Source organism: Stenotrophomonas sp. INTA L402-1, from assembly GCF_059295135.1.
The window spans coordinates 1-54,592 of the sequence record NZ_JCAFWP010000014.1 but is presented as its reverse complement, the minus strand read 5'-3'; the positions used below and the strand labels follow the sequence as shown (position 1 = coordinate 54,592).

Genomic DNA, 54,592 nt, shown 5'->3' with positions numbered 1-54,592 from the left:
GGGCAAGGCCTGAACCTTGGCATCGGCGACGCGATGAACCTCGGTTGGAAGCTGGCCGCCGTGGTGCGTGGTGATGCCCATGAGGTGCTGCTGGACAGCTACCAGGCCGAGCGCTATCCGATTGGCGCGAAGGTGCTGGACTGGTCGCGTGCGCAGGTCGCGTTGATGCGGCCGGGCGCTGGTTCGCGCGCGCTGGCGGCGGTGATGGCCGATCTGGCCGACACCCGTGATGGTGCGACCTACCTGGCTGAGCGGGTCTGGGGCGTTGCGCAGCAGCTGGATCCGGGCGTGGGCCATCCGCTGGTCGGCCGCAGCGCGCCGGACTTCCAACTGGCCGATGGACGTCGCATGGGTGAGCTGCTGCGTGCAGGGCAGGGCGTGCTGCTGGTGTTCGACGCGGGCACGTCGTTGTGCGCAAGCATCGAGGATTGCCAACGGCGCCCGGCCCTCATCAGGCAGGCGGTGGATGACACGCTCGGCCTGGGCGCGGTGCTGGTGCGCCCGGATGGCATCGTTGCCTGGGCCTGTGATGCGGGGGGGAATGAGGCCGGGCTGTCCGATGCGCTGCGGCGCTGGTTTGGGCCGATCGCCGCAGGCTGACTGGCAAGACGGTGGCGCAGCCGGCAAGGGCTGCGCCAATCGTGGTCAGAGGTCCTTCTTCTTTCCGCTCAGATCCAGCGGCCTGTCACTGCCCTTGCGCTCGCTCGACCACACTTCCATGCTCTTGTTGCAACGGCTCTCGCGCGCAGCCACTTCGCGCGGCAGATCCTTCAGATGCGGCGACTCCTGGCAGGCCTGATGCATGTTGCTGTCGTCATAGGTGGCACAGGCGCTGAGCGATGCCAGGGCGATGGCGGCAAGGGAGGCGCGATACAGGGGCTGCAGGGTCATGGCGTGGTCTCGGGGGTAATGCCGGGTGGCCATGGCATTCCAATCCGTGACCCCCGGCACGCACAATCCGACTGATCGCACTTGTTATCTTGTAACGATTAAGTGATAGTCGCGCGCTTGCCTGGATCAGGCGAGGCAGATCATCAGCACCGTGCACAGCACCAGCATCAGCACGAACACACGCCGGCTCAATGCGAGGCAGGCCAGGTAGGCCGCCAGTGCCCATGCACCCAGCAGTGCGCAGGCCAGCAGCCAGAGGCCGATCACCATCAGTGATCCGCTCGCCAGCGCCGACAACGCAATCGCTTTGAACAGGGCCACGCCCAGCACGCTGCCGAGCACGCCGGCCTGCAGGGCAACGGCATCGTGGCGGGCAGGGGCAGGGGGGCGGAACATGCTGGCCGGAGTGGTCACATGGAAGGGCGGCGCAGCTACTGTGCCCGACCCCATATCCACGCCGCGTGTACTTCGCGTGCTGCAGGGGCGCTCAGTCGAACTCACCCTCGGCCGATTCCAGTCGCTGCCGGTACGCCGCCCGGTGCTGGTACAGGCGCTGGCACTCTTCCGACCTGTGGATGCGGCTGCCGGGTTCGTTGGCCACCGAGTCGCACATCCGCGCGATGTGGTTGTTCTCCGCCAGTTCGGTGACGAAGAACACTGCAGTGACGCCGGTGCCGAGCAGCGCGACATACAGCAGGCGGCTGAGCCAGCGCGACAGCTTGCGCTCGAAGTGCTGCTGGATGGTCAGGTCGAAACGGATGATGCTGAGCACGATCCAGACGATCGCGACCAGGAAGCAAAGCGTGGGCAGCAGCCCGCGCCAGAGTCCCGCTTCGTATACCGATTCGTTGTAGTGCACGGCGGCCCCGGCACCGGCGATGGCGATCGCCAGTGCCCAGTTGCGGCCCAGCGAGAGCAGGTCGTCGAGCAGTTTCTCGCGGTCCTTGGTCGGTGCTGCTGCCACGTCGATCCCTTCTGCCCGTTGCGATCGGCGGCGGGGTGCCGCCGATCCTGCAGATGGTGGGGTATTGCCCCGGTGATGAGAAGCCTTGCCGGCTCAGTGCGCGGCCGCGCGTGCCCCCATCCAGCGCCGGTAGCGGCGGGTCCGGCACGTGGCCGAGGCCTGTGCCAGCAGCAGTGCCCACACCGGCGAGACCCCTGGGGCGGTTGGTTGGCGTCGGCTCAACCGGCCCAGCTGGTACTTCACCGCGGCCATGTGTGCACTGGCGGCCAGCGGCTTGCTGCGCCAGTCGATGTTGCGCAGGGTCGGCACCTGGTCGCGGCCTTGCTGCCAGTGGTGTGGCAGGTCCGGCTCGATCGCCAGCGCGGTGGCGATGCCGACCATCGCAACACCGCTGTCCAGCACCTGCTCGGCCACTTCACGGCGACGGATGCCGCCGGTGACCATCAGCGGCATCGTTGCCACCGCAGCGATCTCGCGTGCGAATTCGAGAAAGTAGGCTTCGCGGGCCAGGCTGCGGCCGTCGCGTGCGGCGCCGGTCATGGCCGGCGCTTCATAACTGCCGCCGGACAGTTCCACCAGATCCACGCCCAGTGGTGCCAGCATCTCCACTACTGCGCGCGCCTCCTCGGGTGAGAAGCCACCGCGCTGGAAATCGGCGGAGTTGAGCTTCACTGCCACCACGAAGGCGGGCGACACCGCTGCCCGCACACCCTGCACGATCTCCAGCAGCAGGCGCGCGCGGTTTTCCAGGCTGCCGCCCCAGTGGTCCTCGCGTCGGTTGGACAGTGGTGACAGGAACTGGCTGAGCAGGTAGCCGTGCGCGGCATGGATCTCCACCCCGCTGAAACCGGCCCGTTCGGCCAGTTCGGCGCTGCGGATGAAGCGGGCAATCACTTCCTCGATGTCGGTCCCGGTCATCGCCCGCGGCGGCGCGAACTGCTTGGACAGGGACCCCAGATCCATCGCTACCGCTGACGGTGCAAGTGCCGGTTGGCCGAGCGCGGCCGGCATCTGCCGCCCGGGGTGGTTGATCTGCATCCACATCTGCGCACCGCGCGAGCGAGCGGTGTCGGCCCAGGCGATGAAGCGATCGAGGTGGCGATCGTCTTCCAGCACCACGCCGCCGGGGCCGGTCATGGCACGGCGGTCGACCATCACGTTGCCGGTAATGATCAGCCCGGCGCCGCCGTCGGCCCAGCGCTGGTACAGCTGCAGCAGCGCGGCCGAGGGCGCGTGGTCGGCGTCGGCCATGTTTTCTTCCATCGCCGCCTTGGCGATGCGGTTGCGGATGACGGCACCGGAAGGCAGCGCCAAGGACGAGAACAGCGACATCGGACAGCTCCAGGACAGGGGAATGGCGCTACGCTAACCTTCAAGTTTGATTGAAGGTCAACGGGTTCCAATGTCGAGGATTCAGGCAGATGAAGATCGGTGAGCTGGCGCAACGCACCGGCCTTGCCGCGTCGCGCATCCGCTTCTATGAGGATGCAGGGTTGCTGGTTGTGCAGCGCCAGGCCAACGGCTACCGCGATTACCCGGAACAGGCGGTGCTGCTGCTGGAGCTGATCACCGGTGCGCAGCGCGCTGGCTTCAGCCTTGAAGAGATCCGCGCGCTGTTGCCGCCGGACATGGGCCAGTGGCAGCACGAGGCACTGATCACGATGCTGCAGCAGAAGGTGGCCGATATCGAAGCGCTGCAGTTGCGGCTGGCAGAGAGCCGTGAGCACTTGCTGGCCCTGATCGAAGACATCCAGGCGCGGCCGGAGGGCATTGATTGTGCGGCCAATTCGCAGCGGGTGCTGGACCGGGTGAAGCGCGGTGAGCTGGCGCGGCCGACGCTGGCGGCCGGCGATGTGGCAATGCTGCGACCGGATCGCCGCCGCCGCATGGGCCGAGACTGACGATCCGGCGCGATGTTCAGTGGCTGCCGGCTACGGCGGCCTTGCGCTTCTTGTCCAGCATCACCGCCACGCACCACAGCAGCAGGCCGCCGATGGCGGTGGCCGCGCCCACATAGCCGGTGCTGGCCGGACTGAAGCCGGCGCTGATCGCCATGCCGCCCAGCCACGGGCCGAGCGCATTGGCGGTATTGAAGGCGGCATGGTTGGAGGCGGCAGCCAGGGTCTGCGCTTCGCCGGCCACGTCCATCAGGCGCGTCTGCAGCACCGCAGCCAGCGCACCCATGGTGCCGACGGTGATGATCATCGGGCCGATGGTCCACACCGATTGTGCGGCCAGCGGATACAGCAGCAGCATCACGATCGACCACAGCAGCACCACCGCAGCGGCCTTGAAGTGGAACTTGTCCACCAGCCAGCCACCGGCGATGTTGCCGATGATCGCGCCGATGCCGAACACGCCCACGGCCAGCGGCATCCACGATTCGGCCACGCCGGTGACCTGCACCAGGGTCGGCGCCAGGTAGGTGAACACGCAGAACATGCCGGCGAAACCGACCGCGCCGATCGCCAGTGCCAGCCACACCTGGGTGGTGTTGAAGGCACGCAGTTCGCGCATCGGCGAGGTGCGCACCTCGTCCGGATCGGGCAGCAGGAAGCGCGCGATCATCGCCACGGTGGCGATGGCCAGCACGCTGACCAGGGCAAAGGCGGTGCGCCAGCTCAGCTGCTGGCCCAGCCAGGTGGTCAGCGGATTGCCGACCAGGATCGCGATCGACAGGCCCAGCAGTACGCGCGACATCGCCTGGCCGCGCTGGCCGGCCGGGCTGATTGCCGCCGCCACCAGCATCGCCACCCCGAAGTAGGCGCCATGCGGCAGGCCGGCGACAAAACGCGCGATCAGCATCGTGCCGTAGTTCGGTGCCAGTGCGCTGGCCAGGTTGCCGACAGCATAGAAGCCCATCAGTGCCAGCAGCAGCTTGCGGCGCGGGAAGCTGGCGCCGACGAAGGCGAGGATCGGCGCACCGACAACCACGCCGATGGCGTAGGCGCTGATCAGGTGGCCGACCTGGGTTTCGCTGATCGACAGGCCGCGGCTGATTTCCAGCATCAGGCCCATGCTGGCGAATTCACTGGTGCCGATGGCGAAGCCGCCCAGGGACAGGGCAAGGATGATCAGGGTGCGCTGACGGGGCGTCAGCCGCGCAGCCAGGGAAGAGTTGGGGCTCATGCGGGGGCGCGATGGGGGCGGGGAGCCGTGCATTGTACTGCTGCACCGCAACAGCAGCAGCCACGCTGGGGGTAAATCAGCGTTTGATCCGTGGGGTTGCGGCAAGCCGGGCACGGGCTCGGTACGAAAGCAGGTTCGGCGCATTGTTGTCGGCGTCCTGCATGTAATGACGACATGGACGTCGGCATGATGCGAAACACAGGGGCTGTGGAGTACTGGAACAAGGAGGATGTCGATGCAGGAATTCAGGCATGTGCTGGAGACGCGCGGCCGCTATCAGCTGGTAGCGGTGTCCTACGCGCCGGTGTACGCTCCGGGCGATGTGGTCGGCCATGCGGTCGTCGCCGACGATGGGGATCGTCTGACCGACCTGATGTCGCTGGCCGAAGCGCGCCAACGCCTGCAGGCACTGGTGCGTGAAGAGGGCGAAGAGCCCGGGCTGGAGAACGAAAACCACCTGCGGAAGAAGGCGTCGCGCTGGCGCCGCCGCTAGGCCGTCGCGCCCTTGTGCGCATCATGGAGGATCCGGGTGTTGCCCAGTAAGAAGTATCTGCTCATCGCCATCATCACGCTGGCGACCCTGCTGCTTGGTTTCGTGTTTTCCGGTTACCTGACCCTGTTGTTGCTGGGGTTGGACACCAAGCTGTTCACCTGGAACACCTACTACCAGTACTTCAACGCGCTGGGCCAGCCACAGGTCGCGCCCTTCGTGGGCAAGATCAAGTGGGCTGGTTATCTCGGTTTCGGCCTGCCGCTGCTGGTGCTGCTGGTGACCGGCCTGGTGCTGCTGCTGAAGAAGGACAAGCGCTCGTTGCACGGCGACGCGCGCTTTGCCACCGGCGCCGACCTGTCCAAGCACGGCATGTTCAAGAAGACCGGCCAGAGCATCGTGGTTGGCAGCCATGGCGGCAAGCTGGTGCGGCTGGACGGCCAGCAGTTCGTGATCCTTGCAGCGCCCACCCGTTCAGGTAAGGGCGTGGGCGTCGTCATCCCGAACCTGCTGGAGTACGGCGAATCGCTGGTGGTGCTGGACATCAAGCAGGAGAACTTCGACCTGACCAGTGGCTGGCGTGCCAGTCAAGGGCAGGAGATCTACCTGTTCAATCCTTTCGCCGAAGATCGGCGCACGCACCGCTGGAACCCGCTCAGCTATGTTTCCGATGACCCGGCGTTCCGTGTCTCGGACCTGATGAGCATCGCCGCGATGTTGTATCCGGACGGGGCCGAGGACCAGAAATTCTGGGTCAGCCAGGCGCGCAACGCGTTCATGGCCTTCACCCTGTATCTGTTCGAAAACTGGGACGACGAGCGCAGCAGCGGTTTCCCGGGCGGCTCGGGCACGCCCACGCTGGGCGCTGTCTACCGGTTGTCGTCGGGGGACGGCACCGATCTGAAGAAGTACCTCAAGGCATTGTCGGAGCGGTCGTTCCTCAGCGCCAACGCGCGTTCGGCGTTCGCCAACATGCTGTCCCAGGCCGACGAGACCTTCGCCTCGATCCTGGGCACCTTCAAGGAGCCGCTCAATCCCTGGATCAATCCGGTGCTGGACAAGGCCACCAGCAGCAACGACTTCCTGCTGACCGATGTGCGCAGGAAGAAGATGACCATCTACATCGGCATCCAGCCCAACAAGCTGGCCGAGAGCCGCCTGATCATCAACCTGTTCTTCAGCCAGCTGATCAACCTCAACACCAAGGAACTGCCCAAGTCCAACCCGGACCTGAAGTACCAGTGCCTGCTGTTGATGGACGAATTCACCTCGATCGGCAAGGTCGAGATCATCGCCTCGGCGGTGTCCTACATGGCCGGTTACAACATCCGCCTGCTGCCGATCATCCAGAGCATGTCCCAGCTTGATGCCACCTACGGCCGGGAAGTGTCACGCACGATCATCACCAACCACGCACTGCAGATCCTGTACGCGCCGCGCGAGCAGCAGGACGCCAACGACTACTCGGACATGCTGGGCTACACCACCGTCCGCAAGAAGAACGTCACCCATGCCCGTGAGAAGACCCACAACTTCACCGAAGAGCGGCGTGCACTGATGCTGCCGCAGGAGCTGAAGGCGATGGGGCCGGACAAGGAAGTATTCCTCTACGAGGGCATACCGCATCCGGTGAAGTGCGACAAGATCCGCTATTACAAGGATCGCTATTTCACATCGCGGCTGCTGCCGAAGGTCGACGTTTCGATGCTTAACGTCTAATTCACGTCGCTAAATTTGTGACGTAGATTCATATTCACCGACGTGAAACCGTGAGCTGGGTCAAAAATTCGGCATCTGTTCATGGATTTTCAGACTTGTCTGACATGGAATTGACGCGTGGTTGTGTAACTCTGTGTGCGTCATCCAGAAGTGTGTGCTGGATGGCAAAAGTTGTAACGCAGGGTGGCCAGGAGTTTGTGCCATGGAAACAAGGATGGTTTCGACGTTGGTGAGGGTGTGCGGGTGTGTCGTCGGCAACGTCTGGCGGCCCCGCGACCTGGTTGGCAGCTTTCGGGCTGCAGGGGAGCCGGGGCAGGTGTGCTGCATGCCAGCGCGTCTCCCCGATTCCGGCGTGCGCCATGCAGCGCCGGACAGCCAGGGAACCAACGCTCGGGACTGCTTTTTCGTACGTCAAAGTGAAGCCCGTATGAATCAGGCGTTTATCGCGAAAATCTCCATCGCCGCAGTCGCGGCGCTGATGGTGGCAGGGTGTGCCACCAAGTCCGCCCCCGATTTCGGTGGGCGCTGGAAGCCGGTCAACCGCTTTGCCGTGGCGACGACCGAGATCCCGCTGTATTCCAGCTACGTCTACCAGGCCTCGCCGATGGATGGCACGCTCAAAGCCATGCTCGAGCGCTGGGCCAAGGATTCCGGACGAACACTGGACTACCGCCTCAACTCGGACTTCACGCTGTATGGCGCGGTCTCGAAGATCGACACCACCAATGCGCAGCAGGCCGTGATCGATCTGACTTCGGCGTATTCGGCGCAAGGCATCTCCGTCTCCATTGTTGGCAACCAGATCGTTGTGCAGAGCGCTGGCTCGACGCCCACCGCGTCGGCGCAGGGCGCTGATTCCAACAGCGGCACCTGAGTCCACCTCGAAACCATCGAACGTGCCGCTCCCCGCGCCTGTCGCAGGGGCTCCATGCCCATTGATGTTTCAGCAGTACGGAAGAATCCATGTTCCGCAAGAAGGATCCCGGCAACAGTCCCAAGGTCGAGCAGTCGGTCGCCAAGGCGGTCAGCTACGAGATCACCGTGGCCGACATGGCGCGTCGCAGCGAGCGACGTGCGTGGTGGGTGGCCACCGGCTCATTGCTGATGTCGCTCGCACTGGCGGGTGGCTACTACTACATGCTGCCGCTGAAGGAGAAGGTGCCGTTCCTGGTGATGGCCGATGCGTATACGGGTACCGCTACGGTGGCGCGCCTGAGCGGGACCTTCCAAGGCGAGACGATCACCTCCAGTGAAGCCATCAACCGCAGCAACGTGGCCCAGTACGTACTGGCGCGCGAATCCTATGACTCGGCGGTGATGGGCCTGCGCGATTGGGAACTGGTATTTGTGATGTCCAGCAGTCCGGTAGCGCAATCGATGCGGCAGCGCTACGCCGGCAACAACCCGCAGAATCCGTTCGTGATGTACGGCCGCGAGCGTGCCATCCGGGTCAAGATCCTCAGTATCACCCCACTAGGCGCCGAGTCGAATGGCAGTTTCCGCGGCGCATCGGTGCGCATCCAGCGCAGTTTGCTGGACAAGCGCTCGGGTGCGTCCAGTTATCTGGACAACCAGCTGGTGACGATGCGCTTCGAGTACAAGCAGAACCTCGCGCTGTCCGAGCAGGATCGCATTCTTAATCCACTGGCCTTCCAGGTCACCGAGTATCGCGTCGACAACGACTATTCCCGTGGCGTCCCGGTGCCGGATGACGGCGCCATGCAGGCGCAGGCGCAGCAGGCTGCACAGGCCGCGCAGCAGGCCCAGGGTGTCTACGATCCCAACAACCCGGCCGCAGCCACGATGATCGATCCGGCCACCGGCCAGCCGGTCGCCGTTCCGGCCAATGGCCCGACGCCGGGCCAGCCGATGCCGGGCCAGCCCGTACAGGGGCAACCCATGCCGGGTCAGCCGGTGCAGGGGCAAGTAACGCCGGGGCAAGCCATGCCCGGACAGCCGGCCATGAGGCCGGCGCAGAACAATTCCACCGGAACTGCTGATGGAGCAAGCAACCGATGAGTAGTCGAAATATCAGGGGAAGCGCGCTGGCGCTGCTGTCGATGTTGTCGCTGTTGTTTTCAGCAGCAGCGATGGCGCAGGCGGTGGACCACTACGAGTACGAGAAGGACCGCATCTATCCGGTTCGCACCGGCCTGGGTCTGACCACCCAGATCGAGTTGAGCCCGAACGAGAAGATCCTCGACTACAGCACCGGTTTCAGCAGCGGCTGGGAACTGACCCGTCGCGAGAACGTGTTCTATCTCAAGCCGAAGAACGTCGACGTCGACACCAACATGATGGTGCGCACCGAGACCCATTCCTACATCTTCGAGCTGAAGGTGGTGGCCACTGACTGGCGCCAGCTGGAACAGGCCCGTCGTGCTGGCGTGCAGTACAAGATCGCCTTCACCTACCCGAACGACACCGTGTTCGGCGTCGCGCAGGAAGCGGTGGAAGAGGAGGCGCAGCCCCTGTTGAGCTCTGAACTGGCCAAGGACCGCCAGTACAACTTCAACTACTCCTATTCGACCAGCAAGGCGAAGAAGATGGGTTGGCTGATCCCGGTCAACGCCTACGACGATGGCCGCTTCACCTATCTGAAACTGCCGAACTCGCCGGAATACAAGACCGGCATCTTCCCGGCCGTGTTCGGCCGGGAAACGGAATACGGTGAAGACTTCGTAGTCAACACCACGGTTGAAGGCAATACGCTGATCGTGCACGGGACCTACCCGTACCTGGTCATCCGCCACGGCGACTTCGTCGTCGGCCTGCGAAGGAACGTGAAGAAATGAGCCAGCAGAACACTCCCGGAAACGACCCGAACAGCGGACGCGACGAGAGCCAGAGCCCGTACGGTGCACAGGGTGCCTCGGACGCGCAGTCGAATCCATACTTCGGCACGTCCCAGGCCGAGCCTGCGCCGGACCTCGATGCGGCTGCGCCACAGCTGCGCTCGGCAGAAGAGCAGCGGTTGAATCGCAAGGCGCTTCTGTTCCTCGGCGGCATCGTGGTGCTGCTGGTGGCCATGGGCTTCCTGCTGTTCCGAAAGGGCCAGGATGACAAGGAGGCTGCTTCCACTGCGCCGGAAGTGGCGCGATCCAGCACTCCCGAGCTTCCGAACGTTTCCACGCCCGAACCGGCACCGCCGGTCGCCCAACCTGCGCCGATTCCAATGCTGCCACCACCGGAGCCGATGCCTGCGCAGTCGTCGTTGTCGATGGACCGAGATCCCGGACCGCGTGGCCCGACTCTGGCTGAGCGACGCATGGGGGGGAATTCCGGGATGGTGGGAACGGGTGATGCGCAGTCTTCGCCGGGCGGACAGCCTCCCGGCATGGATGAGTACGCGCGCATGATGGCCCAGCAGATGGGCAGCAACGGGCAGCAGACTGCCGCGCCGACGCGTGTGCGCCGCGGCCCGGACGTAGACGATGTTTCCAGCGCCAGTTTCATCCGCAGCCCGGATGCGCTTCTGGTTCGTGGTACCTATCTGCGCTGTGTGCTGGAGACCCGGATCATTACCGATATCGCGGGCTATACCTCGTGCCTGGTGACTGAGCCGGTGTACTCGATCAACGGCCGCAATCTGCTTCTGCCGAAGGGCTCCAAGATCTATGGCGCGTACGGCGGTGGTCCCACCGGCAAGCGGGTGGAAGTGATCTGGGACCGCATCACCACGCCCAATGGTATCGATGTGGCGATGTCCAGCCCAGGAGTGGATCAGCTGGGTGGCGCGGGTCATCCGGGCCAGTACAGCGCGCACTGGGGCAGCCGTATTGCCTCGGCGCTGATGATCAGCCTGCTGGCCGACGCGTTCAAGTACGCCGCCGCCGAACATGGCCCGGAGACCACCACGGTGGCCAACAACGGCATGACCATCCAGTCGCCCTATGAAAGCGCCACCGCGCGGACCATGGAGCGCCTGGCCAACGATGCCCTCAGCCAGCGCCGTCCGCCGACCGTCACCATCAACCAGGGCACCATCGTGAACGTCTACGTCGCCAAGGACGTCGATTTCACCAACGTGCTGCACCCCCGCCGGTAAACAACGAACGATCATGGACGCCGAAGTGTCACCCCTCGCCCTCGTCTCCAGCGATTTCCTGCGCTATCAGTACGAAGTGCTGGGTATTGCCGAGTACATGACCTCGCCGGAGGTGACGGAAATCTGCATCAACCGTCCTGGCGAGCTGTACCTGGAAACGCGGGCCGGGTGGCAGCGTGTGGATGTGCCGGGCTTGACCTTCGAGCGGGCCCGTCAGTTCTGCACGGCGGTGGTGAACGAGAGCAACACCGGTCAGCGCATCACCGATGCCGATCCGGTGGTCTCGCTCACGTTTCCCACGGGTCAGCGTGCCCAGTTCGTGATTCCGCCGGCGTGCGATGCAGGCAAGGTGTCGATCACCATCCGCCTGCCGTCCAAGCACACCAAGTCGCTCAGCCAGTATCACGAAGACGGCTTCTTCAACCAGATCCTGGAAAGCGATGGCAGCATCAGCGAGCAGGATCGCGAGTTGCTGGAACTGCGCCAGCAGCGCGAGTACGCCGAGTTCTTCCGGCGTGCGGTGATGTACCGCAAGAACATCGTGGTATCCGGTGCGACCGGTAGCGGCAAGACCACCTTCATGAAAGCGCTGGTCAATCATATCCCGGACAACGAACGCCTGGTCACGATCGAGGACGCGCGCGAGCTGTTTCTGACCCAACCCAATGTGGTGCACCTGCTGTACTCCAAGGGTGGGCAGAGCACCAGCAACGTCAGCGCCAAGAGCTGCATGGAAGCCTGCCTGCGCATGAAGCCCGAACGCATCATCCTGGCCGAGCTGCGCGGCGACGAGGCGTTCTACTTCATCCGCAACTGCGCATCGGGCCACCCGGGTTCGATCACCAGTTGCCATGCTGGCAGTCCGGAGCAGACCTGGGACCAGTTGGCCCTCATGGTGAAGGCCTCCACCGAAGGTTCGGGCCTGGAATTCAACGTGATCAAGCGACTGTTGATGATGACTATCGACATCGTTGTGCATATCAAGGCGCACGCCGGTTCGCGCTACATCACCGGTATCGATTTCAATCCCGGGCGCGCCCAGGGGCAGGAGGGCTGAAGGATGCTGCCAGGACTTGAAATGATGGCGTGCCCGGAGATGGCGGTGTCGATGGACGTGATGCAGCATGTCATCAATGTTGAATCGTCGCGCAACCCTTATGCCATTGGAGTGGTCGGTGGCGCGCTCGCGCGACAACCCAAGGCGCTGGATGAGGCGTTGGCTACCGTGCGCATGCTGGAGGAGAAGGGCTACAACTTCTCCATCGGACTGGCTCAGGTCAACCGCTACAACCTGGGTAAGTACGGGCTGGATTCCTACGAGAAGGCGTTCCAGCAGTGCCCGAACCTGCAGGCCGGCTCGCGCATTCTGGCCGAGTGCTACAAGCGTTCTGGCGGTGACTGGGGCAAGTCGTTCAGTTGCTACTACTCCGGCAACTTCGAGACCGGCTTCCGTCATGGCTATGTGCAGAAGGTCTACGACTCGATTCGGCGCGGCCAGCAGGTCGCCGGCAATGGCGTTGCGCCGATCGATGTGATCAGCCGCGGCGAGCGCCGCAGCGTGAAGGTCGAGCACCATCCTCAGCTGGCCTCTCCGGCGCAGGCGCGGATCGTTGCCCAGGCCAGCAATCCGGTGTACGTGCCGTCCGAAGATCCGGCGCGTGCCTACGTCGTGTATCCCTCCACCGGCGCGATGGCACGTGGCAGCTTGCTGAACATCGCTGATCAGGCACTTTCCAAAGTGGTACTGGGCTCGGTGGACCGGGTGATGCAGCCGCAGGCGCAGCCGGCCCAAGGCGCCGCATATCCGCAGCAGCCCGCAGACATGCCGCAGCAGCTGCCGCGGCAGGGCACCCCGCAGGGGATGGCTATGCCGCAGCAGTTGCCGGGTGCTGCGGGCGCCAACAGCGAGGGCCCAGTGATGCTGCGGCCCTGGAATGAACGCGACCAGCCGGTGGCCGGTAGCGACAATGCGTACAGCGTGCCGGTACAGGCTCCACCGGCGCAGCGGATTCCCGCAGGGGATGCGGCCTTCGTGTTCTGACGAAGTCGTGGTTCGGCCCGGCAACCGCCAGGCCATTCAGTTGTGTTAGTCCATCAACAAGGAAATCAATCCATGAAGCGATCCAATCTCGACCTCGTCCAGGCCCAGCGCACGCTGAAGACCCTGCTGATGGCCACTCTCTTCGTTGGTGCAGTGTTTGCTCCGCAGGCATTCGCCACAGGCTCGACCGACTTTGGCGGCACCGACGACAAGGTCTGCGGCTTCTTCAACAACATCAAGGGGCTGCTGAATATCGCCTCGATTGCAGTTGTCACCATCGCGGTGATCTTCGCCGGCTACCAGATTGCGTTCGCGCACAAGCGTATCGCCGACGTCGCGCCGATCCTGATTGGTGGTGTGCTGATCGGCGCCGCCGGCCAGATCGCCCGCATGCTGCTGGGTGACGGCAGCGACGGCAAGTGCGGCGGCAGCGGCACTACCTACTACCTGATCAACAACGCCATCCAGTACTACAGTGCATAAGAACGTCCTGTTCCGTGGCTGCACGCGCCCGGCGATGTTTCTGGGCGTGCCCTACCTGCCATTCTTCCTGGTGGCGGGTGGGTTGTTGCTGCTGAGCATGTATACGAACTTCTGGTTCCTGCTCACCATTCCCGTGGCGGTTTTCATCATGCGGCAGATGGCCAAGCGTGACGAAATGATCTTCCGGCTGATGGGCCTGCGCCTGATGTTCAAGCTGCGGGTACGCAATGTGCGCGAGCACGATGGCATGTGGGTGTTCAACCCGAATCATTACCGTGACAAGCCGGCCCGAATGGATTGAGGTCCGGAACCGACCTGGCGGGCCTTTGCGCCCGCCGGGTCCTTTGAAACTCCTTGGCAATACCTCTTTGGAAGCAGTCGTATGTTCAGCCCTGACACCTCCATCAGTGAGTTCATCCCGTTGTCGTCACATGTTGCTCCGAACGTGGTCAAGACCACGGGCGGCGACTATCTGCTGACCTGGCATCTGGAAGGGCTGCCGTTCGTCGGCCGCGAGGAATGGGAGCTCGAGCATCGTCACAACACCTTCAATCGCCTGCTGCAGACGCTGCGTGCGCCCGACTTCGTCAACGTTGCATTCTGGGTGCACGACATCCGTCGTCGCCGCACGCTGAAAGGGAAGAGCAGCTTCAAGCAGCGCTTCAACCAGGACGTGTCCGACCAGTACATGGGCATGCTGTCCTCCCAGCGCATCATGCAGAACGAGCTGTACCTGACCATGATCTACCGCCCGGTGGTGGCGGGTAAGCGCTTTGTCGAGAAGTCGGCGAACGTCGATAAGCTGCGCGCCGAGCAGGAGCAGGCGGTTGAGAAGCTGATGGAGCTTGCCGGCAACGTCGAGGCCGTCATCCGTGATTATGCGCCGTACCGTTTGGGCATGTACGAAGCGAAGAATGGGGTCGTGTTCTCCGAGACGCTGGAGTTGTTCGGCTATCTGATCAACCGCATCGACGAGCCGGTGCCGGTGTTGCCCGCGCCGATCAAGGACTACCTGCCGGTCAGCCGGCACATGTTCTCGGCCAAGACCGGCGACTTCGTCATCAATACGCCCAATGGCGCCAACCACTTCGGCGCCATCTTGAACATCAAGGAGTATGCCGAGGGTACCTACCCGGGCATTCTGAACGGTCTGAAGTACCTGGACTATGAGTACGTCATCACCCATTCCTTCAGCCCGATGGGGCGCCAGGACGCGCTGAAGGTGCTCGACCGGACCAAGGGCATGATGATCTCGTCTGGCGACAAGGCCGTCAGCCAGATCGTGGAGCTCGATCAGGCTATGGATCAGCTGTCATCCGGCAATTTCGTGCTGGGTGAGTACCACTTCATCATGGCGGTCTACGGCGATAGCCAGGCAAAGCTTTCGCAGAACGTGGCCTCGACCCGCGCCGAACTGTCCAATGCTGGATTCGTGTCGACCAAGGAAGACCTCGCGGTCACCTCGTCCTTCTACTCGCAGCTGCCGGGCAACTGGCGCTACCGTACACGTTTGGCCAATGTCAGCTCGCTGAATTTCCTGGGCCTGTCACCGCTGCACAACTTCGCCACCGGCAAGCAGCACAACAACCCGTGGGGCGACTGCGTGACCACGCTGCAGACCACCAACGGTCAGCCGTACTATTTCAATTTCCACGCTACCCATCCATCCGAGAATTCACTGGGTGAGAAGGCGATCGCCAACACCATGGTGATCGGCAAGTCCGGTACTGGTAAGACCGCGCTGATCAACTTCCTGCTCAGTCAGGTGCAGAAGTACGAGCCATCGCCGACGATCTTCTTTTTCGACAAGGATCGCGGTGCGGAGATCTTCGTGCGCGCCTGCGGCGGCAACTATCTGGCCCTGGAGAACGGCGCGCCCACCGGCTTCAACCCGTTCCAGTGCGAAAACAACGAAGCCAACGTGCAGTTCCTGGCCGATCTGATCAAGGTGCTGGCCGGCAAGCGCGAGTACAGCGCGCGCGAGGAAGAGGACATCTATCGCGCGGTGGAGAGCATGCTCGATACGCCGATGCACCTGCGCAGTATGACCAACTTCCAGAAGAGCCTGCCCAACATGGGTGACGATGGGCTCTACGCGCGCATGCGCCGCTGGACATCGGGCAATTCGCTGGGCTGGGTGTTCGACAATCCGGTGGATACCGTTGACCTGAGCAAGGCCAACATCATCGGCTTCGACTACACCGACATCATCGACAATCCCGAAGTGCGCGTGCCGGTCATCAATTACCTGCTGCACCGCCTCGAGTCGCTGATCGATGGTCGTCCGCTGATCTATGTGATGGACGAGTTCTGGAAGATCCTGGACGGCGAGGGTGGCCTGAAGGAGTTCGCGAAGAACAAGCAGAAGACCATCCGTAAGCAGAATGGTCTGGGCATCTTCGCTACGCAGAGTCCGGAGGATGCGCTGAAGAGCGATATCTCTGCCGCCCTGATCGAGCAGACCGCAACACTGATCCTGCTGCCGAACCCGAACGCCAGCAAGAGCGACTACATGGATGGCCTGAAGCTGACCGAGGCCGAGTTCAGGGTGGTGACCGCACTGGACGAGCGCTCGCGCTGCTTCCTGGTCAAGCAGGGCCATGCTTCCAGTGTCTGCCAGCTCAACCTGCGTGGCATGGACGACATTCTTTCAGTGATTTCGGCCTCGACCGACAACATCGATGTCATGCATCGGGTCCTGCAGACGGCCGCGGTCCGCAATCGCGTCACTGTAGACGAGCTCAGCCCGGAGCAGTGGCTGGAGGATTTCTACAAGAACCGGAAGGGCTCTGGAAAATCGGTGGCTCGGGACGACGCTCTGGCTTGATGAGGATGGATCCTGAGCGATCGCGACGAACAAAGGATCATGGAGACGATGATGAGAAACGCACTGAAACCAAAATCCAGCAAGACTGGTCGGCTTGGCCTTCGCTTTGCGGCGATCGCGATGGGTATCGCACTTTCCTTGGGGGGCGGGACGACTGCGACAGCCGGTGGCGTTCCCGTCTATGACGGCTTGAACTGGTATGAGAAGCTCTGGGATCGTCTTCAGTCAGCTGCAGAATTCGGCGAGAACGTGACCCGCTGGGGAACGCTGCTGCAAGGTGTCACCGATGCCATTATCAAGGCACAGGGCATCTTCAAGTCCTTTGGTCTTCCTCCGGGCGCGACGCTTACTCCGGTTCCGGATAACTACATGGTGGCGGAATCCTGCGGCTCGGCCGGAGACCTGAGCATCGACACGTTGTTTTCCTATTTCGTGTTCAATCCTGCGGGTGATGTGAAATCGCAGCAGCGCCAGATCTGTGTGAACATCCGTATGATGCAGAACCGCAAGTACAACGATTCCGTGCAATTCATCCAGCAGACCATTCCCAAAATGGATGAATTGATGAAGCTCATCAATGCAGCGCGTACTGCCAGCAGCCTGCGCGGCGCAGTGGATGCCGTCAACAGTGACTCGATGCGGACGGCCAACGAACTGGCGGTTCAGTCGCAGTCCTGGGAGGCGCGGATGAAGGCCTATGACGCTTACATCGAGGTAATGGAGGCCAACCAGAAAGTCGTGGCTCAAGCCGCACTGAAGGGTGATCCAACCGCGATCCGTTTGGCAAGCGACCTGGTAAAGACAGCATCGCTGAAGGCCGCCTTGAGCATCAAGTAACCGCATTAGGCAGGTATAAACTCGCTGCAAGGTACTGCGGCGACGATAGCGGTAGCGGAACCACCAAGGAATTATGGAAATGTCCATCAGCTCGATTTTCAACTTAAATTTTTCAGGCGGATTGCAGGACCTGCTGAGCTACGCGGTGCGTATCCAGTCGATCGGCGATTTCGTTTTCTTCCGCCTGATCCTGGACTTCCTGCACGACCGTATCGGGAAGTTCGGCATCGAACTGATGGGCAACATGATGAAGTGGGTCGGTGCCATGGCCCTCGTTTTCATGACCCTCTGGGTGCTGATCCAGGGTTACCGGATCGTGACTGGCCGAAGCCGTGATTCAATGATGGTGCTCGTCACCAACATGGCTCGCGCGGCGTTGATAGTAAGTGTCGCTACCAGCATGGCGATGTTCGGAACCAGCCTGCAGAAGTTCCTGACCAATGACGTCAAGGGTGTCATCACCCATGTCGTTACCGGCAAGGATGAAAAGCCAGAGGATCAGATCGACAAGAGCCTCGCCTGGATGCAGGTGGCGTTGTCCAGCATTGATGCCATCAAGGTGCTGGATGATCCGGGCCTGCAGGCCGATAAAACGCGCGCGCAGTGGTTCATCGGGTTTGGTACTGGTGGTCCGGCCGTCACGGCAGGTTCGATGCTGTTGCTGTACGAGGTTGCCATGGCGTTGTTCATCGGGCTTGGGCCCTTGTTCATACTGTGCCTTCTGTTCGAGCAGACCAAGCAGTTGTTCCAGAAGTGGCTTTTCTACGGCATAGGCACCATGTTCTCGATGGCGGTTCTGGCGGCGATGGTATCGATCGCGCTGGACATGGTGATCCGCGTGTCGGCCTCGTTCTGGACCACGGCATTGGTGAACAAGTATCTACTGGCCGGGGCTTCCAGCGACGGCATGACCAGCCAGGCGATGCAGCAGGGCGGCATGGGATTGATCCTGACGACCCTGATTCTGACTGCGCCCCCAATGGCGGCCATGTTCTTCCAGGGCACCTTGGGTAGCTTCATGGCATATTCGCAGATAGGTGGCAGCCCTGTTGCGCAGGCGCCGGGTCCGAGCGGGCAGCCGCCGGGTAGTTATTACACGCCGGACAAGCCGTCGACGAGCGGTGGCAGTCAATCGGGTGGATCGACTTCAGTTGGGAGCAATGTCGTAGTCACTGGCAGCAACTCCACAGTTGGGTCAGGCAATTCTGATACTGGTCGTAAAGGCTTAGCTTCGAACTAGAGGCCGGAAATGAAGTCAATTCGTGTCTATTCAGGTGTAGTACTCCTGCTGGGTGTGGGAATCATTGCCTGCCAATTGCCACAGACGGCCAATGCAGAAGGTAGGTGCCCTCCTGGTCAGTATCCAATTGGCGGTCAGGGAGTCGGCGGCTGTGCTCCCATCCCAGGTGGTACCACTGGAGCAGGCCAAGCGTCGCCTGTTGCGACAGGGCGTTGGATCAAGACTTGGGGGGCCATCGCTTTAGCGAAGGGGGGCGATGTCGGCGTGGCTCTCGGTAAGCGAAAGAAGAGGGATGCGGCTTCGGAGTCCCTTGCTAATTGCGCACAGCGGGGGGCTACGGATTGCAGGGTGGTATTGGAGTTCAATAATCAATGTGCAGCATTCGTATCCCCCAGTGATGCAAGATTTGGTGGCTCCACGTTTGCGCGTGCGGCATCTGTTGATGCTGCGAGTAAGATGGCTGTGGATGCGTGCTTAGAACAGGGGAGCGATGGCTGTAAAGTGATTTATTCTGGATGCACCGAGCCTGAGTTTGAGAGCTTCTGAGGTTGCGCTTATGAGTTTCTGGCTGAGAACGTAGAAATGCCTGATTAGCCGGAAAAGACCAGGCACCGGAAGAGCATATCGACAAGAGTCTGGCTTGGATGCAGGTGGCGCTGTCCAGCATTGATGGCATCAAAATTCTGAATGACCCTGGATTGCAGGAAGACAAGACCCGGGCCATGTGGTTCATCGGCCTCGGCACAGGTGGTCCAGCGGTAACTGCGGGTTCAATGCTTCTGCTCTACGAAGTAGCAATGGCGTTGTTCATCGGATTCGGGCCCTTGTTCATTCTTTGCCTTCTGTTCGACCAGACCAAGCAGTTGTTCCAGCGATGGCTGTTCTACGGCATCGGAACCATGTTCTCCATGGCGGTATTGGCAGCCATGGTCTCGATTGCGCTGGACATGGTGATTCGCGTGTCTGCGTCGTTCTGGGTGACGGCGCTGGTGAACAAGTTCCCGCTGATGGGCGCGTCCAGCGACGGCATGACCAGTCAGGCGATGCAGCAGGGCGGCATGGGATTGATCCTGACGACCCTGATTCTGACTGCGCCCCCAATGGCGGCCATGTTCTTCCAGGGCACCTTGGGTAGCTTCATGGCATATTCGCAGATAGGTGGCAGCCCGGTTGCTGCTGCGCCGGGACCTAATGGACAGCCGCCGGGTAGTTACAAGCCTACTGATCCCACGAGTACCGAGAGGCGCGCAGAGAGCAGTCAGTTGACGATGCCGAAGGTGGCGCCAAGTCATGATGCGCCGAGCCACACTCCCGGAGCGTTTGGAAATGCGCCCACTCGTTGACTGAAAGCGGAAGCGTTTCCGCAGAAATTGGAGAGTCGTCATATCATGCGCATGTATCCGTTCATTGTGTTGGCATCGTTTGGTGTTCTTGGCGCCTTTCTTCCAAATCTTGGTCGTGCAGAGGGCGGAAGTTGCCCTCCGGGCTTCTACCCAATTGGGGGGCAGGGTGCGAGCGGCTGCGCTCCAATTCCTGGTGGCGCTGCTGGATCAGGTGACCAGATACCCTTGCCGCCTCGGCCCACAGGCGAATGGATCAGCACTTGGGGAGCGATAGCGACCTCTCTTGCTACTTCCGAGGTGGGAATGGTCTCAGATATGCGATCTGCAGAGCTTGCTGCTTCTGAAGCCATGCGGCGGTGCGCTGGTGGTGGAGCACGGGATTGCAAGGTTACGGTATCCTACTCAAACCAATGCGTGGCATGGTTAGTTCCATCTGCTGATTTACCTGGAGCCCAATCTGCGGTTGGCCGTGCTCCAAAAAAGAGGATTGCGATTGCAGAAGCGCAGAGAAAGTGCGTGGATCCGAGTGGCAAAAAGTGCACCGTTTTTTACGCTGATTGCTCCGAGCCAGTTTTTCGAAAATTTTGAAAGTTGAGTTGACTCAATTGAAGTCTGTTCAACGGCGCCACGTTCGTGATCAGGCTCAATGCATGTGCGTTGACTGGACGCTTATCTCAAAACGCCATGTGGGTCCGATCGGTCGGGGACTTCGTGTTCTTCCGGTCGATCCTGTCGTATCCGCGCAAGAGGATTGACGAGTTCGGCATCGAATTGCTCGGCAACATGATGGCGTGGGTCGATAGCATCGCCCTGATACTGATGACCCTGTGGGTGCTGATCCAGGGATTCCGCATCGTCACGGGTCGCAGTCGCGATTCGATGATGATTCTGGTGACGAACATGGCTCGTGCGGCACTGATCGTCAGTGTCGCAACCAGCATGGCGATGTTCGGTGGCAGCCTGAAAAACTTCCTGATCAAGGACGTCAAGAACGAGATCACCTATGTGGTGACCGGCAAGAATGACTCGCCGGAGGATCAGATCGACACCAGCCTAGCCTGGATGCAGGTGGGCCTGTCGGGCATTGACGCGATCAAGGTGCTCGATGACGGCACCCTGCGCGACGACAAGAATCGTGCCTTGCGGGCGGTTGGCCTGGGGACCGGTGGTCCGGCCGTCACCGCTGGTGCGATGTTGCTGCTCTACGAGGTCGCGCTGGCACTGTTCATCGGCCTGGGTCCTTTGTTCATTCTGTGTCTGCTGTTCGACCAGACCAAGCAGCTGTTCCAGCGATGGCTGTTCTACGGCATCGGCACGATGTTCTCGATGGCGGTACTGGCAGCGATGGTATCGATCGCGCTGGACATGGTGATCCGTGTCTCGACCGCGTTCTGGTCCACCGCCCTGGTCAACAAGTTCCTGCTCGACGGCGCCTCCAGCGACGGCATGACCAGCCAGGCGATGCAGCAGGGCGGCATGGGCCTGATTCTGACGACCTTGATTCTGACTGCGCCCCCAATGGCGGCCATGTTCTTCCAGGGCACCTTGGGAAGCTTCATGGCATATTCGCAGATAGGTGGAAGCGCGGCTTCAACTCCAAGTTCGGATGGTCGCCCGCCAGGCACTTACACGCCTCCTTCGCCATCCAGGGGCGAAGGACATTCGAGTCATCAGGATGCTGGCGTCACTGTAAGGAACTCTGCTCCAAGCACTTATACGCCCTCTACCCAGAGGCAGGGACAATATGGCTTGGCGGACTAACGGTTCTGACTTAGGTTAAAGGGTATGTGTCATATGAGTACTGACTGGTCAACTCAAGTTCTTCGGTTTGCGCTCGCATTGACCCTGTTCTTTTTTGGGGTGGGTCTAGCCTTCGCAGAAGGGAGGTGTCCTCCGGGCCAGTATCCGATTGGAGGGCAAGGGGTCGGCGGATGTGCGCCTATTCCTGCCGGTGGATCCGGGTCTGAAAGCCCGCGTCCAACTGGTCGATGGATTAAGACTTGGGGAGCCTTTGCCTCCTCGCCGTCCGGTATCGCCGGTGCGGCAAGTGGGTGGAGGAAGAAGGGCGACGCGTCAAACGCGGCAGTGAGATCCTGCTCTGATTCGGGCGGGAGGGATTGCAGGGTGAAGTTTACATATAAGAATCAGTGTGGGACGGCGGCTGTCTCGAAAACGGGCATCGGCGGGACGTTCTATTCTGCGGCTGCCACAAAGGAAGAGGCGTCAAGTCGGTCCCTGGCGCAATGTGGTGCTGCGTCCCAGGAGAGGTGTGAGGTTGTCATGTCCAATTGCACCGAGCCGGAGTTTGAGAAGTTTTGAATCACTGCCCGCATTTTCAGATGATGCGGCAGTAGAATTGCCCGCCATTGAGCGGGTCATTTCTTTTCTGCGCCGATCGAATCGCAAGTCCTAATCACGTGATCGGATCTCCGTACGGGTGTCAGCCTGAGCCTCATCTTTCTCACTATGGAGCTGCGTTGACACATTCGACGTCCAACGCCTGTCGCACTTTGGTAGATGGATCTGAGTGCCTTGGGGTCATCACGAGGTGAACTCTCGAAGCTGAACTCGGGAGTTCGGTCCCGCGCTCGAAGTGCAATCGTGGTAGAACGAGCCGACAGCCAGATCGCCAGTGCGTCAGGGGTGTCTGTCTCCAGGTGAGACTACTGATTGGCGATTGAGCCAAGTAGACAGCGACTCACGGTTATCGCTTTCTTTTTTTAGTCAAAAGCGCTTCTCAATCAGAGTCCAGTTCAACGAGCAACCTCTCCTCGAAGTAGGCTGCGTGTGCGTCAAAAATGCTGACGCATCTGGGCCTCAAACGCAGGAGCATTTTCGTCGATGAGGACTCTGGCGACGAGCATTGCGGGTGACGCTGCGCGGCGCAGAAGGGCGGCATGGGCTTGATCCTGATGGACACTATTCTGACTATCCCCAATGGCGGCCATGTTCTTCCAGGGCACCTTGGGTAGCTTCATGGCATATTCGCAGATGGGTGGCAGCCCGGTGGCACAGGCGCCGGGACTGAGTGGGCAGCCGCCGGGTAGCTACTATTCGTCGGCCCAGACAAAGGATCATTCCAGTGCTTCATCGGTCAGTTCCGGCCACGGCGCGACTTCTGGTTACGGTATTGGGCGATCAGGTGAGATCAAGCAAGATACTGGAAAGTATGGGCAGGCTGGTGCCTAGCGTGAAATGACAGTGTCGATTGATAGAGGTGTAAGTATGAAGTGCATTGTCGTGCTTTTGCTGCTCGTTATTTCTAATGTGGCGTTGGCAGAAGGGCGGTGCCCCCCAGGTAAGTACCCGGTGGGAGGGCAGGGCGTAGGAGGTTGTGCGCCAATTCCGGGCGGTCAAACTGGTGGTGAGAGCAATGGCCCCACGCCAACTGGCAAGTGGGAAACCCGGTGGGGTGCTTTGGCGCTAGACGCAGACCATCAAGTAGGCCAGAATTTGGCGATTGGTGTGGCAGAGGTCAAAAAATCAAAGAGAGAAGCCAGGTCTCTCGCGCTCTCTGAATGTCAGCGCATGGGGGGGCAGAAGTGTAAAGTTATTCTTGAGTACCACAATCAATGCGCCGCGCTAGCCGGCCCGGTGATTGGCTCAGTACCCCTGGCCGATGTGACAACCGTGGCGTATCGATCACCTAATGAAGAGGATGCGAAGGCGGAATCAGTGCGCCGTTGTGAATCCGAGGGTAAGGGGCGCGGTTGTACCGTTATCTACTCTGCGTGCAGCATGTCTGAGTTTAAGCCTTTCCGCTGATGGAATCCTCGCGTTGGGTGAGCTTTGTTGCACGCCGAGGTTCTGCTTATTTGTTTTAGAGGTGGCCTGCTGAGAAGCGGGCTATTTCTATTTCTCACTTCCGCCTAAGACATCGACTTTGCCTTTGGGGTTGGAATCGCTGGCCATAGGTATGGTGATTCGCGTGTCTGCGTCGTTCGGGGTGACCGCGCTGGTGAACAAGTTCCCGCTGATGGGCGCGTCCAGCGACGGCATGACCAGTCAGGCGATGCAGCAGGGTGGCATGGGATTGATCCTGACGACCCTGATTCTGACTGCGCCCCCAATGGCGGCCATGTTCTTCCAGGGCACCTTGGGTAGCTTCATGGCATATTCGCAGATAGGCGGTGGCGCCAGTGCCTCGCCGAGTGCCGATGGTCGTCCGCCGGGCATGTCGGCTCCGCCGCCGGCGGCTCCGGAGGCCGCGTCGGGCCACAATGCAGCAAATCCTCAGAACAGTCTGGGCCGAGTGTTTGACGGCACGGGCGGGGCGGGAGGAACCACACCTGGTCAACGTGGCGCGGCGAACGCCAATCAAGGAAATTAGAGGCTGGACTGACGATGAGCGCCAACGGTTTTCTGAAGTATCTTTGCTTGTCTTTCGTGTTTATGGGTTCTGCATACATCAATTCTGCGTTAGCAGAAGGTCGCTGCCCGCCGGGCCAGTATCCGATAGGCGATCAGGGAGTGGGCGGCTGTGCTCCCATCCCTGGGGCAGGCCGGAGCGCGCCTGATGAGAATCCCGGGCACTGGGTTAAGACGTGGGGAGCCGTTGCGGGATCCATGAATGGCGATGCGGGTGCATCGACTGGCCATCAGGCCAAGGCCTCGGCCGAGCGACAGGCGATCGAGCGCTGCGGTCACTGGGGAGCAACTGATTGCAAGGTTCTGTACACCTATTACAACCAGTGCTATGCGTCCATCAGAACAGGCCGGCCGGACAATGGAACGATGTTCAACGCGGGTGCTACCAAGGAACAGGCGCTGGAAAGGGCGACGCAGGATTGTCGGAATTCGGGAAGCCAGGAGTGCACGTTCGTCCACTCGGACTGCACCAAGCCCTTCTTTCAGGAGGGCTGATATGGCGAATCATATTGCCCCCCGTTCTTTGGATGTCGCTTGAAGCACTGCGGAAGGCTTCAAGGAAGATGGCGGGTGCGGAGCATCAGACCACCGGGTGATCAACAGTGATGTCCCAAAAGTCTTGGCAATGGCCGGATTCAAGCATTTTGGTAACATTTCTTGGGCTTTTGACGCTGGCGTTTGCCGTGCTCGTCGTTACTGAAAATGCCAATGCCGAAGGTCGTTGCCCTGGGGGCCAGTACCCGATTGGCGACCAAGGCGTTGGAGGCTGCGCACCTATACCCGGCGCGGCTCAGAGCGCCCCGCAGGAGAATCCCGGGTATTGGGTCAAGACATGGGGGGCTGTCGCCAGTTCGCCTGGCGGAGATGCAGGTTCTGCTACTGGGCATCAGGCCAAGGCTTCGGCAGAGCGCCAAGCCGTCGAGCGATGCCAGCAGGGCGGAGCTACCGACTGCACAGTCGTTTTTACCTACTATAACCAGTGCTATGCGGTTGTCCGGGCTGCACGACCGGACAATGGCATGAGATTCAACACCGGGGCGACGAAAGAACAGGCGCAGGAGCGGGCAACCAAGGACTGCAAGGATTTGGGGAGTCAGGCTTGCTCTGTTTTCCATTCTGACTGTACCAAGCCGTTTTTCAAGCAAGACTGATCGGTTGTGGCATCACGGAGATTGAAGGCAATGACCGACCTCAAATCTCTGCGTGGTGATTCAGCTTTCGTGATTTCTGCTCTGCTGCTTGCTGCATTACTTGTTGCCAGTAGCGCCAATGCCGACGGTCGTTGCCCTGCGGGTCAGTATCCCATCGGCGATCAAGGGGTTGGTGGGTGTGCCCCGATTCCTGGAGCAGGGGGAACTGCCCGCGAACCCGGACCTGCTGGTCAGTGGCATAAGACGTGGGGAGCAATTGCGTCGTCCGACGCGACCGCAGATGCCGGTGTTGCGACGGGCCGGCCGAGCAAGGAGAGCGCAGAGCAGGTTGCTCTGGCAGACTGCGGTAGGCGCGGTGCTTCCGATTGTCGAGTCATTTACACGTATAGAAACCAATGCGTTGCGTGGTTGGTTCCCAATAGCCAGGACGGGGCTTCCCGCGCCGGTCTTGCCAGCGCCAAGGACGCCGCCGAAGCGCGGAAGTTTGCCCGGCAGTCGTGCGTCGACACCGGTGGAAAGACGTGTCAGGTTGCATACGAAGACTGTACGAAGCCGGTCTATGAGTCATTCTGACCCGTTGATCGGATTGTCGGACTGGTAGTCAGTGCAACTCGTGATGGCGGAGAAAAGCTTCATGTGTTTGGGCGCAGCTCCGTTTGTTCTCTTGGCTCCAGCATCGACTGTGGGCAACGATCGTCCGCTCAGGCCGTCCCGCCTCTCACAATGGGCAGCAAAGGAATGGGTCTCCCCATGCAACGAATCCACCCCGCTTTTCTCCCGTGCCTGCTGATTGCAGGCATGTTGCCATTCACCGCGCTTGCCGAAGGCAACTGCCCGCAAGGCATGTATCCCATCGGTGGTCAGGGAGTACAGGGTTGTGCACCCATTCCGGTGAGCAGCTCAGGCTCCCCGTACAACAATCGCCCCAACTGGGCGCAGACCGTGCGTGGCGTGGCGATGGATGCCCGCGGCGACACCTTCATCAGCAACTCGATGCGTTCGCGGGGCAAGGCCAAGCGTGCATCCATGAAGGAGTGCAGGGAGTTCGGGAAGGGCGAATGCACGTTGGTGACCTTGTTCCAGGCGCAATGCGTGGCAGTCGCCCACGCGGGTCTGGGCACTGAAACCACCAGCGTTGCCACCGCCATGTCCGAACAGGGAGCGGTCGTTGTCGCGATGCAGCAATGCAACGCGAAGGCGGCATGGAGGCAGCTGCCGCAGGGGCAATGCGGGATCGCCAGAACGGCCTGCACGGCCGATCTGTTCATCAGGTAAGGCGCCATTCACGCTAAGCCCAGTTTTCTGTGATCAATTCCGCTTTTCGATTTCCTTGCCCTTCGACGCGGCAGAACGCCTCGCGGTAAGCTCCCCGCGCGTCATGAAAATGACGCACCGGTGCCGCCGAATGCAGGAGTTCTTCCGTCCAATGAGGACGCTGTCAGCCACTGCATCGGGTGACGCTCGCCATCATCGCGGTCTTGCCGTACGCGAGGCTATGATCCCTGTCCGCGCAGGCCGGATAAGGCGGAACACCGCGTTCCGGCTGGGCAGGTAGGCGGGCATCGGCATGACCACATTGAAGGAGTGGGAGGGGATGGAAGACAGGGCTGGCGCACACATGGACGATGCCCTGGCATTTGTTCCGTCCGGTGCGAACCTGCTGGAAGCGGTCAGGGGCGAGCTCAACGGCGATGGCATCGAGTATCAGCTGCTGGTCATCGATCAGCCGACACCGGAAGGGCTGGTGCCCGGCCAGCACGGACCCAACCGGGTGCTGCTGTTGCTGCGCGGTGACGGACGCGGGCGCTGGCAGCTGGCCGCGCGCAACGACAAGCTGGTGCCGTGTTCTACCCGAGGTGGCCTGGCCGGCGACCCTTTTGCGTATGCAATGGTCGAGGAAGGCACCTTCAGCGTGATCACCAACGGCGGTAGCCGCGAGCGCTGGAGCAGCACCTACCGGTTCCGCTATGCGCCTGCGGACAAGGCCTGCTGGGTGGACGGGGTGAGACGCAAGGTCGTGGATATCGAGACTGAAGCGACCAACATCCGGGATTACTCGGTGGCGGAGCTGGGCAGGGTGCGGTTCGAGGACTTCGACCCGTCCAGTGTCGCCGAGGTGTCGCTTCCATGAGCCAAGCTCCAACCGGCGGAAGGGAATCCGCGCTGATGAAGATTCAGGAGTTGCACTGTGTCGACCGATAGAGAGTCGCAGCTGTTGCGGCAGGCGACCAAAGCCGGCATCGACTCCCCGCTTGAACTGGCCAATTTCATGGCCCAGGCAGGGCACGAGTCGCGCGGCTTGAGCCGGCTCAATGAAAGTTTCAACTTCACCCGGGGAATCTCGCAGATCCCGGTGGAAGCTGCGTGGCGCAATGGCAACGCTGCGCTGGAGAGCGCCCGCCAGGAAGCGCTGCGTGGCAGCCCGGAGAATCTTGCCGAGCTGATGTACGGCGGGCGCATGGGCAACGATGCGCCCGGCGACGCATTGAAGTACCACGGCCGCGGCTATCTCCCGCTGGTTGGCAAGGAGAATTACGAGCGTGCCGGAAAGGCGCTGGATCTGGACCTGGTGAATCACCCGGAGCTGGCCGCGCAACCCGAGCACGCAGGCCGTATTGCCGTCTGGCAGTGGCAGACGCGAGTGCCGGAGGCGGCGCGCGAGGATGTGCGCGAAGCAACGCATGCGCTCAATGGCGCGCTCAATGGCATCGAGGCACGCCGGCAACGCTTCGAGGTCTGGCAACATAAGTTGACGCCGGACGTGATGGCGCGACTGGATCGAGGCGAAGTCGGTGCGCCAGCGCAGAGTGTTGCCCGCGACATGTCGCAGCCGGGCGAGCCGGGACACGCCCTGTTCCAGGGGGCACGCCAGCACCTGCAGCAGATGGGGGCGCAGAGCGGACTGCGCAGTGAGCAGGAACTGGACAATGCCGCCGGCGCACTGGCGTTGAGCGCGCAGAAGGCCGGCCTGTCGCGTATCGATCATCTGCTGGCGGGCAACGACGGGCGCACGCTGTTTGCGGTGCAGGGCGCGCTGGGAGATCCGGCGATGCTGCGTGCGTCCGTTGACCGGGAGCAGGCCGCCCAGCAGCCGCTGGCGCAGAGCAGCCAGCAGTTGGCTGCCAGTGTCGCCCAGCAGGACCCGGCGGCCGCGCTCGCCCGCGAGCAGGAGCAGCGTTCTCGATCCCTGTAACACCTGATGCCGGCGGGCAGGGGACCCGCCGGCGCTTTACGTACGACGCGTGGCGCCCTGTGGCGCCGACATGGAAACCCACTCGGAAGGACACCACATGCGAATCGTTCCCTCGAATGCCCGGCACGTCGCTGCTCGCTGCGATGCATCCGCGCGCCGCCTGCCGCCGCTCTGGCTGCTGTCACTTGGACTTGCCGCAGCGTCGGCACAGGCTCAGGCTCAGGCTCAGGAGACAGCGGCGCCCGTCGTGGAGGCGCCCATCGCCGCCGAGGCGATCGTTGACGAGCCTGCAGGGATGGCACCTGTTGCAGCGCCCATGGCCACCGAAGCCGTTGTCGCGGCGCCGGCTCCCGATGTACCGGCGGCCGTGACACCTCCTGCGACACCAGTGGTGGACGCGCAGCCGGCGCCGGCTGCAGACCCGACGCCTGTGCCCGTTGCACCCGCAGCGGCGGCGCCTGTCGCTGCACCGCCTGCTGTCGTCGAGCCAGCCGTCCCGGCGGTAGCTCCCGCGCCACCCGCCTTGGTCATCGCGCCGTTGCCGCCCGAGCAGGCGACCGAGCGTGCGCTTGGTGCCCGCTGCCCGGTGGATCTTGCTGGGCGGCTGGCGGCCCAGGGCGAGCTGCTGATCGGCGCCTGCCAGGGCACGATGCCGGCGCATCTGGCCGCGCTGCTGGTCGCGCTGCCCCAGCAGGACATCCACCTGCCGCGCAGCTGGCGCGAGCGTGAGGTGCAACAGAAGGTTTGGTTCAAGGCGGTGCCGGGCTACGGCCAGCGCCCGGACTTCATCGCGCGGATGGGCGACATCTGGGTGCGTTCGCTGGAAGGACGCGACGCCGACAGCACGTTCTACCTGGTGTCGGCACCGTTCACCTGCAGCGACCGGGTCGCCAACCGCGATGAGTACGGCGCGGAGCCGGTACGTGTGCCAGCGGGTGACTGCCGCGAGGCCTATGTGGCCCAGCGTGTGTACCAGGTTCGCGGGGACGCCGCGCCGAGGGATGTGACCGCCGATGCCATGCCGGCCATGCCCCAGGTGACGGAGGCCGATCGTGCGCGGCAGCTGTCGCGCGACGGCCGGATCAGCCTGGACCACAGCAAGTTGCAGTACGGCCCGGCCATGCGCTGGTTCGTGCAGTACCCGGAGACGGCGCAGAAGGTCGGTCCGCGTGCCTACAGTGACTGGAACCGCGAGCACCTGGCCTTCGTGGTCTGGACTGGGGATCGCTTCGAGCTGCGTGAGAAGGTCGCGCGGGCGCAGTGGCCCTGTGATCCGGTAGCACCGGGCGATCGCGCCTGTGGTGGCTTCCCGGATTCCGGGCCGGATCTGTTCGTGACCGCCGGTGCGTCCGCGCCGGTCGCGGCCTCCAGCCCCTGAGGCAGAGGGCCGAAGTGACGCGGGAGCCGGATTGACCGGCTCCCGCGCTGTTCATCAGGCCTGCATGCTGCGGGTCTGGTTCTGCTGTTGTTCCAGTTGTTGATCGCGGTCCTGTGCCAAGCGCTGTCCCGCAGCTTGCTGATCAATCCGCTGGCTGCTCTGCTCCAGCGGGGTGTTCATCGCCACGGCCGTGTCCACCGACACGCGCAGATGCGCCGGGTCGCCGCCCAGACCCTGCACCGCGAAGCTGCGCGAGGCGTCGGCATTCATCACCACCTCGTCGATGCGCTTGCCGCCTGCAGCGTGCATCTCCGCCGCCAGGCTACCGGCCAACTGCGTACTCATCACATCCGGCACGCGGCCGACGCGAACGTCCTGCGCATGCACGCCACGGATCGCGTCGTTGAACAGCGGGTTGCCCAGGTGATTGGCATCGTCCATGCGCAGCATGCTGGTGTGATGGCCGTTCTTCTCCGCCTCGCGACGGGCCGGCTCACCGGGTTGCAGCGGGCCACGGATGTGGTCGTACAGATCGATGGCGCCGCCCGGGATGCCGCGTGCTGCACGGGTAACACCGCGGCGCAGTGATTCGACGTCGTCGCGGTACTCCTCGATCATCTTGGCGTTGTCTTTCGCCAGTTTCTGCGTTTCCGGGTGCTTCAGCACCGAGCCGTCGTTGAGGAAGTTGCCCAGTTTGTGCGCGCCGAATGAGCTGGTGGCCGCGATGATCGGACGGTCTGGAATCAGATCACGCAGGGCGTGATTGCTGAAGCCGTTTGCCGCGAGCGTCTTGATTTCATCGGGCTTGGCGTAGATGCGGACCTGGCCGAAGTGCGGCGAGGCAGCGCTGACCGGATCGGAGGCCATGACGTGGTTGATCATGGTGTTGCCGCCTTCAGGAATGCGGTAGCTGAGGCTGACCGCGCCGTAGGCATTGAAGGTCTCGCCCTTGACGTTGAAGTGGTGCGAGGTGATCTGGGCCAGGGCACCGCCGAGGGAGTGGCCTGTGACGGTGACCTGGGGCGCGGGCACACCGTTCAAGCGGGATTGAAGCGCGGCGCCTTCGAGCGTCCTCTGTGTCAAAGCAATCGCGTCAGGCGCCTGCACGTTGGTGCGCGCAACCACCATGCCGCCGTCGGTCAGAATCGCATCGCGAGCGATCTGCTCGGTGCCACGATGCGCAATGACGATCTCTTTGGTGTCTACGCGCTGATAGACGGTGCCCTGATAGCCGTTGAGACGATTGTTGACATGCTCAAGTATCTTGTACTCATGGCCGTTTAACGTGACTTTTTCTTCTTGGCCGGGTTCACGTCGGCCGACGGCCCGATCCTTGTAGGCGTCATTGGATAACGCGGCGTAGTCCTGAGAGGTGATGGTCACGGCGCCACCTCACTTGCGGAGAGGGTGATCGTAAACAGCTTGTCCTGCAGATCAGGGGCGTAGTTGCTGCGATCGGGCTCGCCACTGGCTGGGAAGTTGGGAACGCGGTCTGCCTTCGGATAGACCAGATCCGGATAGTAGAGCGTATGGGCGCCACCTTCGGTCAGCGGCTTGGCGTCGACGAAAGTGAGGAAGCGGGTCTCTTCTTCGGCACCCGTCGCCTTCAGCATTGCCCCGGCACCGGTGAACTCCCACTTGCAGACGCCACGACCGTAGTAGTCCTCATCCAGCATGCGGTCCACATACAGCGTGCCGCGGTACTCGCCCTCAGCGACCTTGCGCAGCTCCACCGGTTCCTGGCTGGTGATACGTGCGGCTGTGCCGGTGGCCGGCTCGATGTGGCCGCACTGGTCTTCGTTGGTGACGTCGTACTGCGCTACGCCCTTGACCAGTGCGAAATCGCCGGGTGCATCCTTCAGGCGCAGTACCAGTTCATAGGCCTTGCGCGGGCTGGGGTTGAGCTTGGCGAGGCCACGCCCACCCTGGGCGACATCGGCTTCAGCAGCGGCACGTTCCTGGTTCATGGCGGTCTCCGGATTGCAGGCGGTCAATAGAAGCAGAGCAAGGCACGGGATCATCTTGTAGCGCAATGTCGGCCTCCTTGGGGGGTAGAGGGATGGTTGAGCCGGCAGCTCATGGCGCGAGTTTCTGCACAGCGGTGGTGGTCAAGAACAGCGCGTCGCGCAGCTCTTCCTTGTACTCCGAAGGATTCTCTTTGCCGCTGGCAGGATAGTTGGCAGCAAGCTCCGCGCGAGGATAGGCAACCCTCGGATAATAGAGAGTCAATGGGCTCCCCGCGTCCATGCGCTCCTTGTCGATGAACGTCAGGAATCGCGTATCCGTCTCGCCGGTCGTAGCGCGCAACATCGCACCGACTCCCGTCAGCGCCCAATGGCAGACACCACGCCCGTAGTAATCCTCGTCCTGCATGCGGTCGAGGTAGAACGTGCCGCGGTATTCGTTCTCGCCCACCTGGCGCAGTGCGATAGGTTCCTGACTGGTGATGCGGCCCGCAGTGCCCGTTGCAGGTACGATCCGCCCACATGCTGCATAGTTGCGTGCGTCGTACTGGGCAACGCCCTCGACCACCGCGAAGGGACCGGGGGCATCCTTCAGTGTCAGCACCAGCTCGTAGCCTTGCTGCGGTGACGGGTTGAGTTTGGCCAGGCCGCGCCCACCAGCGGCGACGTCGCGCTCGGCATCAGCATAGGGCGAGCATGCGGCCAGTGGGATAAGGGCGAGCAACGCCAGCAGCGGCTGCCTTTTCCTTTCAGGTAGCGCTACTCCCATGGCCTGATCCTGCATCGTGCGTCCATGTCCATATATCCTTCCTGGGTGACAGGTTTCTCGATTATGGAGCGTGTCAGGAACGCTGCGCCACCGCCGCGACGGCTTTTTGACGCGCCCGATGCGGTGTATTCCGGCGAATCGATTGCAGCACAGGGGATTCGGGCGTCGCGTTGGCCTTGCTGGCAGGGGCTGCTCGCGGTTGAATCTGCGACGTAAATCAATAATTCACGCATTCATCACGTTATCAAAGGCGTTCTCTTGAACTGCATGATCCGCACCGAAACCACAGCCGACCACGCCGCCATCCATGCGCTCACCGAGGCCGCCTTCCGCGGAGCCCCGCACAGCAGCCACACCGAGCAGTTCATCGTCGACGCCCTGCGCGCCCGCGGGGAGTTGAGCATTTCGCTGGTCGCCCAAACTCAGGGCCAGGTGGTCGGCCACATTGCCCTGTCGCCGGTGAGGGTCAGCGATGGCAGCACGGGCTGGTTTGGTCTGGGCCCGATCTCGGTAGTGCCCGCGTGGCAGGGGCAGGGCATCGGTGCGGCCCTGATGCGCGCCGCACTTGAAGCACTGCGTCAGCAGGGTGCACATGGCTGTGTATTGCTGGGCGAGCCGGCCTATTACGGGCGCTTCGGCTTCCGTGCCGAGCCGGGCCTGGTGCTGCCGGGCGTGCCGGCGGAGTATTTCCAGGCGCTTTGCCTGCAGCCTCCGCTGGCTCAGGGCGAGGTGCAGTACTCACCGGCCTTCGAGGCGACAGCCTGAGCCACGGCGGGCGTGCGCCCGCTCAGGGCGCGCGCCAGACGGTCGGTTCGGGTTGCGGCTTGGGAATGCGGTAGCCGCCGATATGCTCGAGCAGTGCGTTGGTACGGCGCTGTTCGACAAGTACCTCACGCAGCAGATTGCGCACGGCGAAGATGGCGAACGGCACCAGGATCCAGACCAGGCTGATGCCCAGCGCAAACAGGGTCAACAGGGCTTTTGCACCATCCATGCACGGCATTCCTTGATCGAAAGCAGCCACGCTAACACGCAGCTGCTGCCAACGGATGTCAGGCCTTATGCCGAAGGTGGATCAGCGGATACGGGCGGCCCTGCGAATCCAGCGGCGAACGACCGGTTTCGACAAAGCCCATGCGCAGGTAGAAGCCCACGGCCTGCGCGTTCTGTGCGTTGACGTCGGTGCTCAGCTGCGGGTGCAGGGCCAGTGCATGCTGCAACAGCTGCCGACCGATACCGGTGCCGCGCACGTCCGGATCGATGAACAGTGCTTCCATGTGGGTGCCGTCGATCAGCATGAATCCCTGCGGCTGGTCCTGTGCATTGACGGCGACGGTCATCGGCGCCTGCGGCAGGAAAGCGGCCACTTCGGCATCGATGGCCTGGCGGTCTTCGGTACTGAGGAAGTCGTGGGTGGCGTCGACGGCGCGGCGCCAGAGATCGACAAGCGCGGCGCCGTCGTCGGCGCGAGAGGGACGGAGGGTGGTCATATGTTCACCAAGGTGCTTACAGGAATACGCATTGTGAAGCTTTCCGGCCGTGCCTGCAGGTGCGGGTTCATCCGGCGTTGCGATGGCGGATGAAGGGACTGTAGGCAGTCGCTTCCGCGCACAGCACCACGCCATCCTCGAAGTCCTCGCTGTTGTTGAAGGGCACGGTCGGCCACTGCCGCCATCGCGACAGTCGCTCGCGGTAGGAAAGGGTGGCTGCAAGCAATGCTTCGTCGTGGGCCTGAATGCGTTCCGCTGCAAGCCCTGAACGCACGCCGTGCACCATATACGGCTCCATCACCTCGAAGCCGACGTAGCGCAGGCTGTACATCAACGGCCAGAGCAACAGCCGGGTATCGCCTTCGCGGCCATCGACCGCGCACGCCCGCGCCGAAGAGCCGGTGGTGACGCTCAGCAACGCACGCTTGCCCTGCATCACGCCGCGCTCGTGGCGTTGCCGGCTGTTGTACATCGGCCCGTAGACCAGCACGCGGTCCAGCCAGCCCTTGAGGATGGCCGGCGCCGCAAACCACCACAGTGGGAACTGCAGGATCACCAGGTCCGCGGCCTGCAGCAGCTGCAGGTGATGCCGCACATCGGCGGGCAACTGGTCGTGTTCGGCGCTGTAGCGTTGTTCGCGCTGGGCATCGAAGCGCTCGGGCTGCAGGCGCCGTGGATGGTGCCAGGCCGCTTCCAGCGGATCGAAGCCTTCTGCATACAGATCGACCACCTCCACCTGCAGGTGGTCGTGCCGCAGCTGCTCGGCCGCCTGCACGGCCAGGTGGGCATTGAAGGAACGGGGTTCGGGATGGGCCAGCAGGATCAGGGCGCGCATGAGGGACGGGCGTATTGGGATGTGCGACCATCCTCGCGATGCCGGCATGCCCCGGCAATTACGCACTTTGAGGTAACCATGGCCTTTCCCGGTGATGTCTATGCCGCCGACTGCTCGGCGCGCGATGCGCTGGCACTGATCTCCGGCAAGTGGGTGATGCTGCTGCTGCCGGCATTGGCCGAGGGCTCGCAACGCAATGGTGCGCTGCTGCGGAAGATCGAAGGCATCTCGCAGAAGGTGCTGACCCAGACCCTGCGGCAGCTGGAGCGCAACGGCCTGATCGAGCGCTGCGATCTGGGCAGCAAGCCACTGCACGTGGAGTACCGGTTGACCGAGGTTGCGCGCAGTCTGGTAGACACCCTGACCGCGTTGGACCGTTGGGCCGAGCACAATTTCCCGGCCCTGGACGCTGCCCGCGAGCGCTTCGACGCGCGCTAGCGGCGCCTGCACGGCTGCGGGCGTACAATGCGGCCCCGGCGGCCATTCTGGCCCTGCAGACACGCGAGAACCGCCATGACCGACGCCCTGGGTGTGCCGGTGCACGACACCGACGAACACTGGATGCGCCACGCGCTGGCGCTGGCCGAGCGCGCACAACGCGAGTTCGACGAGATCCCGGTGGGTGCAGTGCTGGTCGGTGCCGACGGCCAACTGCTGGGCGAGGGCTGGAACCTCAACATCGCCTCGCATGACCCCAGCGCACACGCCGAGATCGTGGCCATGCGGGCGGGCGGAAAATTGCTGGCGAACCATCGCCTGCTTGGCAGCACGCTGTATGTGACCCTGGAGCCGTGTGCGATGTGCGCAATGGCGATCGTGCACGCGCGCGTTGCACGGTTGGTCTACGGTGCCAGCGACCCCAAGACCGGTGCCTGCGGCAGCGTGTTCGACCTCATTGGCGATGCCCGCCACAACCACCGGGTGGAGATCCACGGTGGGGTACTGGCCAAGGAAGCCAGCATGCGCCTGACCAACTACTTCCGCGCCAAGCGTGGCAAGCCGCCGCTGTTGCTGGAAGACCACGCCAGCGAGGGCTGAGGGGCGAACGGGTATGATGGGCGCCTCTTCCCATCACCGGTAGGCCGCGCGCCTGCCCAGCAACGAGGCGACACATGGCGGACAACGGCGCGGCCAACGAACGACTGATCTGGATCGACCTGGAAATGACCGGGTTGGATACCGACAACGATTCGATCATCGAGATCGCCACCGTAGTCACTGACGCCCAGCTCAACGTGCTGGCCGAAGGTCCGGAATTCGCCATCCACCATCCGCTGGAAACGCTGGAAGCGATGGACGAGTGGAACCGCAACCAGCACCGCCGTTCGGGCCTGTGGCAGCGTGTGGTGGACAGCACGGTGACCCTTGCCCAAGCTGAAGCGCAGACGGTGAATTTCCTGGCGCAGTGGATCCCGGCCGGCCTCTCGCCGATGTGCGGCAACTCGATCTGCCAGGACCGCCGCTTCCTGCACCGCCAGATGCCGCGCCTGGAGAAGTACTTCCACTACCGCAACCTGGACGTGTCCACGGTGAAGGAGCTGGCCAAGCGCTGGGCGCCGACCGTGGCCGCTGGCGTTGGCAAGAACAGCAACCACACCGCGCTGAGCGATGTGCATGACTCCATCGCCGAGCTGCGTCACTACCGCCAGTTCATGGGCGCGCTGTCGGGGCTGCCGGTTGCCTGAACAACGACGCCGGGCATGGCCCGGCGCTACCGGGTGACACGCGAACTGGTAGTGCCGGCCGCTGGCCGGCAATTCAGCGGCCTTCGTGAGGTGTATCAGGTTGCCGGCCAGCGGCCGGCACTACCCTCCGTTCAACTCCCTGGCGCTAAGATCGGCGCCATGAACGAGCCCATCCTGCTTCCCCGCGACATTGCCCATGACGCCCGCGACTGGTCTGACCTGCAGCGGGCGATGGCCCTGCTGGAAGCGCCGACCCTGACCGCGCGCATGGCCAATCTGGTCGGTACGCCGCTGGAGTTTGCGGTGAAGGCCTTGCCCAGCTCGGTCTCCAACCGCATCCACGGCGCGGTGCAGGCGGCGCTGACCAAGTCGGCGCAGGCGGCGCTGTGGAGCATGGACAACACCCCCGGCAAGGGGGCGTCCACCCGCTGGCACAAGCTGGCCGCAGCGACCTCCGGTGCGGTCGGCGGGGCGTTCGGCTTTGCGGCCTTGTTCATCGAACTGCCGGTGTCGACCACCATCATGATGCGCGCGGTGGCCGACGTGGCTCGCAGCGAAGGCTTTGATCTGTCCGAGTTCAGTACCCGCCAGGCCTGCCTGGAGGTGTTCGCGCTGGGCGGCAACTCGCCGCGCGATGACGCCAGCGAAACTGGTTATTACCTGGCCCGGGGTTTCACCACCGATGTGATGCGCCATCTGTCGGCCGAGCTGGCCGGACGCGTGGTGACCGGCCGCGACTTGACCCTGGGCGTAGCACCGAAGGAGGCTGGCAAGCTGCTGGCGAAGATGGTGGAGAAGGTGGCGGCGCGCTTCGGCGTGGTGGTCACCGAGAAATTCGCCGCACAGGCGGTGCCGATCGTGGGTGCCGCTGCCGGTGCGACGCTCAATACGATGTTCACCGATTACTACCAGGACATGGCGCGCGGCCACTTCATCGTGCGCCGGTTGGAGCGCAAGTACGGCGAAGACGTGGTGCGCACGTGCTATGACCGCGTGGCGCATGGCACGATCAGGATGGAACCCAGCCTGGAGTAGATCCACGCCATGCATGGATGAGCCTTCATGCATGGCCATCCTTGCCTGCCGGGCACAACTGTTTTGCCACAACACGCCTGTTGCCCTTCGCAGGCGGTCCCCATTCTTGCTGGCACTCCCCCCGCAAGAGATGTCCGCCATGTTGTTCACCTCCCACCGCTTGGGCGCCTTGACCCTGCCCAACCGAATCGTCATGCCGCCGATGACCCGGTCGCGCGCTGCCGACGGCAACGTTGCCACCGCGGAAATGGCCGCCTACTACGCGCAGCGGGCCAGCGCGGGCCTGATCGTCAGCGAAGGTACCCAGATCAGCCCGCAGGGCCAGGGTTACGCCTGGACCCCGGGCATCCACAGTGGCGAGCAGGTGCAGGGCTGGCGCCAGGTGACCGACGCCGTGCACGCTGCCGGCGGTCGCATCTACGCCCAGCTGTGGCACGTGGGTCGGGTCTCGCACGTCGCGCTGCAGCCCGGTGGTGCCGCGCCGGTGTCGTCGTCGGCGCTGCTGGCCGAGGGCGTGAAGGTGTTTGTCGACCCCACCGGCGCCGGCCCGGAAGCGGGCGTGGGCGAGATGATCCAGCACTCGATGCCGCGCGCGCTGGCCGAGGCCGAGATTCCGGGCATCATCGCCGACTACGCGCAGGCCACCCGCAACGCGCTGGCGGCGGGTTTTGATGGCGTCGAGCTGCACGGTGCCAATGGCTATCTGATCAACCAGTTCATCGATTCGCAGGCCAACCAGCGCACCGACGGCTACGGAGGCGCGCTGCAGAACCGGCTGCGCTTCCTGCGTGAAGTAGTGGAGGCGGTGGTGGCGGTGGCCGGTGGTGAGCGTGTTGGCGTGCGCCTGGCGCCGCTGACCACCCTGCAGGGCGCGGTGGACGACACGCCGCAGGCCACCTATCTCGCTGCGGCACACCTGCTGGGCGGGCTGGGCGTGGGCTACCTGCACATCGCCGAGGCCGACTGGGACGACGCACCGCTGATGCCGGTGGCGTTCAAGCAGGCACTGCGCATGGTCTACCCGGGCACCCTGATCTACGCCGGCAAGTACACCGCCGAACGCGCGGAGCAGGCACTGGCCGAAGGCTGGGCCGACCTGATCGGCTTCGGCCGCCCGTTCATCGCCAACCCGGACCTGCCGGAGCGCCTGCGTCTGGGGGCGGAATTGAACCCGCCTGATCGGGCGACGTTCTTCGGCGGTGGTGCGGTCGGGTTCACCGATTACGCGACGCTGGAAGAAAGCGTCGCCGCCTGATCCTGGAGGTTGCCGGCCAGCGGCCGGCACTACCAGGGTGCGCGGGGCAGGGTAGTGCCGGCCGCTGGCCGGCATTTCTGTTTGGGATCAGGGCTTGTCGCGCACCAGCGCGTCGGCCTCGACCACGCCGCCATCCTTGCCGTGCAGGTACAGGTGCATGTCCTGCTGCGGATACGGGATGTTGATGCCGGCCTTGTCGAAGCCCAGCTTGAGCTGTTCCAGCAGCGTGACCTTGGTACCGAACCAGTCGGCCGACTTCACGTAGCAGCGGATGCCAAGATTGATCGCGTGCGCACCCAGCTCATACACCACCACATCCGGTGCCGGTGTCTGTAGCACGCGCGGGTCGGCCTTCATCAGCGCCAGCGCGGTGTCGCGCGCCAGCTGGATGTTGTCTTCATAGCCGATGCCCACCACCAGTTCGACGCGGCGGGTCGGCTCGGCGGTCAGGTTGATGATCGGCGCAGCGGTGATCAACGTGTTCGGAATGGTGGTGTGCTGGTTGTCGGCACCGGTGATGACGGTCTGGAAGATGCGCACTTCGCGCACCGTGCCGGTCTGTCCGGCCACTGTCACCACATCGCCCACGCGGAACGGGCGCAGCGTCACCAGCATGACGCCCGAGGCGATGTTGGACAGCGAATCCTTCAGTGCAAGGCCTACCGCCAGGCCGGCGGTGCCAAGCACGGCCAGCAGCGGGGTGATCTGCACGCCCAGCGTGCCGATTGCCAGCACCACCACGATCACCAGCGACGCGGCGTACACCACGTTGCGCAGGAAATTGCCCAGCATCGGGTCCACGCCCATGCGCGCGGTGGCGCGTGGCATCGCGTTGGACAGGCGTCGCGCCACCCACATGCCGACCAGCAGCACCACGATCGCGGCCAGCAATGGCACGCCGTAGGTCTCCAGCAGATGTTGCCAGTCGAGCGAGTGGAACCAGGGCGTTGCGGCGGGGGCGGGTGGGGCAGTGGCGAGCATGCGGGCTCCTTTGCAGCGGGGGAGGTGGCGCGCGCAGACGCCATAAACAACAAGCCCCGCAGAGGCGGGGCTTGCATGCAGCTGAAGTATGGGCCGGCGCCGATGAAAGCGACGTCAGCCCTCAGCAATCACGGTCTCAGCCGTTGGCCTTCAGCTTGGCCAGGCGCAGCCAGGTATCGACCACCGTATCCGGGTTCAGCGACACCGACTCGATGCCTTCCTGCATCAGCCACTCGGCCAGATCCGGATGATCGGACGGGCCCTGGCCGCAGATGCCAACGTACTTGCCCTTGGCACGCGCCGACTTGATCGCCATTGACAGCAGCTTCTTCACTGCCGGGTTACGTTCGTCGAACAGGTGCGCGACGATCGACGAGTCACGGTCCAGGCCCAGGCTGAGCTGGGTCAGGTCGTTGGAGCCGATCGAGAAGCCGTCGAAGATCTCCAGGAACTCATCGGCGAGCAGTGCGTTGGACGGCACTTCGCACATCATGATGATCTTCAGGCCGTTCTCTCCCTGCTTCAGGCCGTTCTGTTCCAGCACCTCGATGACCTTGCGGCCTTCTTCCAGGGTGCGCACGAACGGAATCATGACCCACAGGTTGTCCAGGCCCATTTCGTTGCGCACGCGCAGCACGGCCTTGCATTCCAGCGCGAACGCGGCCGAGAAGCTCGGGTCGACGTAACGGCTGGCGCCGCGGAAGCCGATCATCGGGTTCTCTTCGTGCGGCTCGTAGTTGCTGCCGCCGATCAGGTTGGCGTACTCGTTGGACTTGAAGTCCGACAGGCGCACGATCACGGCGTTCGGTGCGACCGAGGCGGTGAGGGTGGCGATGCCTTCGGCCAGGCGGTCCACGTAGAAGCTGACCGGATCACCGTAACCGGCGATCTTCTCGTCGATCTTCTTCTTGGTTGCCGCATCCTGGCGGTCGTATTCCAGCAGCGCGTTCGGATGGATGCCGATGTGGCTGGCGATGATCATTTCCAGGCGGGCCAGGCCGATGCCGGCGTTCGGCAGCTGGCCGAAGTCGAAGGCACGTTCCGGGTTGGCCACGTTCATCATGATCTTCAGCGGTGCCGGCGGCATGTTGCCCAGATCGGTAGTGGTGCGCTCGAAGCCCAGCTTGCCTTCGTAGATGAAACCGGTATCGCCTTCAGCGCAGCTGACGGTGACCAGCTGGCCATCTTCGATGACCTTGGTGGCGTTGCCCGAACCGACCACGGCCGGCACGCCCAGCTCGCGCGCGATGATCGCGGCGTGGCAGGTACGGCCACCACGGTTGGTGACGATGGCCGAGGCGCGCTTCATCACCGGCTCCCAATCGGGATCGGTCATGTCGGCGATCAGCACGTCGCCCGGCTGCACGCGGTTCATGTCGTCCAGCGTCTTCACTACGCGGGCCACGCCCGAGCCGATCTTGGCACCGACGGCACGGCCTTCGGCCAGCACGTTGCCGCCCTTTTCGGTCAGCGCGAAGCGCTCGATCTGGGTGGCATGGCTGCGCGACTTCACCGTTTCCGGGCGCGCCTGCACGATGAACAGCTTGCCGCTGACACCGTCCTTGGCCCACTCGATGTCCATCGGGCGGCCGTAGTGCTTTTCGATGACCAGCGCCTGCTTGGACAGTTCCTGCACGTCCTCGTCGCTGATCGAGAAGGTGTTGCGCAGTTCAGCCGGGGTGTCCTCGATCCTGACGCGCTCACCCGGAACATCCGAATACACCATGCGGATGGCCTTGCTGCCGAGCGAGCGGCGCAGGATCGCCGGCTTGCCGGCCTGCAGGGTGGGCTTGTAGACGTAGTACTCGTCCGGGTTGACCGCGCCCTGCACGACCATTTCGCCCAGGCCGAAGGACGAGGTGACGAACACCACATCGCGGAAGCCGGACTCGGTGTCCAGGGTGAACAGCACGCCGGAGGAGCCGACGCCCGAACGCACCATCAGCTGCACGCCGGCGGACAGGAACACGTCCTCATGCTTGAAACCGTGGTGCACGCGGTAGGCGATGGCACGGTCGTTGTACAGCGAGGCGAACACTTCCTTGACCTTGTGCACGACATCGTCGGCACCGGTGACGTTGAGGAAGGTTTCCTGCTGGCCGGCGAAGGAGGCATCCGGCAGATCCTCGGCGGTGGCCGACGAACGCACGGCCACGGCCACGTCGCCGCCGCCGTTGTCGGCGCTCAGCTGGGCGTAGGCGGTGCGGATGTCCTGGTCCAGCTGCGGCTGCAGCGGGGCATCGATCACCCAGGTGCGGATTTCCTTGCCCGCTGCGGTCAGCGCGTTGACGTCCTCGACGTCCAGCGTGGCCAGCTTGTCGAAGATGCGCTTGGACAGATCGTTGTGCGCGATGAAGTCCTTGAAGGCTTCAGCGGTGGTGGCATAACCGCCCGGCACCGAAACGCCCAGACCGGCCAGGTTGCCGATCATCTCGCCCAGCGACGAATTCTTGCCGCCTACGCGGGCCAGATCGGCCAGACGCAGTTCGTGCAACCACAGGATGTTCTCGTTCAAGCGCGATGCTCCGTTTGGCCATCGCCCGAGGCGGGCTGGAATGGCCGCGTCCGTAGGAAGAAGCCGATATGATGCCGGGCAGAGTACCGTCGGCACAAGCTTGTGCTGGCGGCCTTTTTAGGCTTCGTAGGGGGTAAAAGCGCGCATGTCGACCATCCGTCCGGTGTTCTACGTTTCCGATGGAACCGGTATCACCGCTGAAACCATTGGGCATAGCCTGCTTACCCAGTTCTCCGGGTTCAGCTTCATTACCGATCGCATGTCGTTTGTCGACGACCCCGAAAAAGCGCGTGAAGCCTGTGCCCGGATCCAGGCGGCAGGGGAGCGGTACCAGGTCCGGCCGATCGTGGTGAACTCCTGCGTGGACCAGAGTCTGAGCCTGATCCTGGCCGACAGCGGCGCGCTGATGCTGGATGTGTTCGCGCCGTTCATCGAGCCGTTGGAGCGTGAACTGGCCAGCCCGCGCCTGGCCCGGGTCGGCCAGGCGCACGGCATGGTCGATTTCGACACCTACCACCGCCGCATCAACGCGATGAACTTCGCCCTGACCCATGACGATGGCATCGCGGTGAACTACGACGATGCCGACGTGATCCTGGTGGCGGTGTCGCGCGCCGGCAAGACGCCCACCTGCATCTACCTGGCCCTGCATTACGGGGTGCGCGCGGCCAATTACCCGCTGACCGACGAAGACCTGGAAAGCGACCGCCTGCCGCCACGCCTGCGCAACTACCGGCGCAAGCTGTTCGGCCTGACCATCGACCCGGACCGGCTGCAGCAGATCCGCCAGGAGCGCCGCCCGAACTCGCGCTACGCCAACCTGGACACCTGCAAGCGCGAGGTGGCTGCGGCCGAGGTGATGTTCCAGATGGAGCGGATCCCGACCCTGAGCACCACCCATACCTCGATCGAGGAGATTTCCAGCAAGGTGCTGGCCACGCTGGGGCTGCAGCGCGAGCTGTATTGATCCTCATCTGGTAGAGCCGGCCGCTGGCCGGCTGGTGGATGAACCCTCGGCCGCGATGCAGGGCTGCCGGCCAGCGGCCGGCACTACCCAGGGGTTGGCTTGCACGTGCGCGCCCCCACGTTGAAGCACCAGCGTGTAGGATCGACCCATGGCCCGAGCCTTGCCCCGCACCGAACGCATTCCCCGCCTGAGCCGGCTGAGCTGGCTCATGGGCCTGTACGCGGAAAACTACCGCCATCTGGTGCGTCTGTTCGAACCGGCCGGACTGGTGGCGGGCAGCTACATTTCCTCGATCGGCGACGGCCTGGATGTCCGCCTGGACGTGATCGAGTGCCACCGCTACACGGTGGAACTGCGCCTGACCTACGACCTGGCCGACCCGGTCACCGGTGAGCCGGATCCGTCGGCCTATGTGCGTCTGTACCGTGACGCGCGCCAGGCCGAGACCACCCATTGCTACGTCGGCCGCCGCTGGCAGGACACGATGGGCCTGTATCCGCCGCCGGCGGAGCTGATCAGCCACCGCATGCGGATGAACACCTTCCTCGGCAAGTGGCTGGAGTACCTGGCCGAGCGCGGCCACGGCGTGGCCACCCTGCGTCGCGATCCCGACGGTGCTGGCACACCTGCCGAGCGCCGCCTGTCGCTGGTGCGCTGATCGGCCATAATCCACGGCTGACCTGCCGCTGGATGCTGCCCCATGCCGTACACCCCGATCGTCGCCACCCTGGGCTATGTGCTGTCGCCTGATCGTCGCCAGGTGCTGATGATCCACCGCAATACCCGTCCCGGTGACCACCACCTGGGCAAGTACAACGGCCTGGGCGGCAAGATCGAAGCGGACGAGGATGTGGCGGCCAGCATGCGCCGCGAGATCGCCGAGGAAGCCGGCATCGACTGCACCGGCATGCGCCTGCGCGGCACCATCAGCTGGCCGGGCTTCGGCAAGCACGGCGAGGATTGGCTGGGTTTCGTGTTCGTCATCGATGGATTCGAGGGCACCCCGCACGGCGGCAACCACGAAGGCACGCTGGAGTGGGTGGACCTGGACAAGCTGGACACCCTGCCGATGTGGGAGGGCGACCGCAACTTCCTGCCGCTGGTGTTCGACGCCGACCCGCGCCCGTTCCACGGCGTGATGCCGTACAAAGACGGGCGCATGGTGAGCTGGTCCTTCAGCCGCCTGTGAGCCGGGAAATCGGGTAGCTGCCAACCTTTGGTCGGCACGCTCTTCTGGCAAATTAATACCCGGGCAATATTGACGGGAGAGAATTACCCGGGCAATATTCGCGCATCGCCTCTGATGCCGTTGCCATGCCTGCGTCCCGACTTCCTCCCTTCAGTTGTTTCGACGGCCATCGCCTGGTCGCTTCCGGTACGCCGGAAGTGGCCGCGCTGGCGCTGAAGCAACTGCGTGCCGACAACGCTGCCGGTCCGCTGCTGGTGTTCGACAACGCCACCGGCCGCACCCGTGATTTCGATACGCGTGGCAGCGACGCAGAACTCCTGGCGCGGGTAAACGAAGCGTTTCCCGCCGCCGTGGGGACGGATGCCGACGTCACTGCCGAAGAGGCGCCCGCAACCCCACGTGGCCGTGGCCGCCCCAAGCTGGGTGTGGTCGCCCGAGAAGTGACCTTGCTGCCGCGCCATTGGGCGTGGCTGGCCGAGCAGCCTGGCGGTGCCTCGGTGGTGCTGCGCAAGCTGGTGGAGGCGGCCAGCCGTGCCGGTTCTGACAAGGACCGCCAGCGTCGTGACAGCGAGCGTGCCTATCACTTCCTGCAGACCATCGCCGGTGACCTGCCGGGTTTCGAGGAGTCGATCCGTGTCCTGTTCGCGCATGACCGCGCGGGCCTGGAAGCGGCGTTGCGGAGTTGGCCCGCGGATGTGTGCGCCCACGCTCTGCGCCTGGCCTTCGACGATCCTGCGGACCACGCCGACGGCTGAGCCATCGCGCCGTTGCTGAGCGACGGCCCCACCTGACCGCGGGTCCAGGCCCGCTTCCCCTGTGCGTGCTTTGCTGGCGGAAACGCCGGGCAGGGCGGCGCCTTGCCCAGAGAACCCCATGAGCCCCCCTGTACATCCGATACCTCCGGCAGCACCGCCGCTGTGGCGCACCTATCTGACCCTGCTGCTGCCGATGCTGCTGACCAATGCGCTGCAGCTGGCCGCAGGCACGCTGGACAACATCTACCTCGGCCATCTGCTCGGCACACAGGCAGTGGCTGCAGCGGCTGCGTTCTTTCCGGTCTTCTTCCTGCTGTTGGCCCTGGTAATGGGCCTGGCGACCGGTGCGATGGTGCTGATCGGCCAGGCCTGGGGCGCGGGCCGCCCGCAGCAGGCACGCGCCGTGGCTGGCAGCGCGGTGGCGCTGATCCTGCTGCTGTCGGTGCTGGTGATGGCTGTGGGCGGCGGCTTCGCACCACAACTGCTGGTGGCGTTGGGCACGCCGGCAGCGGTCCTCAGTGAGTCCATTGTCTACGCACGCGTGCTGTTGCTGACGGCACCGGTGTTCTTCCTGCTGTGGCTGGCCACTGCGGTGAGCCGCGCGGTGGGCGATGCGAAGACACCGCTGCATGCGCTGCTGCTGGCCACGGTGGTCGGCCTGCTGTGCACGCCGCTGCTGATCCTCGGCTGGGTCGGCCCGCCGCAGCTGGGTTCGGCCAGTGCGGCAGTCTCGGCGGCGTTTGCCTCGCTGCTGGCCCTGGCCTGGCTTATGTGGCGGTGGCAGAGGATGGGGCACCCGTTGGCGCCGGGACGTGAGCTGCTGCGTGCCATCCGTTTCGATGGCGTGCTCATCCGCGCGATGCTGCGCATCGGCGTACCGTCATCGCTGCAGATGCTCAGCCTGGCCATTGCCGAAATCGTGTTGCTGGGCTGGATCAACCGCTACGGCTACACGGCCACGGCCGCCTACGGTGCGGTCAACCAGTTGATGAGCTGGGTGCAACTGCCGGCGATGTCGCTGGGGATCACCGCCACCATCCTCGCGGCGCACGCGATGGGCGCGGGGCGTACGGCACGGCTGCCCGCCATCGCTCGCACCGGTGTGCTGCTTGGGCTGGCGATGCTAAGCGTGGTGGTGCTGCTGGTGATGGCGCTGGCGCCCTGGCTGACCGGGCTGATTCTTGCGGCCGCAGAGGTGCGCGAATTGGCCGCATCGCAGCTGCGCACGGTGGTATGGGGCGTGCTGGCGATGGGAGGCAGCGCGGTGCTGGTCGGAGTGATGCGAGGCAGTGGCACGGTGATGTTGCCAGCGTTGTTGGGCATGGCAGCGGTACTGCTGCTGGAGCTGCCGTTGGCGATGTGGTTGCAGGCGCGGCATGGGCTGGCCGGCCTGTGGTGGGCGTGGCCGCTGGGGCTGGTGGCCATGCTGGTGATGCAGGTGTTCTGCTTCGCGCATTGGCGGCGACGGGTGCAGGCTGGGTAGTGCCGGCCGCTGGCCGGCAATCCGGAATGCCGGGGCAGCCGGCCAGCGGCCGGCTCTACCACTCGGTTGGCTCGCGCCCGGTGCGGTGGCTATGGTGGGCTTGGCCGCTGATGATGCAGGTGTTCTGTTTCGCTCGCTGGCGCCGGGTGCGGGCTGGGTAGTGCCGGCCGCTGGCCGGCAATCCGGAATGCCGGGGCAGCCGGCCAGCGGCCGGCTCTACCACGCGGTCGGATCACCGTCGTTGCGGCGGCTGCGGTGGGCCGACCACTGGTGATGCGGGTGTTCTGTGTTGCTCGCTGGCGGCGGGTGCAGGCTGGGTAGTGCCGGCCGCTGGCCGGCAATCCGGAATGCCGCGGCAGCCGGCCAGCGGCCGGCTCTACCACTTCAGCGCCGCTGTGCCAGCAGCAGATGGAAGTGCTTTTCGCGGATCTGGCCGTCATTGCCGGCTGCAGATTCCCGGTGGCTGCGCCAGGCCGAGACGCGGAAGCCCGATACCCGCAGCGCCAGCTCCACCGCGTCCAGCTCATGCAGTTGGAAGTCGGCAGCAAATGGCAGGCTGCGCATGAAGCTGGCGTCGCCAAAGGCCAGGCACAGGCGGCCGCCCCGGCGCAGCACCCGCGCCAGCTCGTCCAGCACCGGCGCCAGGTTCGGCCAGAAGTACAGGGTGTTGACCGCCAGCGCGGCATCCATCGCGGCATCGGCGACCGGCAGCGCATGAGCGTCGCCGTGTCGCATCGCGGCACGCTCGGCCAACCCGGCGCTGGCCAGGCGCTGGTTGCCGGCCTCGACCATGGCGGTGGACAGCTCAATACCCAGATAGTGGCTGTCGGTGGCCCGCAGCATCAGCGGCGCGAAGGCCGCATTGCCGGGGCCGATCTCCAGGACCCGTTCGCCAGTACCGACGGCCAGCAGCCCGATCGCGGCCAGGTTGAGTGCGCCGTTGCTGCGGTTCATCGAGTCAGCCACCGCCAGCGCGGCCTCGCCATGGGGCTGCCGCAGCTGTGCGGCCAGAGTGGGAGCATCCAGCATCATCATCGTCCGTTGCAGAGTTTCGGACGTGGCGGCGGCGGGTCCGCCGGTGACCATAGCGCCGACCTTGTGGCTTGGGAAGTAGGGAAACCCCGCTTCGGGGTGATGAGGAAATGTCCAGCGTCGCAGTCGGTGAGATCTGGTTGTCCACAGGGGGTGTGGATTACGCGTGGGCAACTTTGTGGATAAGCCGCGACAGGCGCCACCCCCCTAGGCTGTCAAGATGGGTGGCGAAAAATTCACCGCCGGTGAGGACAGGTGAGGGAGCGGTGAAGGCTGGGGCCTGCCAGCGCTGTCGCCAGTGGCGGCGCTCGCGGTAACCTGTGGGCCTTGATGCTCCGTGAGACCCCATGAAACGTCACTTCTCGATGCTGCGCGAATTCCAGCTGGCCGACTGGTTCACATTGGCCAATGCTTTCTGCGGCACCGGTGCGGTCTTTGCCGCAATGCGCTTCCTGCAGGACGGCGAGCGCGGCTACCTGCTGTTCGGCATGGCGTTGATCCCGCTGGCTTTCATTTTCGACGCCCTCGATGGGCGCATCGCGCGCTGGCGCAAGTCCAGCTCCACCCTGGGCCGCGAGCTGGACTCGCTGTCCGACGTGATCTCCTTCGGTGTGGCCCCGGCGGCGCTGGCCTACGCCTGCGGCATGCAGGGCGGCTGGGACTGGCTGGTGCTGAGCTATTTCGTCTGCTGCGGCGTCAGCCGCCTGGCGCGCTACAACGTCACCGCCGAGGCGCTGGCCGGCGACGAGGGCAAGGTCGCGTATTTCGAGGGCACCCCGATCCCGACCAGCCTGGTGCTGGTGATCGTGCTGGCGATCGCCGCCGGTACCGATGCCATCGGCCAGAACATCTGGTTCGGCCAGTGGCAGATCGGCCCGTGGCAGCTGCACCCGATGGTGCTGTTGTTCGCCCTGTCCGGGTCGCTGATGATCAGCAAGACCCTGCGTATCCCCAAGCCATGAGCCAGCCCTGCGGAGGCCTGCGATGACCAGCTCGGCCCACGACGCCGGCAGCAGTGATTTCGAAACCCTGGCCCGGCAGTACTTCGGCGCCTGGGGCGATGCCCTGCGCCATGCGAGCACGCCCGGCGCACCGGCTGGTGACGATCCCGGCAGCTGGCAGCGGTTGTTCGACTGGTGGGGCCAGCTGTTGCCCGAGCAGGGGCAGGGTGCGCCGGAAGATGCCGTGCGCCGCTTCCGCGAACAGGCGGGCAGCTGGTACGGCACCATGCAGGAAGTGGCCGCGCGTTTCGCCGGCCGCGACGCCAGCAGTGCCGATGTGGCACAAGCCTGGCGCGAGGCGGTGCAGGGGCAGGGCGACGGCATGCTGCAGTGGATGCTGCAGGGCGCCCGTGGCAGCACCCACGCTGGCGCCGCTGTACCGGAGTTTGCCGCCTGGCTGCAGCAGTTCCAGCTGCAGGCCGGTCCGTGGCTGCAGAGCCCGGCGTTCGGGCCCGGCCGCGAGCACCAGGCGCGCTGGCAGGCGCTGCTGCGGGCGCAGGAGGAATACCAGCAGCATTCACGCGCCTACGTCGATCAGATCAAGCAGGCACTGGACGAGGCCTTCGCGCTGTTCGAGCAGCGCCTGGCCGAGCACGAGCAGCCGGGCAGCCAGCTGACCAGCGCCCGCGCGATGTTCGACCTGTGGATTGAAGTGGCCGAGGAGGCCTACGCCAAGGTCGCCATGTCCGAACCGTTCCAGCAGGTGTATGCCGCACTCGGCAACGCTCAGATGCGCCTGCGCGCCGGCCTGCAGCGCGAGGTGGAACAGATGAGTGAACGGATCGGCCTGCCGACCCGCAGTGAGATGGACGCCGCGCACCGCCGCATCGCCGAGCTGGAGCGCAGCCTGCGCCGCCTGCGGGCACAGGTGGCGGCCATGGCCGGTACGGGCGAGGTCGATCCGGTGGCACAGCCGGCGCCGGCGAAGGTGAAGCCGGTCGCGCGCAAGGCCGCGAAGAAGGCCGCGCCGGCAAAGAAGGCGCCTGCGAAAAAGGCTGCACCAAAGGCAGCGCCCCGTACTTCCACGCGGACGCGTGACCGATGAAAGGACCGCTGGGCTTCAACGCCGATGACCTGATGCAGGAAACCCTGGCCATGCAGCGCAAGCTGATGGAAGGGCTGAAGCTGCTGCCGCAGGTGGAAGACGTGGACTATGGCGTGACCGCCCGCGAGGAAGTCTGGCGCGACGGCAAGGTGGTGCTGTACCGCTTCGTCGGCGAACAGGCACCGACCCGCCGCACGCCGCTGCTGATCGTCTACGCGCTGGTCAACCGGCCGTACATGGTCGACCTGCAGGCCGACCGTTCGCTGGTGCAGAAGCTGCTGGCGCTGGGGCAGGACGTCTACGTGCTGGACTGGGGTTACCCGGATCGCTCCGAACGCTTCCAGACCCTGGAGGACTACCTGCTGCGCTACATCGATGGCGCGGTCGATACGCTGCGCGCGCGCAGTGGCGGCCCGGTCGACCTGCTCGGCATCTGCCAGGGCGGCGTGTTCGCGCTGTGCTACGCCGCGCTGCGCCGGCAGAAGCTGGGCAAGCTGATCACCATGGTCACCCCGGTCGATTTCCACACCGCCGACAACATGCTCTCGCACTGGGCGCGGCAGGTGGATGTGGACCTGCTGGTCGACACGCTGGGCAACATCCCGGCCGACCTGATGAATGCCAGTTACCTGATGCTCAAGCCGTTCCGCCTGAACGTGCAGAAGTACGTGGGCCTGCTCGACATCCTCGATGACAAGGCGGCGCTGGAGGATTTCCTGCGCATGGAGAAGTGGATCTTCGATTCGCCGGACCTGGCGGGCGAGGCGTTCCGCGACTTCATCAAGCAGTTCTACCAGGGCAACGGGCTGATGAACGGCACGGTGCGGATCGGCGAAGAGGCGGTGGATCTGTCGAAGGTGACCCTGCCGGTACTGAACATCTACGCCGAGCAGGACCATCTGGTGCCGCCGGACGCCTCACGCGCAATGCGTGGACGCCTGGGCACCGAGGATTACACCGAGTCCAGTTTCCGTGGCGGCCATATCGGCATCTACGTGTCCGGTCGCGCGCAGCGCGAAGTGCCGGCCACGATCGATGGCTGGTTGAAGGCGCGCGACGTGTAAGGCTTGCTTCGCTTTTGTAGAGTCGAGCTTGCTCGACTGCCTTGGAGAATAATGATGTCGCAACGGTTCACGCTGCTGCTTGCCACGCTGCTGCTGGCAGCACCTGTTGCCCACGCCGCACCCAGTACGGATGCACGCCGGGAGATCGCCCAGCTGATCTCCAGCCTGGACGGCTCCCAGTGCCGGTTCCAGCGCAATGGCAGCTGGTACGACGGCAGCGATGCGCGGTCGCACCTGCAGCGCAAGTACGATTACCTGCTGAAGAAGAACATGGTGGACAGCGCCGAGCAGTTCATCGAGCGCGCCGCCAGCCAGAGCAGCATGAGCGGCAAGCCCTATCGCATCCAGTGCCCGGGGCAGCCTGAACAGACTGCAGCCGCCTGGTTCGGCGCACGCCTGCAGGCCCTGCGCCACCGCGCTCCGTAGACATAGGGGCGGTGTAGAGTCGAGCCTTGCTCGACTGCTTTTTCCCGTAGCCCAGGAGAACCGCCATGACCACCACGCCGCGCACGCTGTCACGTTCATTGAACGACCGCATGATCGCCGGCGTGATGGGCGGTATCGCCCATCGCTTCGGCTGGAATCCCACGTTGGTGCGGATCGTGTTCGTGCTGGTCTCGATCGGCTCGGCGGCCTTCCCCGGCATCTTGGTCTACCTGATCCTGTGGCTGCTGATTCCCAACGAGGCCGATTGAAGACTCCCGTGACGCCCCGGCCGGTCTGGCTGCGCGCGCTGCAGGTGCTGGGCGCGGTGTGGACGTCCCCCAATTCACTGCTCGGCCTGATCGGTGGACTGGCCGGCATGCTTGGCGGGGCGACGCTGCGTTGGAGCAGCCTTGACTGTGCGCTGGTGTTCGATCGCTGGCCGTGGGGACCAGGCGGGGCGATCACCTTGGGCAACGTGATCCTGCATACCGGCCATGACCTGGGCATTTCCTGCCGCACCTATGCGCATCAGGCGGGGTGGGGCGTGGAGCCGCTGATCCGGCTGGATGACCACGAACGCGCGCACGTGTACCAATACATGGTGCTGGGGCCGCTGTACCTGCCGGTGTACCTGCTGTGCGGTGGGGTGAGTGCGCGCAACCCGTTCGAGCGCGCGGCCGATCATTTCGCCCGGTTCGGGCACGGCTGGTGGCCGTAGTTTCCAGCCAACGGCGCAGCCCCTCGTGGCTTGGTCGCGGAATATGTTTCATGTGATTGGGCCGGGGGGGGGGGGGGGGGGGGGCCCCCCCCCCCCCCCCCCCCCGGGGGGGGGGGGGGGGGCCCCCCCCCCCCCCCGCCACTACCAGGTCAACGGCCCAGCGCGCGGCGGATCTCCTCCAGCGCGCTGGGATCATCCAGCGTCGACAGGTCACCCGGGTCGCGCTGCTCGGCCAACGCCTGCAGCGAGCGCCGCAGCAGCTTGCCGGATCGGGTCTTGGGCAAGGCATTGACCACGTGCACATGCGCCGGGCGCGCAACCGCACCAAGCGAAGTCGTCACCGTCGCCATCATCTCGGCCACCACCGGCGCCGGATCCTCGCCATCCAGCCCCTGCTTGAGGGTGACGAACACCAGTGGCACCTGCCCCTTCAGTTCGTCCTTGACCCCGATCACCGCCGCCTCGGCCACGCGCGGATGACTGGAAATGGCCTCCTCGATCTCGCGCGTGCCCAGGCGGTGCCCGGCCACGTTGATCACATCGTCGGTACGGCCGAGGATGAAGGTGTAGCCATCGTCGTCACGGATCGCCCAGTCCAGCGAGCTGTACAGCAGCTCGTTGAAGTGGCTGAAGTAGCTCTGCAGGAAACGGCTGTCGTCGTTCCACACCGTGCTCATGCAGCCCGGCGGCAGCGGCGGCGACACCACCAGCACGCCCTTCTGCCCCGGTGCCACTTCCTCGCCGGTGTTCTCGTCGATCACCTTCATCCGGTAGCCGAGATTGGGGAACCCGGGCGAGCCGAAACGCACCGGCTTCATCTCCAGGCCCGGCAGCAGGGTCAGTGCCGGCCAGCCGGTTTCGGTCTGCCAGTAGTTGTCGATGATCGGCTTGCCGAGCGCTTCGCTGATCCAGTGCGCGGTCGGTTCGTCCAGCGGCTCGCCGGCCAGGAACAGGTACTTCAGCGCGCCCAGGTCGTGGCGATGGATGAAGTCCGCGTCGTGCTTCTTCAGCACGCGGATGGCGGTGGGCGACGAGAACATCGTGCGCACGTTGTACTGCTCGCACAGCGCCCACCAGATGCCCGGGTCCGGATTCGTCGGCAGCCCTTCGTAGAGCAGCGAGGTGCAGCCGCCGATCAGCGGGCCGTACACGTTGTAGGAATGGCCGACCGCCCAGCCGACGTCGGAGGTGGAGAACATCACCTGGCCCGGCCTGCAGTCGAACACCGTTTCCATCGACTGTGCCATCGCCACCGCATAGCCCCCCACATCGCGCTGCACGCCCTTCGGCTTGCCGGTGGTGCCGGAGGTATACAGCAGATAGCTCGGCTCGCTCGCTTCCAGCCACTGCACCGGCACGTCGACTTCACCGATCTGCGCACGCAGCTCGGCGTAGTCCACATCGCGGCCCGGCACGCGTGGTTCGGCGGCATCCAGCCCACGCGACACGATCAGCACGTGCGGCGGTGGCGACGTGGCTTCGGCGCAGGCTGCATCGACCATCGGCTTGTACGGAATCAGCTTGCCACCGCGCATGCCGGCATCGGCGGCGATCAGCAGCTTGGGCTTGGCATCGTCGATGCGCAGCGCCAGGTTGTGCGCGGCGAAGCCACCGAACACCACCGAGTGCACCGCACCGATGCGCGCGCAGGCGAGCATCGCGAACACGGCTTCGGCCATGTTCGGCATATAGATCACCACGCGGTCACCGTGGCCGACACCGAGGTGCTTGAGCACGGCGGCGAAGTCGTTCACTTCGCGATACAGCTGGCGATAGGTGATCTCGCGGGCGCTGTTGGTTTCGGTGGAGATGGCGACCAACGCCAGCTGGTCGGCGCGCTCAGCCAGGTGGCGGTCGACGGCGTTGTAACAGAGATTGGTTTCGCCGCCGACGAACCAGCGCCGGAACGGCGGGTTGCTGTAGTCGAGCACCTGCTGCGGCGGTTTGTGCCAATGGATGCGCTTGGCTTCCTCGGCCCAGAAGGCCTCCGGCTCGTCGATCGAGCGACGGTAGGTTTCCTCGTAGTTCATGACGCAGCCCTCCCAGACAAAGTCATGGGTTCGAGAATAGTCCGGCGCTGGCGCGCGGGCCGCCCTACCTTGGTAGGGGGTGGGGTTTTGTTCTGCAGGGCTTGCAGCCCTGCACCTGCAGAGGCCGAAGCAACAGCAGAAGCTGGTTTCCTGGGGGATGGCGGGGTGGGTCCGGTTGCGGGGGGCGCCGTAAATCCGTCCATGGAGGCTCGGTCGCCGCGTCCATGCGGCTCTGTCTCTTATACACATCT

Annotated in this window: 61 protein-coding genes and 1 pseudogene (1 of these 62 cut by a window edge); 46 read left to right on the top strand and 16 right to left on the bottom strand. The window is 63.9% G+C overall.

Translation table 11 applies throughout. The features are described 5' to 3' along the window. Positions 1-600 carry the 3' portion of an FAD-dependent monooxygenase gene (locus AC5O77_RS10235; RefSeq protein ID WP_494506777.1) on the top strand. The gene continues 930 nt to the left of window position 1, outside the view, so only the last 600 of its 1,530 coding nucleotides appear in the window; its start codon lies off the left edge, out of view; the stop codon is at positions 598-600. Positions 601-645: 45 nt separating this feature from the next. Here the strand turns inward: AC5O77_RS10235 and AC5O77_RS10230 are convergent, their stop codons facing one another. From AC5O77_RS10230 to AC5O77_RS10215, 4 genes are all read right to left on the bottom strand, one after another. Beyond that, the gene (locus AC5O77_RS10230; protein WP_494506776.1) at positions 646-891 is read right to left on the bottom strand and encodes a hypothetical protein; all 246 of its coding nucleotides are present in this window, start codon (positions 889-891) and stop codon (positions 646-648) included. Between the two features lie 126 nt (positions 892-1,017). After that, complete coding sequence (locus tag AC5O77_RS10225) at positions 1,018-1,287, bottom strand: hypothetical protein (protein WP_494506775.1); 270 nt, start codon at positions 1,285-1,287, stop codon at positions 1,018-1,020. Positions 1,288-1,378: 91 nt separating this feature from the next. Further along, complete coding sequence (locus AC5O77_RS10220) at positions 1,379-1,855, bottom strand: hypothetical protein (protein WP_494506774.1); 477 nt, start codon at positions 1,853-1,855, stop codon at positions 1,379-1,381. 93 nt (positions 1,856-1,948) lie between these two features. Continuing rightward, positions 1,949-3,187 carry an NADH:flavin oxidoreductase/NADH oxidase family protein gene (locus AC5O77_RS10215; RefSeq protein WP_494506773.1) on the bottom strand — a complete coding sequence of 413 codons (1,239 nt, stop codon included), beginning with the start codon at positions 3,185-3,187 and terminating at the stop codon, positions 1,949-1,951. 89 nt (positions 3,188-3,276) lie between these two features. Between AC5O77_RS10215 and AC5O77_RS10210 the strand changes: the two genes are divergently transcribed. After that, the gene (locus AC5O77_RS10210) at positions 3,277-3,756 is read left to right on the top strand and encodes a MerR family transcriptional regulator (RefSeq protein WP_494506772.1); all 480 of its coding nucleotides are present in this window, start codon (positions 3,277-3,279) and stop codon (positions 3,754-3,756) included. Positions 3,757-3,772: 16 nt separating this feature from the next. Here AC5O77_RS10210 and AC5O77_RS10205 read toward each other — a convergent pair whose 3' ends face one another. Next, positions 3,773-4,984, bottom strand: coding sequence for an MFS transporter (locus tag AC5O77_RS10205; RefSeq protein ID WP_121503590.1), 1,212 nt, complete (start codon positions 4,982-4,984; stop codon positions 3,773-3,775). Between the two features lie 235 nt (positions 4,985-5,219). Between AC5O77_RS10205 and AC5O77_RS10200 the strand changes: the two genes are divergently transcribed. The 18 genes and pseudogenes from AC5O77_RS10200 to AC5O77_RS10115 all read left to right on the top strand — a co-directional run bounded on the left by AC5O77_RS10200 (position 5,220) and on the right by AC5O77_RS10115 (position 22,331). Continuing rightward, positions 5,220-5,477: a hypothetical protein gene (locus AC5O77_RS10200; protein ID WP_006374755.1), complete on the top strand. Its 258-nt coding sequence runs from the start codon at positions 5,220-5,222 to the stop codon at positions 5,475-5,477. A 36-nt stretch (positions 5,478-5,513) separates the two neighbouring features. Continuing rightward, entirely contained in the window at positions 5,514-7,193 is a 1,680-nt protein-coding gene (locus AC5O77_RS10195; protein WP_478056848.1) for a type IV secretory system conjugative DNA transfer family protein, read from the top strand. Between the two features lie 427 nt (positions 7,194-7,620). Next, a complete protein-coding gene (locus AC5O77_RS10190; RefSeq protein ID WP_010484845.1) occupies positions 7,621-8,067 on the top strand; it encodes a hypothetical protein in 447 nt (148 codons plus the stop codon). 89 nt (positions 8,068-8,156) lie between these two features. Next, on the top strand, positions 8,157-9,212 hold the full coding sequence (locus AC5O77_RS10185; RefSeq protein WP_164088760.1) for a VirB8 family type IV secretion system protein: 1,056 nt from the start codon (positions 8,157-8,159) through the stop codon (positions 9,210-9,212). Further along, complete coding sequence (locus AC5O77_RS10180; protein WP_005410124.1) at positions 9,209-9,988, top strand: TrbG/VirB9 family P-type conjugative transfer protein; 780 nt, start codon at positions 9,209-9,211, stop codon at positions 9,986-9,988. The genes AC5O77_RS10185 and AC5O77_RS10180 overlap by 4 nt, the downstream gene beginning before the upstream one ends. After that, positions 9,985-11,241 (top strand): TrbI/VirB10 family protein, encoded by a 1,257-nt coding sequence (locus AC5O77_RS10175; RefSeq protein WP_423174523.1) that lies wholly within the window; start codon positions 9,985-9,987, stop codon positions 11,239-11,241. Before AC5O77_RS10180 ends, AC5O77_RS10175 begins: the two co-directional genes overlap by 4 nt. A 13-nt stretch (positions 11,242-11,254) precedes the next feature. Continuing rightward, a complete protein-coding gene (gene virB11, locus AC5O77_RS10170; protein WP_049398229.1) occupies positions 11,255-12,298 on the top strand; it encodes a P-type DNA transfer ATPase VirB11 in 1,044 nt (347 codons plus the stop codon). Positions 12,299-12,301: 3 nt separating this feature from the next. After that, positions 12,302-13,282 carry a lytic transglycosylase domain-containing protein gene (locus AC5O77_RS10165; protein ID WP_478056847.1) on the top strand — a complete coding sequence of 327 codons (981 nt, stop codon included), beginning with the start codon at positions 12,302-12,304 and terminating at the stop codon, positions 13,280-13,282. Between the two features lie 72 nt (positions 13,283-13,354). Then, the gene (locus tag AC5O77_RS10160) at positions 13,355-13,765 is read left to right on the top strand and encodes a TrbC/VirB2 family protein (RefSeq protein ID WP_005410120.1); all 411 of its coding nucleotides are present in this window, start codon (positions 13,355-13,357) and stop codon (positions 13,763-13,765) included. Next, a complete protein-coding gene (locus AC5O77_RS10155; RefSeq protein ID WP_005410119.1) occupies positions 13,758-14,066 on the top strand; it encodes a VirB3 family type IV secretion system protein in 309 nt (102 codons plus the stop codon). Before AC5O77_RS10160 ends, AC5O77_RS10155 begins: the two co-directional genes overlap by 8 nt. An 81-nt stretch (positions 14,067-14,147) precedes the next feature. Then, positions 14,148-16,592 carry a VirB4 family type IV secretion/conjugal transfer ATPase gene (locus AC5O77_RS10150; RefSeq protein ID WP_106468481.1) on the top strand — a complete coding sequence of 815 codons (2,445 nt, stop codon included), beginning with the start codon at positions 14,148-14,150 and terminating at the stop codon, positions 16,590-16,592. 51 nt (positions 16,593-16,643) lie between these two features. After that, the gene (locus AC5O77_RS10145; RefSeq protein ID WP_478056845.1) at positions 16,644-17,429 is read left to right on the top strand and encodes a hypothetical protein; all 786 of its coding nucleotides are present in this window, start codon (positions 16,644-16,646) and stop codon (positions 17,427-17,429) included. Between the two features lie 79 nt (positions 17,430-17,508). Continuing rightward, the gene (locus AC5O77_RS10140) at positions 17,509-18,669 is read left to right on the top strand and encodes a TrbL/VirB6 family protein (protein ID WP_494506771.1); all 1,161 of its coding nucleotides are present in this window, start codon (positions 17,509-17,511) and stop codon (positions 18,667-18,669) included. Positions 18,670-18,678: 9 nt separating this feature from the next. Beyond that, positions 18,679-19,215, top strand: coding sequence for a DUF4189 domain-containing protein (locus tag AC5O77_RS10135; RefSeq protein ID WP_494506770.1), 537 nt, complete (start codon positions 18,679-18,681; stop codon positions 19,213-19,215). A 44-nt stretch (positions 19,216-19,259) separates the two neighbouring features. Further along, positions 19,260-20,012, top strand: a pseudogene (locus tag AC5O77_RS10130) (type IV secretion system protein); the annotation flags it as partial. A 45-nt stretch (positions 20,013-20,057) separates the two neighbouring features. Next, positions 20,058-20,600: a DUF4189 domain-containing protein gene (locus AC5O77_RS10125; protein WP_310760807.1), complete on the top strand. Its 543-nt coding sequence runs from the start codon at positions 20,058-20,060 to the stop codon at positions 20,598-20,600. Between the two features lie 96 nt (positions 20,601-20,696). Next, positions 20,697-21,773, top strand: coding sequence for a TrbL/VirB6 family protein (locus tag AC5O77_RS10120; protein WP_494506789.1), 1,077 nt, complete (start codon positions 20,697-20,699; stop codon positions 21,771-21,773). 24 nt (positions 21,774-21,797) lie between these two features. Then, a complete protein-coding gene (locus AC5O77_RS10115; RefSeq protein ID WP_494506769.1) occupies positions 21,798-22,331 on the top strand; it encodes a DUF4189 domain-containing protein in 534 nt (177 codons plus the stop codon). A 473-nt stretch (positions 22,332-22,804) separates the two neighbouring features. Here the strand turns inward: AC5O77_RS10115 and AC5O77_RS10110 are convergent, their stop codons facing one another. Then, positions 22,805-22,990, bottom strand: a complete 186-nt coding sequence (locus AC5O77_RS10110; protein ID WP_175392836.1) for a hypothetical protein — start codon at positions 22,988-22,990, stop codon at positions 22,805-22,807. A gap of 217 nt (positions 22,991-23,207) precedes the next feature. Between AC5O77_RS10110 and AC5O77_RS10105 the strand changes: the two genes are divergently transcribed. From AC5O77_RS10105 to AC5O77_RS10065, 9 genes are all read left to right on the top strand, one after another. Continuing rightward, a complete protein-coding gene (locus AC5O77_RS10105; RefSeq protein WP_494506768.1) occupies positions 23,208-23,777 on the top strand; it encodes a DUF4189 domain-containing protein in 570 nt (189 codons plus the stop codon). A gap of 163 nt (positions 23,778-23,940) precedes the next feature. Next, entirely contained in the window at positions 23,941-24,342 is a 402-nt protein-coding gene (locus tag AC5O77_RS10100) for a hypothetical protein (protein WP_494506767.1), read from the top strand. A gap of 14 nt (positions 24,343-24,356) precedes the next feature. Continuing rightward, positions 24,357-24,875 carry a DUF4189 domain-containing protein gene (locus AC5O77_RS10095; protein WP_223846428.1) on the top strand — a complete coding sequence of 173 codons (519 nt, stop codon included), beginning with the start codon at positions 24,357-24,359 and terminating at the stop codon, positions 24,873-24,875. A 110-nt stretch (positions 24,876-24,985) separates the two neighbouring features. Then, positions 24,986-25,531 carry a DUF4189 domain-containing protein gene (locus tag AC5O77_RS10090; RefSeq protein WP_494506766.1) on the top strand — a complete coding sequence of 182 codons (546 nt, stop codon included), beginning with the start codon at positions 24,986-24,988 and terminating at the stop codon, positions 25,529-25,531. A 30-nt stretch (positions 25,532-25,561) separates the two neighbouring features. Beyond that, the gene (locus AC5O77_RS10085) at positions 25,562-26,104 is read left to right on the top strand and encodes a DUF4189 domain-containing protein (RefSeq protein ID WP_494506765.1); all 543 of its coding nucleotides are present in this window, start codon (positions 25,562-25,564) and stop codon (positions 26,102-26,104) included. 177 nt (positions 26,105-26,281) lie between these two features. Further along, entirely contained in the window at positions 26,282-26,806 is a 525-nt protein-coding gene (locus AC5O77_RS10080) for a DUF4189 domain-containing protein (protein ID WP_494506764.1), read from the top strand. Between the two features lie 319 nt (positions 26,807-27,125). Continuing rightward, the gene (locus tag AC5O77_RS10075; protein ID WP_197581508.1) at positions 27,126-27,662 is read left to right on the top strand and encodes a hypothetical protein; all 537 of its coding nucleotides are present in this window, start codon (positions 27,126-27,128) and stop codon (positions 27,660-27,662) included. Positions 27,663-27,719: 57 nt separating this feature from the next. After that, positions 27,720-28,724 carry an XVIPCD domain-containing protein gene (locus tag AC5O77_RS10070; protein WP_494506763.1) on the top strand — a complete coding sequence of 335 codons (1,005 nt, stop codon included), beginning with the start codon at positions 27,720-27,722 and terminating at the stop codon, positions 28,722-28,724. Positions 28,725-28,821: 97 nt separating this feature from the next. Beyond that, positions 28,822-30,102 (top strand): hypothetical protein, encoded by a 1,281-nt coding sequence (locus AC5O77_RS10065; RefSeq protein WP_494506762.1) that lies wholly within the window; start codon positions 28,822-28,824, stop codon positions 30,100-30,102. A gap of 54 nt (positions 30,103-30,156) precedes the next feature. Here the strand turns inward: AC5O77_RS10065 and AC5O77_RS10060 are convergent, their stop codons facing one another. Genes AC5O77_RS10060 through AC5O77_RS10050 form a run of 3 tightly spaced genes read right to left on the bottom strand, consistent with a single transcriptional unit; the run spans position 30,157 to position 32,850 of the window. Continuing rightward, positions 30,157-31,485, bottom strand: a complete 1,329-nt coding sequence (locus AC5O77_RS10060; RefSeq protein ID WP_478056838.1) for an XVIPCD domain-containing protein — start codon at positions 31,483-31,485, stop codon at positions 30,157-30,159. Continuing rightward, on the bottom strand, positions 31,482-32,135 hold the full coding sequence (locus tag AC5O77_RS10055) for a hypothetical protein (protein WP_494506761.1): 654 nt from the start codon (positions 32,133-32,135) through the stop codon (positions 31,482-31,484). The genes AC5O77_RS10060 and AC5O77_RS10055 overlap by 4 nt, the downstream gene beginning before the upstream one ends. A gap of 43 nt (positions 32,136-32,178) precedes the next feature. Continuing rightward, complete coding sequence (locus tag AC5O77_RS10050) at positions 32,179-32,850, bottom strand: hypothetical protein (protein WP_494506760.1); 672 nt, start codon at positions 32,848-32,850, stop codon at positions 32,179-32,181. 243 nt (positions 32,851-33,093) lie between these two features. Here AC5O77_RS10050 and AC5O77_RS10045 point away from each other — a divergent pair, with 243 nt between their 5' ends. Then, entirely contained in the window at positions 33,094-33,600 is a 507-nt protein-coding gene (locus AC5O77_RS10045; RefSeq protein ID WP_494506759.1) for a GNAT family N-acetyltransferase, read from the top strand. 22 nt (positions 33,601-33,622) lie between these two features. On the opposite strand, the gene AC5O77_RS10040 is transcribed toward AC5O77_RS10045, so the two are convergent. The 3 genes from AC5O77_RS10040 to AC5O77_RS10030 form a co-directional block, all read right to left on the bottom strand. After that, positions 33,623-33,829, bottom strand: a complete 207-nt coding sequence (locus AC5O77_RS10040; RefSeq protein WP_046986281.1) for a hypothetical protein — start codon at positions 33,827-33,829, stop codon at positions 33,623-33,625. A 58-nt stretch (positions 33,830-33,887) separates the two neighbouring features. Beyond that, entirely contained in the window at positions 33,888-34,325 is a 438-nt protein-coding gene (locus AC5O77_RS10035) for an acetyltransferase (protein WP_494506758.1), read from the bottom strand. A gap of 67 nt (positions 34,326-34,392) precedes the next feature. Then, positions 34,393-35,160 carry an NAD(P)H-dependent oxidoreductase gene (locus AC5O77_RS10030; RefSeq protein ID WP_494506757.1) on the bottom strand — a complete coding sequence of 256 codons (768 nt, stop codon included), beginning with the start codon at positions 35,158-35,160 and terminating at the stop codon, positions 34,393-34,395. Between the two features lie 78 nt (positions 35,161-35,238). On the opposite strand from AC5O77_RS10030, the gene AC5O77_RS10025 reads away from it, so the two are divergent. The 5 genes from AC5O77_RS10025 (at position 35,239) to AC5O77_RS10005 (ending at position 39,135) form a co-directional block, all read left to right on the top strand. Next, positions 35,239-35,598, top strand: coding sequence for a winged helix-turn-helix transcriptional regulator (locus AC5O77_RS10025; RefSeq protein ID WP_494506756.1), 360 nt, complete (start codon positions 35,239-35,241; stop codon positions 35,596-35,598). 75 nt (positions 35,599-35,673) lie between these two features. Continuing rightward, entirely contained in the window at positions 35,674-36,198 is a 525-nt protein-coding gene (gene tadA / locus AC5O77_RS10020) for a tRNA adenosine(34) deaminase TadA (protein WP_032129512.1), read from the top strand. 74 nt (positions 36,199-36,272) lie between these two features. Next, entirely contained in the window at positions 36,273-36,845 is a 573-nt protein-coding gene (gene orn / locus AC5O77_RS10015; protein ID WP_107431636.1) for an oligoribonuclease, read from the top strand. A gap of 159 nt (positions 36,846-37,004) precedes the next feature. After that, complete coding sequence (locus tag AC5O77_RS10010; RefSeq protein ID WP_478056832.1) at positions 37,005-37,880, top strand: EcsC family protein; 876 nt, start codon at positions 37,005-37,007, stop codon at positions 37,878-37,880. Between the two features lie 139 nt (positions 37,881-38,019). Beyond that, positions 38,020-39,135 carry an alkene reductase gene (locus tag AC5O77_RS10005; RefSeq protein ID WP_478056831.1) on the top strand — a complete coding sequence of 372 codons (1,116 nt, stop codon included), beginning with the start codon at positions 38,020-38,022 and terminating at the stop codon, positions 39,133-39,135. Positions 39,136-39,222: 87 nt separating this feature from the next. Here the strand turns inward: AC5O77_RS10005 and AC5O77_RS10000 are convergent, their stop codons facing one another. Both AC5O77_RS10000 and ppsA read right to left on the bottom strand, forming a co-directional pair. Beyond that, the gene (locus AC5O77_RS10000; protein WP_478056830.1) at positions 39,223-40,116 is read right to left on the bottom strand and encodes a mechanosensitive ion channel family protein; all 894 of its coding nucleotides are present in this window, start codon (positions 40,114-40,116) and stop codon (positions 39,223-39,225) included. Positions 40,117-40,252: 136 nt separating this feature from the next. After that, the gene (gene ppsA / locus AC5O77_RS09995) at positions 40,253-42,631 is read right to left on the bottom strand and encodes a phosphoenolpyruvate synthase (protein WP_008267432.1); all 2,379 of its coding nucleotides are present in this window, start codon (positions 42,629-42,631) and stop codon (positions 40,253-40,255) included. 145 nt (positions 42,632-42,776) lie between these two features. On the opposite strand from ppsA, the gene ppsR reads away from it, so the two are divergent. The 5 genes from ppsR to AC5O77_RS09970 all read left to right on the top strand — a co-directional run bounded on the left by ppsR (position 42,777) and on the right by AC5O77_RS09970 (position 47,025). Next, positions 42,777-43,598, top strand: coding sequence for a posphoenolpyruvate synthetase regulatory kinase/phosphorylase PpsR (gene ppsR, locus AC5O77_RS09990; protein WP_006452040.1), 822 nt, complete (start codon positions 42,777-42,779; stop codon positions 43,596-43,598). A gap of 148 nt (positions 43,599-43,746) precedes the next feature. Further along, on the top strand, positions 43,747-44,256 hold the full coding sequence (locus AC5O77_RS09985) for a DUF1249 domain-containing protein (RefSeq protein ID WP_049398213.1): 510 nt from the start codon (positions 43,747-43,749) through the stop codon (positions 44,254-44,256). Between the two features lie 42 nt (positions 44,257-44,298). After that, positions 44,299-44,787 (top strand): NUDIX hydrolase, encoded by a 489-nt coding sequence (locus AC5O77_RS09980; RefSeq protein ID WP_049462146.1) that lies wholly within the window; start codon positions 44,299-44,301, stop codon positions 44,785-44,787. 125 nt (positions 44,788-44,912) lie between these two features. Further along, positions 44,913-45,542, top strand: coding sequence for a DUF2239 family protein (locus AC5O77_RS09975; protein ID WP_478056829.1), 630 nt, complete (start codon positions 44,913-44,915; stop codon positions 45,540-45,542). A gap of 118 nt (positions 45,543-45,660) precedes the next feature. Further along, entirely contained in the window at positions 45,661-47,025 is a 1,365-nt protein-coding gene (locus AC5O77_RS09970) for an MATE family efflux transporter (RefSeq protein WP_478056828.1), read from the top strand. A gap of 384 nt (positions 47,026-47,409) precedes the next feature. Here the strand turns inward: AC5O77_RS09970 and AC5O77_RS09965 are convergent, their stop codons facing one another. Further along, the gene (locus AC5O77_RS09965; RefSeq protein ID WP_107432469.1) at positions 47,410-48,060 is read right to left on the bottom strand and encodes a class I SAM-dependent methyltransferase; all 651 of its coding nucleotides are present in this window, start codon (positions 48,058-48,060) and stop codon (positions 47,410-47,412) included. A gap of 344 nt (positions 48,061-48,404) precedes the next feature. Between AC5O77_RS09965 and AC5O77_RS09960 the strand changes: the two genes are divergently transcribed. The 6 genes from AC5O77_RS09960 to AC5O77_RS09935 all read left to right on the top strand — a co-directional run bounded on the left by AC5O77_RS09960 (position 48,405) and on the right by AC5O77_RS09935 (position 52,311). Continuing rightward, positions 48,405-49,019, top strand: a complete 615-nt coding sequence (locus AC5O77_RS09960) for a CDP-alcohol phosphatidyltransferase family protein (protein WP_032130352.1) — start codon at positions 48,405-48,407, stop codon at positions 49,017-49,019. Between the two features lie 22 nt (positions 49,020-49,041). Beyond that, entirely contained in the window at positions 49,042-50,103 is a 1,062-nt protein-coding gene (gene phaE / locus AC5O77_RS09955) for a class III poly(R)-hydroxyalkanoic acid synthase subunit PhaE (protein ID WP_478056827.1), read from the top strand. Next, positions 50,100-51,167: a class III poly(R)-hydroxyalkanoic acid synthase subunit PhaC gene (locus tag AC5O77_RS09950; protein WP_182266320.1), complete on the top strand. Its 1,068-nt coding sequence runs from the start codon at positions 50,100-50,102 to the stop codon at positions 51,165-51,167. The genes phaE and AC5O77_RS09950 overlap by 4 nt, the downstream gene beginning before the upstream one ends. A 54-nt stretch (positions 51,168-51,221) precedes the next feature. Continuing rightward, positions 51,222-51,593 (top strand): YfeK family protein, encoded by a 372-nt coding sequence (locus tag AC5O77_RS09945; RefSeq protein WP_429000102.1) that lies wholly within the window; start codon positions 51,222-51,224, stop codon positions 51,591-51,593. Between the two features lie 65 nt (positions 51,594-51,658). After that, positions 51,659-51,862 carry a PspC domain-containing protein gene (locus tag AC5O77_RS09940; protein ID WP_111173656.1) on the top strand — a complete coding sequence of 68 codons (204 nt, stop codon included), beginning with the start codon at positions 51,659-51,661 and terminating at the stop codon, positions 51,860-51,862. Continuing rightward, complete coding sequence (locus AC5O77_RS09935; protein WP_478056826.1) at positions 51,859-52,311, top strand: hypothetical protein; 453 nt, start codon at positions 51,859-51,861, stop codon at positions 52,309-52,311. Before AC5O77_RS09940 ends, AC5O77_RS09935 begins: the two co-directional genes overlap by 4 nt. A 149-nt stretch (positions 52,312-52,460) precedes the next feature. Here the strand turns inward: AC5O77_RS09935 and prpE are convergent, their stop codons facing one another. Continuing rightward, a complete protein-coding gene (prpE, locus tag AC5O77_RS09930; protein WP_494506755.1) occupies positions 52,461-54,341 on the bottom strand; it encodes a propionate--CoA ligase in 1,881 nt (626 codons plus the stop codon). Positions 54,342-54,592 lie beyond the last annotated feature (251 nt).

What these genes read in the sequence shown, in the direction of transcription:
- AC5O77_RS10230 (WP_494506776.1), bottom strand. Translation starts at nt 891, where the DNA reads ATGACCCTGCAGCCCCTGTATCGCGCCTCCCTTGCCGCCATCGCCCTG.
- AC5O77_RS10225 (WP_494506775.1), bottom strand. Translation starts at nt 1,287, where the DNA reads ATGTTCCGCCCCCCTGCCCCTGCCCGCCACGATGCCGTTGCCCTGCAG.
- AC5O77_RS10215 (WP_494506773.1), bottom strand. Translation starts at nt 3,187, where the DNA reads ATGTCGCTGTTCTCGTCCTTGGCGCTGCCTTCCGGTGCCGTCATCCGC.
- AC5O77_RS10210 (WP_494506772.1), top strand. Translation starts at nt 3,277, where the DNA reads ATGAAGATCGGTGAGCTGGCGCAACGCACCGGCCTTGCCGCGTCGCGC.
- AC5O77_RS10205 (WP_121503590.1), bottom strand. Translation starts at nt 4,984, where the DNA reads ATGAGCCCCAACTCTTCCCTGGCTGCGCGGCTGACGCCCCGTCAGCGC.
- AC5O77_RS10200 (WP_006374755.1), top strand. Translation starts at nt 5,220, where the DNA reads ATGCAGGAATTCAGGCATGTGCTGGAGACGCGCGGCCGCTATCAGCTG.
- AC5O77_RS10190 (WP_010484845.1), top strand. Translation starts at nt 7,621, where the DNA reads ATGAATCAGGCGTTTATCGCGAAAATCTCCATCGCCGCAGTCGCGGCG.
- AC5O77_RS10185 (WP_164088760.1), top strand. Translation starts at nt 8,157, where the DNA reads ATGTTCCGCAAGAAGGATCCCGGCAACAGTCCCAAGGTCGAGCAGTCG.
- AC5O77_RS10180 (WP_005410124.1), top strand. Translation starts at nt 9,209, where the DNA reads ATGAGTAGTCGAAATATCAGGGGAAGCGCGCTGGCGCTGCTGTCGATG.
- AC5O77_RS10175 (WP_423174523.1), top strand. Translation starts at nt 9,985, where the DNA reads ATGAGCCAGCAGAACACTCCCGGAAACGACCCGAACAGCGGACGCGAC.
- virB11 (WP_049398229.1), top strand. Translation starts at nt 11,255, where the DNA reads ATGGACGCCGAAGTGTCACCCCTCGCCCTCGTCTCCAGCGATTTCCTG.
- AC5O77_RS10165 (WP_478056847.1), top strand. Translation starts at nt 12,302, where the DNA reads ATGCTGCCAGGACTTGAAATGATGGCGTGCCCGGAGATGGCGGTGTCG.
- AC5O77_RS10160 (WP_005410120.1), top strand. Translation starts at nt 13,355, where the DNA reads ATGAAGCGATCCAATCTCGACCTCGTCCAGGCCCAGCGCACGCTGAAG.
- AC5O77_RS10150 (WP_106468481.1), top strand. Translation starts at nt 14,148, where the DNA reads ATGTTCAGCCCTGACACCTCCATCAGTGAGTTCATCCCGTTGTCGTCA.
- AC5O77_RS10145 (WP_478056845.1), top strand. Translation starts at nt 16,644, where the DNA reads ATGAGAAACGCACTGAAACCAAAATCCAGCAAGACTGGTCGGCTTGGC.
- AC5O77_RS10140 (WP_494506771.1), top strand. Translation starts at nt 17,509, where the DNA reads ATGTCCATCAGCTCGATTTTCAACTTAAATTTTTCAGGCGGATTGCAG.
- AC5O77_RS10135 (WP_494506770.1), top strand. Translation starts at nt 18,679, where the DNA reads ATGAAGTCAATTCGTGTCTATTCAGGTGTAGTACTCCTGCTGGGTGTG.
- AC5O77_RS10125 (WP_310760807.1), top strand. Translation starts at nt 20,058, where the DNA reads ATGCGCATGTATCCGTTCATTGTGTTGGCATCGTTTGGTGTTCTTGGC.
- AC5O77_RS10120 (WP_494506789.1), top strand. Translation starts at nt 20,697, where the DNA reads ATGTGGGTCCGATCGGTCGGGGACTTCGTGTTCTTCCGGTCGATCCTG.
- AC5O77_RS10115 (WP_494506769.1), top strand. Translation starts at nt 21,798, where the DNA reads ATGTGTCATATGAGTACTGACTGGTCAACTCAAGTTCTTCGGTTTGCG.
- AC5O77_RS10110 (WP_175392836.1), bottom strand. Translation starts at nt 22,990, where the DNA reads ATGAAGCTACCCAAGGTGCCCTGGAAGAACATGGCCGCCATTGGGGAT.
- AC5O77_RS10105 (WP_494506768.1), top strand. Translation starts at nt 23,208, where the DNA reads ATGACAGTGTCGATTGATAGAGGTGTAAGTATGAAGTGCATTGTCGTG.
- AC5O77_RS10095 (WP_223846428.1), top strand. Translation starts at nt 24,357, where the DNA reads ATGAGCGCCAACGGTTTTCTGAAGTATCTTTGCTTGTCTTTCGTGTTT.
- AC5O77_RS10090 (WP_494506766.1), top strand. Translation starts at nt 24,986, where the DNA reads ATGTCCCAAAAGTCTTGGCAATGGCCGGATTCAAGCATTTTGGTAACA.
- AC5O77_RS10085 (WP_494506765.1), top strand. Translation starts at nt 25,562, where the DNA reads ATGACCGACCTCAAATCTCTGCGTGGTGATTCAGCTTTCGTGATTTCT.
- AC5O77_RS10080 (WP_494506764.1), top strand. Translation starts at nt 26,282, where the DNA reads ATGCAACGAATCCACCCCGCTTTTCTCCCGTGCCTGCTGATTGCAGGC.
- AC5O77_RS10075 (WP_197581508.1), top strand. Translation starts at nt 27,126, where the DNA reads ATGGAAGACAGGGCTGGCGCACACATGGACGATGCCCTGGCATTTGTT.
- AC5O77_RS10065 (WP_494506762.1), top strand. Translation starts at nt 28,822, where the DNA reads ATGCGAATCGTTCCCTCGAATGCCCGGCACGTCGCTGCTCGCTGCGAT.
- AC5O77_RS10050 (WP_494506760.1), bottom strand. Translation starts at nt 32,850, where the DNA reads ATGCAGGATCAGGCCATGGGAGTAGCGCTACCTGAAAGGAAAAGGCAG.
- AC5O77_RS10040 (WP_046986281.1), bottom strand. Translation starts at nt 33,829, where the DNA reads ATGGATGGTGCAAAAGCCCTGTTGACCCTGTTTGCGCTGGGCATCAGC.
- AC5O77_RS10035 (WP_494506758.1), bottom strand. Translation starts at nt 34,325, where the DNA reads ATGACCACCCTCCGTCCCTCTCGCGCCGACGACGGCGCCGCGCTTGTC.
- AC5O77_RS10030 (WP_494506757.1), bottom strand. Translation starts at nt 35,160, where the DNA reads ATGCGCGCCCTGATCCTGCTGGCCCATCCCGAACCCCGTTCCTTCAAT.
- AC5O77_RS10025 (WP_494506756.1), top strand. Translation starts at nt 35,239, where the DNA reads ATGGCCTTTCCCGGTGATGTCTATGCCGCCGACTGCTCGGCGCGCGAT.
- tadA (WP_032129512.1), top strand. Translation starts at nt 35,674, where the DNA reads ATGACCGACGCCCTGGGTGTGCCGGTGCACGACACCGACGAACACTGG.
- orn (WP_107431636.1), top strand. Translation starts at nt 36,273, where the DNA reads ATGGCGGACAACGGCGCGGCCAACGAACGACTGATCTGGATCGACCTG.
- AC5O77_RS10010 (WP_478056832.1), top strand. Translation starts at nt 37,005, where the DNA reads ATGAACGAGCCCATCCTGCTTCCCCGCGACATTGCCCATGACGCCCGC.
- AC5O77_RS10005 (WP_478056831.1), top strand. Translation starts at nt 38,020, where the DNA reads ATGTTGTTCACCTCCCACCGCTTGGGCGCCTTGACCCTGCCCAACCGA.
- AC5O77_RS10000 (WP_478056830.1), bottom strand. Translation starts at nt 40,116, where the DNA reads ATGCTCGCCACTGCCCCACCCGCCCCCGCCGCAACGCCCTGGTTCCAC.
- ppsR (WP_006452040.1), top strand. Translation starts at nt 42,777, where the DNA reads ATGTCGACCATCCGTCCGGTGTTCTACGTTTCCGATGGAACCGGTATC.
- AC5O77_RS09985 (WP_049398213.1), top strand. Translation starts at nt 43,747, where the DNA reads ATGGCCCGAGCCTTGCCCCGCACCGAACGCATTCCCCGCCTGAGCCGG.
- AC5O77_RS09980 (WP_049462146.1), top strand. Translation starts at nt 44,299, where the DNA reads ATGCCGTACACCCCGATCGTCGCCACCCTGGGCTATGTGCTGTCGCCT.
- AC5O77_RS09975 (WP_478056829.1), top strand. Translation starts at nt 44,913, where the DNA reads ATGCCTGCGTCCCGACTTCCTCCCTTCAGTTGTTTCGACGGCCATCGC.
- AC5O77_RS09970 (WP_478056828.1), top strand. Translation starts at nt 45,661, where the DNA reads ATGAGCCCCCCTGTACATCCGATACCTCCGGCAGCACCGCCGCTGTGG.
- AC5O77_RS09965 (WP_107432469.1), bottom strand. Translation starts at nt 48,060, where the DNA reads ATGATGATGCTGGATGCTCCCACTCTGGCCGCACAGCTGCGGCAGCCC.
- AC5O77_RS09960 (WP_032130352.1), top strand. Translation starts at nt 48,405, where the DNA reads ATGAAACGTCACTTCTCGATGCTGCGCGAATTCCAGCTGGCCGACTGG.
- phaE (WP_478056827.1), top strand. Translation starts at nt 49,042, where the DNA reads ATGACCAGCTCGGCCCACGACGCCGGCAGCAGTGATTTCGAAACCCTG.
- AC5O77_RS09950 (WP_182266320.1), top strand. Translation starts at nt 50,100, where the DNA reads ATGAAAGGACCGCTGGGCTTCAACGCCGATGACCTGATGCAGGAAACC.
- AC5O77_RS09945 (WP_429000102.1), top strand. Translation starts at nt 51,222, where the DNA reads ATGTCGCAACGGTTCACGCTGCTGCTTGCCACGCTGCTGCTGGCAGCA.
- AC5O77_RS09940 (WP_111173656.1), top strand. Translation starts at nt 51,659, where the DNA reads ATGACCACCACGCCGCGCACGCTGTCACGTTCATTGAACGACCGCATG.
- prpE (WP_494506755.1), bottom strand. Translation starts at nt 54,341, where the DNA reads ATGAACTACGAGGAAACCTACCGTCGCTCGATCGACGAGCCGGAGGCC.